The organism is Frigidibacter sp. MR17.24 (genome assembly GCF_037095655.1).
Taxonomy (GTDB): domain Bacteria; phylum Pseudomonadota; class Alphaproteobacteria; order Rhodobacterales; family Rhodobacteraceae; genus Frigidibacter.
This window is the reverse complement of record NZ_JBAWKE010000003.1, coordinates 151212-206934: the sequence shown is the minus strand read 5'-3', so window position 1 is coordinate 206934 and position 55723 is coordinate 151212. Positions and strand designations below refer to the sequence as shown.

The window sequence follows — 55723 nt, the reverse complement described above, 5'->3', positions numbered from 1 at the left end:
GGATGCGGGCACCCCGCGGTCCACTGCACCCCCATCCCCCCGACCGAGGCCGCGGCGAAGCCCGCGAAGGCGGCGTCGTCATGCGCGTCCGTGTTCGAGAAGAACAGGCCCGGCCGGCGCTGCAGCGAGGCGTCGTGCCCACCGGCCTTGCGTGCCTCCCATTCCGCGCGCGTGATCGGGTCGTAGGTCTTGCCGCGGGCGGGCCCCTGCGCCATCCGCTCGGCGGCGATGCGCTCGGCCGTGGGCAGGTTGCCCAGGTGCCGGCCGACCTCGGGCGTGGCCTTGGGGCCGGCCTCGACCATCAGGATGCGCGCCTCGGGCCAGTCGCGCCGGATGATCCGGGCATAGGTCGACCCGGTCGGGCCGCTTCCCACGATGACGACATCTGCGGATCGGATGGGCATGCTGGGCACTCCGCTGCGTTGTAAACTGTTTTCAGCTTTTGGCGCATCAACGCGGGCTTTCGGCATGAAGTCAATGCTGTTGTGTAAATTATTTACGCCTGCTAGCCTCTCGGGACTCAATCGCGCGCGATTGCCCATCGGTTGTGCGCTTGCCACCGAAAAGGATTTCCATGCAGTTCGGTCTCAGCTCCTACAGCTTCCAGCGGCTCCTGATGCGTGACGAGATCACGCTGGAGCAGGTCTTCGACAGCATCGCCGCCTCGGGCGGCACGCACATGGAACTGGCGACGCTGACGATCGGTCCCGGGCGCGACGCGATGATGTCCTACGAGCTGCACGACGACGCCGCGACCCGCGCCCGGCTCGAGGCCGCCGCGACCGGCTCGGGCGTCGCGATTTCGGGGCTGTGCATCCCCGCAAGCTTCATCGACGACGATCCGGCCGCGCGGCGCGCGCAGATCGACCGGGCCAAGCGCTATGTCGACCTCTGCGCCGGGATGGGTGTGGGCTTCCTGCGCACCGATGTCGTGCCATGGGCGCTGCGCGCCGAAAGCCAGGCCCAGGTCGAGGCCCTGTTCCCGCGGATCACCGAGGCCTGCCGCGAGATCGCCGAACATGCCGCGGCCAGCGGCGTCGTGGCCAGCATCGAGAACCACGGCTTCCTGATGAACGCGAGCGAACGCTGCCGCCGGCTGGTGCACGCGGTCGACAGCCCGAACTTCCGCATGACGCTGGATGTCGGCAATTTCCTGTGCGTCGACGAGGACCCGCTGATCGCGACCCAGGCTTGCCTGGGCATCGCGAGCTTCCTGCACGTGAAGGATTTCCTCGTCCGCCGCCATTACCCGGGCCCGGGCTGGCTGCAGACGCTGGGCGGGCGCCACATCGTCGGCACCGTCTTCGGCTTCGGCGATGTCGATGCCCGCGCGATCGTCGCCGCCATCCTGCGCTCGGGCTACGACGGCTTCGTCTCGCTCGAGTTCGAGGGCAACGAGCCGGTGCCGATGGGCTGCGACACCGGGCTGAAGAACGTGGTGCGGATCTTCGACGAGGTCGCCGCGGAACTCGGGGCCAAGGTCGGGGCCAAGGTCGGGGCCAAGGCGGGGGCCGATACCGGCGCCTAAAGCAGCCGGATCGTCTCGGCGCGGGTGCGGATTTCGGCCAGCCGCTCGCGCCCGCCGCCCGGGACCTCGACCGAGCCCCAGCCCTCGTAGCCCGCGGCCCGCAGCGCCGCGTTCACGCCGCTCCAGTCGATCTCGCCCTCGCCCAGTTCGACCTCGAAGCCCTTCCATGGCCCCTCGGCATCCATCTTCGTGCGGCTGTAGTCCTTGAGGTCGACGCGCAGGATACGCGGGCCAAGCACCTCGACCCAGTCGGTCGGGAAGCCGTTGCGGGCGATGTTGCCGATGTCGAGGTACCAGCCAAGGCTGTCATGGGCGAAACGGTCGATGAAGGCCGCGGCCTCGAGCGGGCTGAGCAGGAAGTTGTTCCACACGTTCTCGATCGCGATCCTGACGCCGGTCCGCTCGGCGTGCGGCAGCAGGGCTTCGACCCCGGCCACGGCCCGGTCCCAGGCGGTGGCGTAGCTCACCCCCGGGCCGACGGCGCCGGGCACCAGCAGCATCGTCCCGGCGCCGATCTCGGCCGCCGTCTCCAGCGCCGCGACCGCGCCCCGGATGCCCTCGGCCCGGGTCTCGGGATCGGGGGCGGACAGCGGATGGCTCCAGTGCCGGGAATTGATCACGCCGGGCAACGCCAGCCCGGCCGCCCGCGCCGCCGCGACCACCCCGGCCGGATCGAGATCCGAGGGCGCGTCGATCTCGACGCCGTCATAGCCGATCTCGGCCAGCATCGCGAAGGTCTCGGCCAGGCTGGCGCCGGGGACGCTGACCATGCTGTACTTCAGGCTGATGCGGGACAGGGGCGGTCGGGACATGGCGGCTTCCGAAAATTAGTTTCACGACATTCGGGTTTGATGCGGGAATCTATTGCCTAATCCGGCTGCTGCCGCCAGAAAAAAGAAAATCAATTTCGTGAGGTCCCCATGTCCAGTCCCGGAATCCAGCGTCTCGATGCGGCCGAAACCCAGGCCGGCGGCGCCGAGCGGCCGTTCTCGAAGGCGGTGCGCGCGGGCGATTTCGTCTATGTCTCGGGCCAGGTGCCGACCCGCGACGGCGAGGTGGTCGCGGGCAACATCGCCGAGCAGACCGAGGTGGCGATCGCCAACCTGCGCGAGGTGCTGGCGCTTGCGGGTTGCGGGATCGAGCACGTGGTGAAGGTGGGCGTCTGGCTGGACGACCCGCGCGACTTCTCGTCCTTCAACGCGGTGTTCAAGGCGCATTTCGGCGCCCATCCCCCGGCGCGCTCGACCGTCGAGTCGCGGCTGATGGTCGATGCCAAGGTCGAGATCGATGCCATCGCCTACTGCCCGCTGAAGGGCTGAGGCGGTGAAGATCCTGATCCGCCCCGATGCGCCGGCGGCGGCCGCGCGCGCGGCCGAGATCATCGCGGCGCGGCTGCGCGCCCAGCCCGGGGCCGTGCTGGGCCTTGCCACCGGCGGCACGATGGAGGCGGTCTATGGCCGGCTGATCGCGCTGCACCGCGCGGGGCAGGTCAGCTTCGCCGGGGCGACAAGCTTCAACCTCGATGAATATGTCGGGCTCGCGGGCGACCATCCCTGCTCGTATCGCCACTACATGGCCGAGAAGCTGTTCGACCACATCGACATGCGTGCCGGCGCCGCGCATCTGCCGCGGGGCGAGGCGCCAGATGCCGATGCCGAGGCCGCGCGCTACGAGGCCGCGATCGTGGCGGCGGGCGACATCGACCTGCAGCTGCTGGGCCTGGGACAGAACGGCCACATCGGCTTCAACGAACCGACGTCGAGCCTTGCCTCGGTGACGCGGCCGAAGACGCTCGAGCGGTCGACCCGCGCGGCCAACAGCCAGTACTTCCCCGACGGGATCGAGCCGCCGCGGATCGCGATCACCATGGGCATCGGCACGATCATGCGCGCGCGCGAGGTGCTGCTGGTGGCGACGGGCGCGGCCAAGGCCCGGGCGGTGGCGCAGGTCGTCGAGGGGCCGGTCTCGGCCCGCTGGCCCGGCAGCGTGCTGCAGATGCACCCGCGCGCGACGCTGGTGCTGGACCCGGCGGCGGCGGCCGAGCTGGAGCTGGCGGAGTATTACCGCGACATCCACCCGGACTAGTCGGCGGCCCCGGCCCGGGCTGTCAGCAGCCGCTTCAGGGCCGCGACCGACGCCGCATCGGTGCGCCGCGCGCCCGGCGGCTGGAAGCCGAAGGCCGCGACGGCGCCGGTGCCCGGATCGGGGACCGAGGCCGAGGCATGGACCTCGTCCGGGTCCAGCGCCGCGAGAAGGCCGGGCAGGGTGGCGGCCGAGATCCCCGCGCCGGGCATGATCGCGATCCGCCCGCCGGCGTGGTCGCGCATGGCCCGCAGCCGGGCGATGCCCTCGGACGCCGAAGCCGCCCCGCCCGACGACAGGATCCGCGCGATCCCCAGCCCGGCCGCAAGGTCGATGGCCGCGAGCGGGTCGGGCAGAAGGTCGATGCAGCGGTGCAGCGTGACATCGAGCCCGCGCGCCGCCGCCACGAGCCGGCGCAGCACGTCCGGGTCCAGCGCCGCGTCCCGCGTGGCCCCGATCACCACGCCCGCGAGGCCGGCAGCGGCAACGGCGGCGATCTCGGCCTCCATCGCCGCGACCTCGTCGCCGCGCCAGGCGAAGTCGCCGGCCCGCGGGCGGATCATCGCCATGACGGGGACCGGCGACCGGCGCGCGAGCGCGATCAACCCGGCCGAGGGCGTGAGCCCCCCGAGCGCGAGCGCCGAGCACAGCTCGATCCGGTCGGCGCCGCCGGCGATGGCGGCGGCAAGCCCGCCGGGGCTGTCGACGCAGATCTCGAGACGGCGGCGGGGCATGGGCGGTGTCTCCGGGTATCGGGCCGCGATCAGACGGCGATCAGGCGGCGATCGGGTGGCGGCGTTCCAGCAGGTTCAGCGCCAGAACGCCCCCCAGCCCGGCAAGGATGCCAAGCCAGGCCACGGTCTGGTAGCCGCCGATCGCGGTGCCGAGCGCGAAAAGCCCGGCCGAGATCGCCCCCGACAGGAACAGATTGAGCGAGATGAGCGAGGCCGAGAGGCCGGGGCGGTCGGCGATCAGCTCCTGCAGATAGCCCAGCGGCAGGGTGATGATGGCCGAGGCCGCGGTGCCGCCCAGGAAGGCCGCGGCGATGATCATCCCCGGCGTCGTCGCGACGGCGATCGTCCCGAGGTAGCCGGTGTAAAGCACCATCGCCGCCGCAAGGGTCGGCACGGTGCCGAAACGGCGCGCGATCCGGGCCCAGACCAGCAGGAACACAAGCTCCATCCCCGCGACGATGCCCACGGTGATGCCGACATCGCCCGTGGTGCCGCCGGCGCGCCCGGTCATCACCAGCGCCATCACCGCGCCGTGGACATCGATGGCCGAGGTGGTCGCGGCGGTGCCCAGCACCCGGGTCGCCACGGCCGGGCGCAGCAGCAGCCCGAAGGCCGCGGGCAGCGAGACCTTCGCCGGGCGGCGCGCCGGATCGCCGCTGCCGCCGCGCGGCATCGTCGTGGCGATCACCACCAGCACCAGGGCCGCGGCCAGGGCCGAGACCAGGAAGGCGGGCAGCATCGAGCCGCGCCCGGCCAGCACGAAGCCCAGCACGCCGGGCACGAGGATCCAGGCGGCCGAGATCATGCCGCGCAGCACCGAGGACATGGCGATCCGGTCGGCGGGCGCGAGATCGGCCGAGAAGACGCGGCCCGCGGCGAACAGCATCGGCGTCAGCCCGAGGAAGATCGACACCGGCAGCAGCAGCGCCAGCACGAAGACCGCCGGCTGCGGCACGAGGAAGATGGCGCCGTAACCCGCGATGCCGATCACCGCGAGCCACATCAGCAGCCGCCGGTAGCCGGAGTCGCGGTCCGCCAGCGTGCCCAGCCACACCGCCGCCAGCACGTTGACCACCGCCGCCGCCAGCGTCAGCGCCGAGAAGGCGGCATCCGACAGCCCCAGCTCGCGGATCGCGACCACCGACTTGTAGGGCGCGGTCGCCGCGGCGGCGATGCCGCACAGGAAGATCGCCAGCGCGCAGGAACGCAGCCCCGGCGAAGCCTTCAGGATCTTGAGGAGGTCGAACATCGCGGGCTCGGGACGGGGGCGGTGTTGGAAGGGGGGCGTCAGGCGCGGGCGAGGCTTCGGGCCGAGCGCTGCGGGGCCGGGGTGAAGCCCTCGGGCTCGGCCCAGGGGAAGATGCCCGGCGCGCGGTGCAGGTTGGCGATGCGCGCGATGTCCTGGCTGACCACGCCCTCGGTCAGGGCCATCAGGTTCGGATTGGCGATCGGCGCGAGGTCGGGCGAGAGATAGCCCGACTTGACCACCAGCAGCCGCACGGCCCGCGGATCAAGGCCCAACTCGGCGAAATCGGCGAGGTTGTGGTAGGGCCTGCGCCGCGCGGCCAGCACCAGCGTGATGCCGCCGGTCGTCACCACCGCCTGCCGGAAGGCGCCGCCCGCCCCGTCGAGCAGCCGCAGCACGGTGAAGCGCGCGGTCACCGCGGTGCCGGACGGGTCGAGGCCCGCGCCCACCGACAGCGTGATCTCGGCCCCCGGGCCCGCGTCGAAGCAGGCCGCGACCGCCGCCGCGTCGGTGATGCCCGCGACCAGCGCGTCCTGCCAGTCGCGCGCGATCAGCGCCGCCAGCACCAGCCCGTTGTCGCCGACGCCGCCCCCGGTCGGGTTGTCGCCGCTTTCGGCCAGGATCACCGGCGACGTGGTCGCGGCGGCGGCACGGTCGAGCATGTCGTCAAGCGTGCCCGTCACCGGCCCGAAGGCGAAGTCGTGCCGCGCCGCCCAATAGGCCTGCGCCATCTCGGCGGCCAGATCCGCCGCCGCGGCGGGATCGGTGGCGGTGACGATGGCGGCGGCCGTGCCGCGCGGCTCGTCGGCCCAGACGTAGCCCACCATCTGGTCCGCCGACCAGATCCCCGGCCGCGCGTCGAAGCCCGGCAGCGCCGCGTAAAGCCCCCGCGCCGGCGCATCCTCGGTCGAGGACCGCTCGCCCGGCATCAGCACCGGGATCTTCGCCCAGGTGACGAAGGGACGCTCGCCGGTGCGCAGGCTGCGCAGCAGCATCGCCCAGGCGCGCTCCATCGTCTGGCGCACGTCGATGTGCGGCGCGGTGCGATAGGCGGCGAAGATGTCGATCTGGTCGATGATGCGCTGGCTGACATTGCCGTGCAGGTCATAGCTGACCGCGATCGGGATCGCCGGCCCGACAAGGTCGCGCACCGCCTTGATCCAGTCGCCCTCGGCGTCCCACATCCCCTCGACATGCATCGCGCCGTGCATCGCGAGATACACCCCGTCAAGCGGCAGCGCCGCCGCGAGCCGGTCGAGCATGTCGGCCTTCAGCCGCTCGTAGCTCGCCCGCTCGACCGGGCCGCCGGGCACGGCGCGGGCATGCAGCAGCGGCAGGATCTGGACATCGGGCTGGGGCAGGAAGGCGAAGTAGTCCGCGCCGGTCAGCGCGTCGCCACGCATCACGGTGAAATCCTGTTCGCGGATCAGCACCGGGTTGTAGGTCGAGCATTCGGTGTGGATGCCGCCGACGGCGATGCGCTTGGCTTGGGTCATGGGCGTGGTCTCGCGGGTGGGAGGGATCAGTCGCCCAGCAGCTGGCTGTCGTCGCCGTCGCGGTGGCGGATCAGGCTTTCCTTGATCCGGCGCAGCGTGGTGGCGGTGCTGGTGCGGTCGGCATAGGCGACGAGGTTGGCCAGGATGTCGACGACCGCCAGCATCGCGTAGCGGGTCGAGGTGGGGCGGAAGATGTTCTCGCCCTCGGGCAGGTCGACGGGGATGACGACATCGGCGGCATCGGCCACGCGCGAACGCGCCTGGGTCAGGGCGATCGTCTGCGCGCCCTGCGCACGCGCCAGCGCGAAGCTGCGCACCAGCTCGTCGTTGCGGCCCGAGAAGGACGAGCCGATGACCACGTCCCCGCGCGCCAGCGCCGAGGCCAGCATCATCTGCATCCCGTGATCGGTCGAGGTGGTGATGCGGATGCCAAGGCGGAACAGCCGGTTCTGCAGTTCGCTCACGATCATCGAGGAATTGCCGCCGGACCCGAAGGCATAGACCATGCCGGCACGGGCCACGATCGCCGCCGCCGTCTCGATCGCCGCAAGGTCGAGCTGGTCGTGGATCGTGAACAGCGCCTTCTGCGCCTTGGTCACGATGTCCTCTGCGACCTCGGCCGGGGTCGAGGACCGCGCCTCGGGCCGCAGGTAGCGCAGCCCGACATAAGAGGACTTCGCCAGCGTCACCTTGAAGTCCGAGAACGAGTTGCACCCGAGCCGCCGGCAGAAGCGGGTCACCGTCGGCGGCGAGACCTCGGCCCGCGCCGCCAGATCGGTGATCGAGGCGTTGACGGCGAAGTCGAGATCCTTCAGCACCAGATCGGCCAGCCGCTGTTCGGATTGCGAAAGCTTCAGCCCGTCCTGGGCCAGCGTCGCGAAGATGTCCATGCGTCCCCTGCCGCCTGTCCCAGGGCGTTGTCGCAGCGCGCGACCCCGCCAGATCCGAAAATGATTTTCTTGGTTTCATTGACACAGTCGCATGACACCCCAAGAATGGCCAGAGTTTTCCCGAAAACGCGAAAAGAATTTCGACATGTCAGCTGATCCCACCGCGTCTTCGCGCGACCCGATGCAGAACCCGTTCCCGGCCGGGGATCCCGCGCGCCGCGCGATCTGGGACATGCTGGTGCCGCGCGACATCGACGCCTATCTCGCCGCCGACTGGTCGGCGGTCGCCGGCGATTTCATCGCCGCGGGCTTCACCGGGCTCGACGGCCGGTTCGCGGCCGATCCGCAGTCCTGGCGGCTGTCCTTCGCCTCGCTCGAGGCCTATCGCGACGAATGGCTGCGCCAGGCGCGCGCGGGGCAGGCGGTGGCCTATTCCGAGGATGCGCGGGCGGCGATCTTCGCCGCGACCCGGCTGGAGGAGATCGAGATCGCCGACGGCGCGGCGCTGGTGCGCAAGAAGTTCGACGGCCGCATCGCGCGGGCCGACGGCGGCGAGGACCGGATGCTGTGGCAGACGCTCTACACCTGCCGCGAGACGCCCGAGGGCTGGAAGATCGCGGGCTTCGTCGGCTACCTGCCCTATGGGGGCCACTGATGGGCGCCCCCGACGACATCTGGCCCGCGCCGGGCACGCCGCTGGCCGAGGTGATGACGCCGATGCCGGTGATCGACGAGGGCCGCATGGCCGCGAACATCGCCCGGGCCCAGGCGCACATGGATGGCCTTGGCCGCGCGTTCCGGCCGCATATCAAGACCCACAAGCTGCCCGAGGTCGCGCGCGCGCAGCTTGCGGCGGGGGCGGTCGGCCTCAACTGCCAGAAGGTGACCGAGGCCGAGGTCTTCGCCGATGCGGGCTTTGACGACATCCTGATCACCTACAACGTGCTTGGGCCGGTGCGGCTGGCGCGGCTTGCCGCGCTGAACGCGCGGGTGGCGCGGCTGGCGGTGACGGCGGATGGCGAGGCGGTGGTGGCGGGGCTGGCGGCGCGCTTCGCGGCCGACCGGCCGCTGACGGTGCTGGTGGAATGCGACACCGGCGGCGGGCGCTGCGGCGTGCAGACGCCCGAGGCGGCGGCCGGGCTTGCGGCGCGGATCGCGGCGGCGCCGGGGCTGCGCTTCGGCGGGCTGATGACCTATCCCGCCCCTGGCGGCGCGGCGGCGGTCGAGGCCTTCGTGACGGCGGCGCAGGCGCTGATGGCGGCGGCCGGCCTCGGCTGTCCGGTGGTGACGGTCGGCGGCACGCCGGATTTCTTCGCCGCCGGCGCCGTGCCCTCGGCGACCGAGCACCGGGCGGGCACCTATGTCTACAATGACCGCTCGATGATCCGCGCCGGCCACGCGACCGAAGCGGATTGCGCCATGCACCTGCTGGCCACGGTCGTCTCGCGGCCGACGCCCGACCGGGCGGTGATCGACGCGGGGTCGAAGGCGCTGACCTCGGACCTGCTGGGCTTTGCCGATCACGGGCTGGTGGTGGGCTATCCCGGCGCGCGCATCACGGCGCTGTCCGAGGAACACGGCGTCGTCGACCTCTCGGCGGTCGAGGGGGCACGACCCGAGGTGGGCGAGATGGTCCGGGTGATCCCGAACCACACCTGCGTGATCACCAATCTCTACGAGCGGATGGTCTTCCACGACGGGGCGCGGGTGACGCGGGTGCTGCCGGTCGCGGCACGCGGCACGGTCTGGTGACGCGGACGAAGCGGCGGGGGGCGGCATCGCCGCCCCCGGCGCCCCGGGTGCGATCAGGCAGTCTCGGCGGGGGTCATCGCGCGGCGCGGCAGCGCCATGCCCGCGGCGTCGAACAGGTGGCAGTCGGCGCCGCCGAAAGACAGCCGGGCCGGGACGCCCGGCGCGACCGTCGCCGCCCCCGGCAGCAGCGCGGCGACGGTGCCCACGCCCGGCAGGTCGGCATAGGCGACGGTGTTGACGCCCAGACGCTCGACCACGGTCGGGGTCACGTCGACCGCGACGTCGCCCGGGCCCTGCGACAGGTGCTCGGGGCGGATGCCCAGGGTCAGCGCCTGACCGACCAGAGCCGGCCCGGCCGCGACCGGCACGGTGACCGCGCCGCCGGTCGCCAGCGCGACCGTGGCGCCGGCGTCGGTGACGGCGGTGCAGGTGGCGGGGATGAAGTTCATCCGCGGATTGCCGATGAAGCCCGCGACGAACATGTTGTCGGGGTGGTGGTAAAGCTCCAGCGGCGCGCCGACCTGGCTGATGCTGCCGCCGTCCAGCACCACGATGCGGTCGGCCATCGTCATCGCCTCGACCTGGTCGTGGGTGACGTAGATCATCGTCGCCTTCAGCTTCTGGTGCAGCGCCGTCAGCTCGATCCGCATCTCGGCCCGTAGCGCGGCATCCAGGTTCGACAGCGGCTCGTCGAACAGGAAGATCGACGGCTCGCGCACGATCGCCCGGCCGATCGCCACCCGCTGGCGCTGGCCGCCCGACAGGTTGCCGGGCTTCTGGTGCAGGCGGTTCTCAAGCTGCAGCACCGCCGCCGCGCGCCCGACCCTTGCCTTGATCTCGGCCTCGGCCAGCTTCTCGACGCGCAGCGGGAAGGCGATGTTCTCGAACACGCTCATGTGCGGGTAGAGCGCATAGCTTTGGAACACCATGGCGATGCCGCGCTTGACCGGCGGCAGGTCGTTCACCCGCACGCCGTCGATGGTGCAGTCGCCCTCGGAGATCTCCTCGAGCCCGCAGATCATCCGCAGCAGGGTCGACTTGCCGCAGCCCGAGGGCCCGACGAAGACGACGAACTCGCCGTCGCGGATGTCGAGATCGATGCCATGGATGACCTCGAGCTTCTCGAAGCGCTTCTTCACACCGCTCAGGGCAAGCTGTCCCAAGGCCGGATTCCTTTCGTGTTCGCAGGGTCCGGGCCGCAGCGGCCCGGACCGGGGTCAGGCGGTGATCACTTCAGGTCCTTCAGTGCGGCATCGGCCTTGGCCAGCGCGTCGGCGGGCTCTGCCTGGCCGGTGACGACCGACTGGACCATCTCGATCATGATGTTCTGGAAGCCGCGGTAGTCGGTGAACAGCGGCTCGGGGCCGCCGAACTCGATCCCGTCGATATAGGGCGCCCAGTAGGGATGCTCGGCCACCAGCGAGTCGATCTTGGCCGAGGGGCGCAGCGGCGTCAGGCCCTGGTCGAGGTCGTATTCCTCCTGCGGGGCGGGCGCGGTGATGTATTTCGCCAGCTCGATCGCCTTCTCCTCGTAGCCGGTGCCCGAGAAGACGGCGAGGCTGTCGGTGATCAGCAGCGTGCCCGGGCCCTTGGCCTCGGGGCCGAGCGGCAGGTTGGCGATCCCCCAGTCGATCTGGGTGTCCTTGAGCCGCGAGACCGCGCTGATCGAGGCGTGCATCATGCCGACGCCGCCGTCGAGGAAGATCGCGCGGACCTCGTTCTGTTCGTAGGCGGTCGGGCCTTCCTCGGAATAGGGCACGAGGTCCTTGTAGGCCTGCAGCGCCTCGAGGTTCTGCGGCGAGTTCAGGACGATGTTGCCCTCGGCATCCACGACCTGGCCGTTGTTGGTGTAGACCCAGTGCAGGAACTGGTGGACGGTGTTGTCGAAAGTCTTGGCGACAAGGCCGAAGCCCGCGGCGTCGGTCTTCTCGGTGATGGCCTTGGCATCCTCGATCACCTCGGCCCAGGTCTTGGGCGGCGTCTCGGGGTCGAGCCCGGCGGCGCGGAACAGATCCTTGTTCCAGTAGAAGGCCTTGGTCGAGAAGGCGACCGGCACGCCCCACTGCTGGTCTTCGTAGGTGACGGTATCGACCACGTTGGGGTAGTAGGCGGCCTTTTCCTCGTCGGTCATCGGGATCGGCTCGATCAGGCCGTAATCCGCGAATTCCTTGAGCGTGCGCGAGCCGACATAGGCAAGGCCCACCGGGGTGCCGGCGACGGCGAGGGTGGTGACCTTGTCCTGGCACTGACCCCAGCCGACGACCTCGGTCGCGACGGTCCAGCCCTCGTTCTCGGCGACCCACTGGTCGATGTATTTCTGCTGCACCGGGTTCATCGCGTCGCCGCAGACGATCATGGTGATCTCTTCGGCCATCGCGGGCATCGCGGCCATCAGCGCGGCCGCGGCGACACCGGTGCGAAGAAGGGCTTTCGTCATGGTTCCATACTCTCCTGTTGGTGCCCGTTCCGGGCGGCGCTTGGGCCCCGTTCGGGGGCGTCTTGGACCCGCCCCGGCAAGGGCGGGCCGGATCGGCTTACTGCTTGACCGCGCCCGCGGTCAGGCCGGCGACGAGGTAGCGCTGCAGCGCGAAGATCAGGATCATCGCCGGGGTGATGCCGACGAAGCTCGCCGCCATCAGCTCGTTCCAGATCACCTCCTGGCGGCCGAAATAGGCGTAAAGCCCGATCGGCAGCGGCATGTACTCGGTCTTCGAGTTGAAGGTCAGCGCGAAGATGAACTGCTGGGCGTAGGCGCCGATGAAGGTGGTGATCGCGACGACGGTGATGCCGGGCATCGCCAGCGGCAGGATCACCCGGCGCAGGATGTAGAAATGCCCCGCGCCGTCGACGAAGGCGGCCTCGTCCAGCTCGCGCGGGATGCGCCGCATGTAGGCCGACAGCAGCCAGATCGCGGTCGGGATCAGGAAGGCGACGCCCGGCACGATCATCGACCAGTAGGTGTTCAGCATCCCGTAGGCGCGCATCAGGCGGAACAGCGGGATCAGCAGCACCGCGCCAGAGAACATGTTCACCGCCAGGAACGCCCCCAGCAGCGGCCCCGCGCCGCGGAACTTGATCCGGGCGAAGGCATAGGCCGCGGGCACCACCAGCAGCAGCACGATGGCGGTGATCACCGTCGAGATGAAGAACGAGTTGAAGATGTAGCGCCCGAACTCGGGCACGCTCTTCCACATCGAGAAATAGGCGTCGAAGGACCCGTTCTCCGGCAGGAAGCGGTAGGGGGTCGAGAACAGCAGCCCCAGCGGCTTCAGCGAGACGAGGAAGCCCTCGATGAACGGCGCAAGCAGGAAGAACAGGAACACGAAGATTCCGCAGTACATCAGGATCACCTGCCACCAGCGGTAGCGGTCGATCATGGCGTTCCTCTTCATCATGACGTCATCCTTTTCGACAGGCCGGAGACGGCGCGGAAGTAGAGCAGCGCGAAGGCCGACAGGAACAGGCAGATCACCACCGCCCGCGCCGCGCCCTCGCCGAAACGTTTCGAGCCGATGGCGGTCGAATAGGTGTCGATGATCATCGTCGTGGTCGAGCCCGAGGGACCGCCCTGCGTCAGGATCCAGATCGGGTCGAAGGAATTGAACGTCGAGATCAGCGAGATCATCGACATCGTGATCGCCGCGGGCAGGATCATCGGCAGGGTGATGCGGCGCATCCGGTAGAAGCGGCTGGCGCCGTCGGTCCAGGCGGCCTCGTGCAGGTCCTGCGGCACCGACTGGATCGCGGCCAGCATGTACATCGTCACCATCGGCACGCCGATCCAGACATCGGTGATGACCGTGGCCCAGAAGGCGGTGCTGCCATAGGCCAGGAACGCGACCGGCCCGTCGACAAGGCCGAAGCGCTGCATCAGCCCCGAGATCATCCCGAACTGGCCGTTGTACATCCAGCCCCACATGAAGATCCCGATCGCCATCGGCACGATCCAGGGCGGCATGGTCAGGATGCGAAACACCGTGCGCCCCGGGATCGCCGCGTTCAGCAGCATCGCCCCGCAGGTGCCGATCACCATCTTCAGCGCGACCGACAGGAAGGTCCACAGGAAGGTGCGCCCGATGATCGTCGCGAATTCCGCGTCGAAGATCCTGGCGTAGTTCTCCCAGCCGACATAGTCGGTGGTCCGCCGCAGCGAGGCGTCGGTGAACGACAGGTGGATCGTCTGCAGCAGCGGATAGGCCACGATCGCGGCGACGTAGAGAAGCGCCGGGACCAGCAGGATCCAGGCGAAGAGGACGGCGGACCGCTGACCCGGCATCAGGCGGGCACCTTCGACAGCAGCGCGGTGTCGAACTGGTCCCAGATGCGGGCCATCTCGATCACCTTCCGCGTGGCGCGGGCCTCGTCCATCGTCATCGCCAGAAGCCCCGCCTCGAGCGCGTCGATCACCGAGACCGGCTGGCGCGCACCGGTCAGCACCGAGGCGACGACGCCACGCGCCATCTCCTCGTCGGCGCCGTAGTGGTGCGACAGGGCCGAGGCCTCGTAGTTCTTGCGCTCGATCGGGCGGGCGGTGTGGCTGTCGGTGACGTTCAGGAAGCCGCGCACGAAATCGCCCTCGGCCATGCCGCGGGTGCCGATCACGGCGAAGCGGCGGAAATCGTCGGGGACGTTGAGGTTGGTGTGGAAGTTCAGCGCCGCGCCGTTGGCGTATTCGACGATCGCCACCTGATAGTCGATGATCTCGGCATCGCTGTCGAAGACCTTGTCGGACCCGTTCCACCCCGAAGGCTTGCGGGTGTAGACATCCATGTCGTTGATGCCGCGTTCGCGCGGATCGTTCGCCGGCACGAAGGTGCGCCGGCCCCCGAAGCTGCTCACGCGCTCGGGGCGCGCGCCGATCACGCCGTTGTAGAGGTCGATGTCGTGGCAGCACTTCTCGAGCATGAAGCCGCCGGCCCAGCGATCGTAGCGGCGCCAGTCGCGCATGAAGAAGGCGCCGTGATAGGGCGGGATGTGCTCGCTCGCCTCGATCGAGACCACCTCGCCGAGATCGCCGCGGGCCTGCGCCGCGCGCAGGTCGGCATAAAGCGGGGCATAGCGCAGCACGAGGCCGATCAGCAGATTGTCGGCTCCGTGGCGGGCCAGAAGCCGCGCGATCTCGAAACTGTCCTCGGCGGTGGTGACGACCGGCTTTTCCGAGAACACCTTCACCCCGGCCTCGAGGCCGGCGCGGATGTGGCCCAGATGCAGGAAGTTCGGCGAGCCGACCATCAGCAGGTCGAGGCTTTCGCCCGCCAGCAGCGCCTCGACGCTGTCGTAGCGGGTGCCGGGCGAGATGCCCTTGTCGGTCAGCAGGCCCATCCCGGCCGGGGCCGGATCGACATAGCCCGCGATGCGGAAGTCGGGGTGAACTTGCGTGAAGACCTGCGCGAGGTAGCCAAGGCGATAGCCAAGGCCGACGATGCCGACTTTCATTCTCGTTCCCTGTTCTCGTTCCCGGCGGAATCGGGCCATCTTGCACGCTGGCCCGGTCGACCGGATTTCGTAATTTATTTTCGTAGACTGGGAAGCGAAATCGTGACAGTCAATAAGAAATGCGATGGACGACGCGAATGATGAAATTCATTTTCAGTTTCTGCCCGAGTCTCGGGCAGAGCCGGGCCGGCACCCCCCTGCCACCGCGCAGGACGGAGACCGGCGCGCGATGACGGCCCTGCACTCCCCGGTGGCGCGGCGCCTGTTCGACGGCCACGACTGGCACGAGACGGCCGCGCTTGCCCATGAAGACGGCCGCGTGACGGGCGTGATTCCCGGTGGCACCCCCGAGGTCGACCTGATCGTGCCCGGCTTCGTCGATCTGCAGGTGAACGGCGGCGGCGGGGTGCAGTTCAACGACCGCACCGATGCGGCCGGTCTGGCCGCGATCTGCGCGGCGCACCGGGCGCTGGGAACGACCACGATCCTTGCCACGCTGATCAGCGACACCGCCGCCAAGACCGCGGCGGCGCTCGCGGCCTGCGCGCAGGCGCGCGCGGCCGGGCAGGTCGGGCTTGCGGGTCTTCATCTCGAGGGGCCGCATCTCGACCCGCGCCGCAAGGGCACCCATGCGCCGCAGATGCTGCGGCCGATGGACGAGACCGACCTTTCGGGCATGATCGCGGGCGCGGCCGCCTGCGGCCGGCTGGTGGTGACGCTCGCGCCCGAGGCCGCGACGACGGCGCAGGTCGCGCGGCTGGCGGCGGCGGGGATCACCGTCTCGCTCGGGCACAGCGATTGCAGCCACGCGACCGCGATGGCCTATGTCGCGGCCGGGGCGCGGATGGTGACGCATCTGTTCAACGCCATGAGCCAGATGGGCCACCGCGCGCCCGGGCTGGTCGGGGCCGCGCTGGACGCGGGCGGGCTCAGCTGCGGGCTGATCGCCGACGGCCACCATGTCGATGACGCGGCGATGGCGATCGCGCTGCGGGCCAAGCGCGGACCGGGACAGGTGTTCCTGGTGTCGGACGCGATGGCCGCGACCGGGTCGGAGCTGTCCGAGATCACGCTGAACGGCCGGCGGATCCTGCGCGCGGGCGGACGGCTGACGCTGGAGGACGGCACGCTGGCGGGGGCCGACATCTCGATGCTGGACGCGGTGCGCCACTGCGTGACGGCGCTGGAGCTGCCGCTTGGCCAGGCGCTGCGCATGGCCACGACCGCGCCGGCAGAGGCGGCGGGACTGACGGGCGTGGGCCGGCTGGTGCCCGGGGCGCGGGCGGATTTCCTCGTGCTGGACGCGGCGCTGGCGCTTGGCGCGGTCTGGACCGGCGGCCAGCGCGCCGCAGCGGGGGCGGCGGCATGATCCTGTGCTTCGACATCGGCGGCTCGGCGGTCAAGTCCGCGATCGCCTCCTCGGCCAGCGACGTGCGCGCCCTTGCGCGGCTGCCGACGCCGACCGACGATTTCGACGCCTTCGTCGCCACGCTGCGCGGGGCGATGGCCGCGCTCGACACCCGGCCCGACCGGATCGCGATCTCGATCGCCGGGGTGGTCGACCCGCGCACGGGCCGCGCGATCGTGGCCAACATCCCCTGCCTCACCGGGCGGCGCATGGCGCCGGAACTCTCGGCCGCGCTGGGGATCGAGGTGCTGGTCGCCAACGATGCCGACTGCTTCGCGCTGGCTGAGGCCGGCGCCGGCGCGGGCCGTGGCCATGACGTCGTCTTCGGCGCCATCATCGGCACCGGGATCGGCGGCGGGCTGGTCGCGGACGGACGGCTGATCGCCTCGGGCGGCGGCTATGCCGGGGAATGGGGCCACGGGCCGGTCGCGCAGCGGCTGCTCGACTGTCTCGATGCGCCGCTGCCGCGTTACCAGTGCGGCTGCGGCCTGAAGGGCTGTCTCGACGCCACCTGTTCGGCGCGGGGGATCGAGCGGCTGCACCGCGACATCGCCGGCGCGACCCTCGGCTCGCGCGAGATCCTGTCGCTGTGGCACCGGGGTGATCCGGGCGCGGCGCGGACGGTCGCGGCCTGGCTCGAACTGCTGTCGGGGCCGCTCGCGATGGTGGTGAACCTGACCGGGGCCACCGTGGTCGCGGTCGGGGGCGGGCTGTCGAACGACGCCGGGCTGATCACCGCGCTTGATGGCGCGACCCGGCCGCTGACGCTTGCGCGCCCCGCGCGGCCGCTGGTCGTGCAGGCCCAGTGCCGGACCGAGCCGGGGCTGGTCGGCGCCGCGATCCTCGCCCTTGGCACGCCCGCGCGCGATGCGGCCTGAGCCGCCGAAATCCACCGGGCGCCCGATGCGCCCCCGCCGAAGGAGGCATCCCGCATGAGGATCTTCACCGCGTCGCTGGCGACCGAGACCAACACCTTCTCGCCGCTGCCGACCGACCGTGCCGCCTTCGAGGCCGCCTTCTACGCCGCGCCGGGCCAGCATCCCGACACGCCGACGCTCTGCTCCTCGCCGGTGCCGATCCTGCGGGCGCGCGGCCGCGAGGAGGGGTTCACCGTGATCGAGGGCACCTCGACCTGGGCCGAGCCGGCCGGGCTGATCAAGCGCGAGACCTTCGAGGAGCTGCGCGACGAGATCCTCGGGCAGCTGCGCGCGGCGATGCCCGTCGACGGCGTGGTGCTGGGCCTGCATGGCGCGATGGTCGCGCAGGGTTATGACGACTGCGAAGGCGACCTTCTGGCGCGGGTGCGCGCGATCGTCGGCCCCGACGTGCTGGTCGCGGCCGAGTTCGATCCCCACAGCCACCTGACCGCGAAGCGGGTGGCGCAGCTCGACATCGCGGCGACCTTCCTCGAATTCCCGCACACCGACTTCCACGATCGCGGCGCCCATGTCGTCGATCTGGCGCTGCGGGCGCTGCGCGGCGAGATCCGGCCGGTGATCTCGACCTTCGACTGCAGGATGATCGGCCTCTATCCGACCAGCCAGCAGCCGATGCGCGGCTTCGTCGACCGGATGAAGGCGCTCGAGGGACGGGGCCGGATCCTGTCGTGCTCGGTCATCCACGGCTTCATGGCCGGCGACGTGCCCGAGATGGGGACGCGGATCCTTGTCGTCAGCGACGCGGCACCCGAGGAGGGCGCGGCGCTTGCCCGCCGGCTGGGGACCGAGCTTTACGCGCTGCGCGGGCAGACGGCGATGCCGATCCTCGATTACGAGGACGGGATCGACCTGGCGCTGCAGGTGCGGGCCGGGGACCCGGCGCGCCCGGTCACCATCGCCGACACCTGGGACAATCCGGGCGGCGGCTGTGCCGGCGACGGCACGCATGTGCTGATGTCGCTGATCGCGCGCGGGGTCGACCGGGTCGGCGTCGGCGCGATCTGGGACCCGGTCGCGGTCAGCTTCTGCCATGCCGCGGGCCTTGGCGCGCGGCTGAAGCTGCGCTTTGGCGGCAAGGCGGGGGCCGAGGCCGGCCCGCCGATCGACGCCGAGATCGAGGTGATTCACCTGGCGCAGGAAGGCTGGCAGAGCTTCCGCGCCAGCCGGGTGACGCTGGGCCGCTCGGCCACGGTGCGCATCGTCGGCACCGCCATCGACATCGTGCTGATCACGAGCCGCACCCAGACCTACGAGCCGACGCTGTTTTCCAACCAGGGCGTCGATTTCGCCGCCAAGGAGATCCTGCTGGTGAAGTCCACCAACCACTTCCACGCCGGGTTCGCGCCGGTGTCGTCGCGGATCATTCATGTCGACAGCCCCTCGTCCTATCCGACCAAGCCGGCCGAGACGGCCTATCAGAAGGCGGGCGACGGGTTCTGGCCCAAGGTCGCGGACCCGCTGGGACTGGATGCCGCCCCGGTCGCGGGCGAGGAGGCGGGGGCATGATGCTGGCGGGCAAGCGGGTGGTGCTGACCGGCGCCGGTGGCGGCATCGGCACGGCGCTGATGGCGGCGCTGAAGGCCGCGGGCGCGCATGTCGTGGCCTGCGACCGCGACTGCGCCGCGATCGAGGCCGACGAGCGCGTGGCCTTCGACATCACCGATGTCGCGCAGACCGAGGCGGCGGCGGCGCGGATCGCGGCGGCCCCGGTCGACGTCCTGATCTCGAACGCGGGCGGCACCCGGGTCGACGGGATCGAGGCGACGGACACGGCCGCGATCCTGCACGACATGGCGCTGAACTTCACCGGCGCGGCCGTGTTCAGCCGCGCGCTGCTGCCGGCGATGCGCGGGCGGCCGGGCGGATCGGCGGCGGTCTTCGTGGCCTCGGTCAACGGGATCAGCCATTTCGGCAGCCCGGCCTATTCCTCGGCCAAGGCGGGCATCATCGCCTGGGCGCGGGCGCTGGCGACCGAGGAGGGGCGCCACGGCCTGCGCGCCAACGTGGTGGCACCCGGCTCGGTGCACACGCCGGCCTGGGACGCGCGCAAGGCGCGCCAGCCCGACATCTTCGCCCGGGTCACCGCGCTCTATCCGCTGGGGCGGCTGGTGAGCCCGGCCGAGGTCGCGAACGCCGCGCTGTTCCTGGCCTCGCCCGCGGCGAGCGGCATCACCGGAACCGTGCTGCCCGTCGACGCCGGGCTGACCGGCGGCAACCTGCCCTTCATCGACATCATCTCGGCCTGAGCCGCCGGCTCAGAGCCGGGCGAGCATGTCCGCCGCGATCCCGGCCAGCGCATCGGCATCCGCGCGCGCCTCGGCGCGGGCGGTCGCGGCCAGGCGCTGCCAGACCGCCGCCTGCAACAGCTGCCCGGTGCGCTGCGTGAAATCATGCGCGCGCGCCGCGCCGTCCTCGGCCGCCGCCAGGTCGCGCGCCGTCACGGTCCAGTCGGCGACCGCCGCGTCCAGCGCGGGCGCCCCGGGCGCGAGATCGCCCAGCAGCGCCGCGAACTCGGCGATCGCCGCGCCCCCGGCCAGCCGCAGGCCCCGGGTCGCGAGCGCCGTGCGGTGGATCCCGTTCGCGCCCTCGTAGATCGCGGTGATCCGCACGTCGCGCCAGATCTGCGCCACCCCGTATTCCTCGAGATAGCCGTAGCCGCCAAGGATCTGGATCGCGAGGTCGGCCGAGCGGATGCCGGCCTCGGTCGCGAAGACCTTGCACAGCGGGGTCAGGAAGTCGACCAGCGCGGGCCGGGCCGCGCGCTCGATCTCGGCCAGCGCGAGGTGGCACATCGCCCGCGCCCCCATCGCCAGCGCGCGCTGTTCGTCCAGCATCCTGCGCACGTCGGCATGGTCGTCGAGCGCGGCGGGGCCGCCGTCGGCGCGCCGGCCCTGCCGGCGGTCCGCGGCATAGCTGCGCGCGATGTCGTGGGCGCGGGCGGCATGGGCGACGCCCTGCAGCGCCACGTCGATCCGGGCATGGTTCATCATCGTGAACATCGCAGCAAGGCCGCGCCCCTCGGCCCCGACCAGCTCGGCCCGCGCGCCGTCGAAGTCAAGCTGGCAGGTCGGCGAGGCGTGCAGGCCCAGCTTCTCCTCGATCCGGGTCACGGTGACGGCGTTGCGCAGCCCGTCGACCTCGGACGGACAGAGAAACAGCGACAGACCCTTCACCCCGTCCTCGGGCGTGCCGGTGCGCGCCAGCACCAGGTGCAGGATGCCCGCGGACAAGTCCTGGTCTCCGCCCGAGATGAAGATCTTCTGGCCCTCGATCCGCCAGCCGTCGCCGTCGCCGTCGCGCCGGGCCCGGCAGCGGATCCGCGACAGGTCCGACCCCGCGCCGGCCTCGGTCAGGCACATGGTCGACAGCCAATCCCCCGCCGCCAGCCGCGGCACGTGGGCCTGCTGCTGCGCCACGCTGCCATGCGCCATCAGCGTCGAGATCGCACCGCCTGCCAGGCTGGTGACCATCTGCAGCGCGTGGTTGGCGCCGGTGAAGATCTCGGAGGTGGCGGCGGCGGTCAGCCGGTCCATGCCCTGCCCGCCAAGCGCCTCGGGTGCGCCCAGGCCCTGCCAGCCGCCTTCGGCCAGCGCGGCGAAGGCGGCGGCGAAGCCCCCGGGCATCCGCACGCGGCCGTTCTCCAGCCGGCAGCCCTGACGGTCGCCGGGGCCGTTCAGCGGTGCCAGCACCTGCTCGGCGAAGGCGGCGAAATGCTGGGTCACCTCGCGCGACAGCTCGGCATCCCAGCCGGGCAGGTCGCCGGCGACGCTGCGCAGGCTGAAGAAGATGTCGTCGACGGGGGCACGGAAGGCGATCATGGCAGGCTCACCGGCAAGGGAACGGGATCAGGCAAGGCCGAGCAGGCGCAACGCGTTGTCCTTCAGGATCATCGGCCGCACCTCGTCGCGGAACGCGGCGCCGTCGAAGGCGTCGAGCCATTTCTCGGGCGCGATCATCGGCCAGTCCGATCCGAACAGCATCTTCTTGCGCAGGATCGTGTTGGCATATTGCACGAGGATCTTCGGGAAGTACTTGGGCGACCAGCCCGACAGGTCGATGTAGACGTTGGGCTTGTGCTGGGCGACCGACAGCGCCTCTTCCTGCCAGGGGAAGGACGGGTGCGCCAGGATGATCGGCATGTCGGGGAAGTCGACGGCGAGGTCGTCGATGAACATCGGGTTCGAGTATTTCAGCCGCATTCCGTTGCCGCCGCGCATCCCCGAGCCGACGCCGGTCTGCCCGGTGTGGAACAGTGCCGGCATCCCGGTCTCGGCGATCGCTTCGTAAAGCGGCCAGGCCATGCGGTCGTTGGGGTAGAAGCCCTGCATCGTCGGGTGGAACTTGAAGCCGCGGATCCCGTGGTTGGCCACGAGGTCGCGCGCCTCGCGCGCGCCGAGCCGGCCCTTGGCGGGATCGATCGAGGCGAAGGGGATCAGGATGTCGTCGTGCCGGGCGCAGGCGTCGGCGACCTCGTAGTTGTCATAGCGGCGATACCCGGTCTCGCGCTCGGCATCGACGGGGAAGATCACGGCGGCGATGTTCATCTGGCGGTAATGCGCCGCGGTCTGGTCGATGGTCGGTGGATGCGCCCAGGGCGCGCCGAAGTACTGCGCCATGGTCGACTGAAGCTCGTCATAGCCGTCGTCGGCATGGCAGCCGCAGGCCTCCTCGGCATGGGTGTGGAAGTCGATCGCGCGGATCTTGTCGAAATCGATGTTCTTCATCTTCTGCCTCGTCAGACGCGGATCAGCGCCGGGTCCTCGTTGTCGTAGAGCCGTTCGAGCAGGTCGGCCCGGCGCGTCAGGATCTTCTTGATGTTGAGCGAGCCCTTGTCGGTGATCTCCTGTCCCGCGACCGAGGGCGGCTCGGCCAGGATCAGCGCGCGGGTCACGCGCTTGGCCGAGCCGGTGGCGCCCGCGTTCATCGCGCGCAGCGCGGTCTCGATCCGCGCCATCAGCACCGGGTCCGTCACCGCCCCGCGCGCGGTGACCTCGGGACGTGCGAGACCCGGCAGCGGGAAGACGAACAGCCCGACCTCGCCGCGGTCGTGGCCGCAGATCACCACGTCCTGCGCAAGACCCGTCACCGCCTTCAGCGCCGCCATCCGCAGCGCGCCCGCCTGCACCCATGTCCCGGTCTGCAGCTTGAAGTCCTCGGACACGCGGCCGTCGAAGACGAGGCCCAGCCGCGGGTCGTCGGGATCGACGAAGCGCACCGCGTCGCCGGTGATGAAGAAACCCTCGTCGTCGAAGGCGGCGGCGGTGCGCTCGGGGTCCTTATAATAGCCCGGCATGACGTTGGGGCCGCGCACGCGGATCTCGCAGCGCATCTCGGCATCGGGGATCAGCTTGATCTCGACCGCCGGCAGCGGCACCCCGATCACGCCCGAGCGCCCGATCGGCTCGTGCACCATGACGCAGGCGGGCGCGGTCTCGGTCAGGCCCCAGCTCGAGGCCATCATCGGCAGCCCGCCGCGGACCTCGATCATGTGCCGCTCGATCCGGTCCCAGACGTCCTGCGGCAGCGAGGCGCCGGCGTAGAAGATCAGGTCGACATCCTTGAGGATCCGGCGGCGCAGCGCCGGGTCGGCCTCCATCGCCTCGGTGATCATCGCGTAGCCGACGGGGACGTTGAAGGCCAGCGTGCCGGGATAGGCGTCGCGGTTGGCCAGCGTCTCGGCGAAGCCGCGCGCGGTGGGCTTGCCGCTGTCGACATGCAGCGTGCCGCCATGGGCCAGCATCATGTTGACGTTGTGGCTGCCGCCGAAGACGTGGTTCCACGGCAGCCAGTCGGTCAGCCGCGGCGGGGCGTCGTCGAGATAGGGCATCACCCTGGCCATCTGCGCCTGGTTCACGCACATCATCCGCTGGGTGGTCATCACCCCCTTGGGATCGGCGCTGGAGCCCGAGGTGAACATGATCTTGGCCAGCGTGTCGGGCCCGACCGCGGCATGGGCGGCGTCGAGCCCGGGGTGCAGCGCGTGCGACAGCAGCGCGAGCATCGGCGTCACCGGGCGACCGGCGCCCTCGGCGCGCGAGCAGACGACCTCGGCCCCGGCCAGTTCGGGCAGGGCGAGCGCCGCGGCATAGCGGCCGGCGTCGTCGGCGAAGGCAAGCCGCGGGCGGGTCTTGTCCAGCACGTAGACGAGGCGGGCGTGGGCCTCGGGGATCAGGGCATACTGCTCGGCCAGCGGCACGAAGGGAATGCCCACGTATTGCGCGGCCAGCGACAGGATCAGGTGGTCGACACCGTTGCCCGACAGGATCGCGATGCAGTCGTCCGGCCCCAGACCGCGCGCCAGCAGGCCCGAGGCGGCGCGACGCACGAAGCGCAGCAGGTCGGCATAGGTCACGTTGCGCCAGCCCGGCCCCTCGCGCTCGGCCACCGCCACGCGATAGGGCGCCTCGGCCGCCCAGCGGTGCAGCCACTCGCCGCTGTTGCGCGCCACCGGCGGCAGGTCGTGGCCCGAGCGCAGCAGGATCGTGCCGTCGGCGCGGTCCTCGCGGATCACCGAATGCGGCAGGTAGCGCGTCACGGTGCGCGCCGCCGCCCAGGCGGCCCGTTCGCGGAAGTTCCCGGGCGTCGTGGCCGGGATCTCGATCGCCTCGGCGATGGTCATCGTCTCGTCCCCCCTCATGTCGGACCTCAGCGGAACACGGGCGCGCGCTTGTCGAGGAAGGCGCGCAGCCCCTCCTCGGCATCGGGCGTGGTCTGCACCAGCGCCGCGCAGAGGCTTTCGGTGAACAGGCCGTCGGCGCGGGACATGTCGTTGATCCGGGACAGGGCCTGGATCATGAAGTAGTTGGACATCGGCGCGTTGCCGGCGATCTGGCGCGCGAGCCGGCGCGCCAGCGGCAGCGCCTCGCCCTCGGGCACGCTGTAGTGGCACAGGCCCAGCCGCAGCCCCTCGTCGGCATCGTACCGCCGCCCGGTCAGCATCATCTCGACCATGCGGTCGGGCCCGAGGATCCGTCCGACCCGCACCGAGGCGCCGCCGCCGACGAAGATGCCGCGCCGGCCCTCGGGCAGCTGGAAGATCACCGAGGGCTCGGCGATGCGCACATGGGTCGCCGCCGCCATCTCGAGCCCGCCGCCGATCACCGCCCCGGTCATCGCCGAGATCGTGACCCGGCCGCCGAACTGGATCATCTCCATGATCCGGTGCCAGTTGCGCGAATGGTGCACGCCCTCTTCGGCCGAGCGGTGGACATGCTCGGACAGGTCGAGGCCCGAGCAGAAGTGCCCGCCGGCGCCGGTCAGGATCACCACCCGGACCTCGGGCGGCAGGCCGGCATAGGCGGCCTCGATCGCCGCGATCAGCCCGTCGCTCATCGCGTTGCGCTTGTCGGTGCGGATCAGGGTGATCGTGGCGACCTGGCCGTCGGTCTCGGTCGTCAGGTACGGGGCGTGATCGGGCATCCGGGTCTCCGTCGGGGCGGTCGGGCGGGCTTGGGCGGTCATGGCGATCCTCTCATTTCGGGGCGAGGCGGACGGCGCTGTCGATGCGCACCACCTCGCCGTTCAGCAGCGGGTTCTCGACGATGGCCTGCACCAGCTGCGCGAATTCGTCGGGCCGGCCCATGCGGGCGGGAAACGGCAGCCCGGCCTCGAGCGCCGCGCGCGCCTCGGGCGGCAGGCCCGCGCTCATCGCCGTCTCGAACAGGCCCGGCGCCACGGTCATCACCCGGATGCCGAACCGCGCCAGCTCGCGCGCGGCGGGCAGCGTCATCGAGGCGATGCCGCCCTTCGACGCGGCATAGGCGGCCTGGCCGATCTGGCCGTCCTGCCAGGCGACCGAGGCGGTGTTGACGATCACGCCGCGCGCGCCGTCGGCATCGAGCGTCGGCGCCTGCGCCATCAGCCGCGCGGCATGGCTGAGCACGACGTAGCTGCCGTAGAGGTTGACGCGCAGCGTACGCTCGAACGCCGCGAGCGGCAGCGCGCCGTCGCGCGGCAGGATCCGCGCCGCAGTGCCGATGCCGGCGCAGTTCACCACGATCCGGGGCGTGCCCAGCTCGGCGACGGTGCGGGCGAAGGCGGCCTCGACCGCGGCCGCGTCCGAGACGTCGGCGGCGAGGGGCAGCCCGCCGATCTCCTGCGCGACCCGCTCGGCGGCGGCCGCACCGAGATCCATCACCGCCACCCGCGCGCCCGCGGCCGCGAGGCGGCGCGCCGTGGCCTCGCCAAGGCCGCTGCCGGCGCCGGTCACGAGGGCGATCTCTCCGTCGATGCGCATCGGTCGGGGTCCTTACATGAAGCCGCGCAGCGCCAGCATGGCGGCGACCAGCGCGAGGTCTGCGATGATGAAGGGCACGATGCCGGCGAAGACCTGTTCCAGCCGGACATAGTCGCGCGCGACGGAGTGGATGACGAAGACGTTCAGGCCGACGGGCGGGGTGATCATCCCGATCTCGAGCAGCTTGGCCACCAGCAGGCCGAACCACAACTTGTCGATCCCGTGTTGCGCCACCAGCGGCAGGAACAGCGGCAGCGTCAGCAGCAGCGCCCCGATCGGCTCGAGGAACATCCCCAGCACCAGGTAGATCAGCACGATCACCAAGAGCAGCGCGAAGGTGCTGAGCGCCTGCCCCTCGACGAAGCGGCCGATCTGCATCGACAGACCCGACATCGCGACCAGCCGGGTGAAGAGGTTGGCGCCGATCGCGATGATGAACAGCGACCCCGACGACAGCAGCGTGTCCACCAGGCTCTCGCGGAAGTCGTGCCAGCTGAGCGAGCGGCGCAGCACGCCGATCAGCACCGCGACGAAGCTGCCGAAGGCCCCGGCCTCGGTCGCGGTCAGAAAGCCGGTGAACAGCCCGCCGAACACCGCCGCGATCAGCGCCAGCACCGGCCAGATCTCGGCCGTCTTCCGCCAGCGGTCGCCCATCGTGTAGGGCTCGGCCCGCGGCAGGCTGTCGGGATCGCGCCACCACACGACCAGCACCGCGACCACGTAGAAGGCCAGCGAGGCAAGGCCCAGGACCAGCCCGCCCAGGAACAGCTCGTTGATCGAGGTCTCGGCCTGGATGCCGAACAGGATCAGGATGATCGAGGGCGGGATCAGCGCGCCGATCGTGCCGCCGGCGGCGACCGAGCCGGTGGCGATCGACAGGTTGTAGCGCTGGCGCGCCATCTCGGGCACCGCGATGCGCCCGATCGCGGCCGAGCAGGCCACGGACGAGCCCGAGACCGCGGCAAAGCCCGAGGCCCCGGCCAGCGAGGCGATGGCAAGCCCGCCGGGCAGCCAGCCCCACCAGACCCGCGCCGCCTCGAACAGACCGCGGGTCAGGCCCGAGTGATAGGCGATGAAGCCCATCAGCAGGAACATCGGGATCGAGCTGAGCGTCCAGCTGGCCGAGGTCGTGTAGGGAATGGTCGAGAGCATCGACATCGCGGGCCTGAGGCCGGCGATCGTCCAGATGCCCAGGAACGACACCGCCAGCAGCGCGATCGCGATCGGCACCCTGACCGCGATCAGCCCAAGCAGCGCCACCAGCGCGAGAACGCCGATCATCACCGGATCCATCACGCGTTCTCCCGCAGCGGTTCGAGCTGGTTGATCACGTCGGGCTCGTCACCCTCGAAGCTGCCGGTCAGCACGCTGAGCACCCGCATCGCCATCACCAGCAGCGTCAGCCCGAACGAGAACGGCAGGATCCAGTAGCTGGGCCAGGTGACGAAGCGGATCGAGCCCGCCTCGATATAGGCGCCGCGCGCGGTCTGGCGCAGCGCCTCGAGCGTCGAGCCGTACATCAGCACCGCCATCACCGCCGCGCAGGCGACGAAGCCGAACAGCTGCACCGTTGCCAGCATCCGCGGCCCGAGGCCCTGGGTGAAGATCGTCGCCTCGATGTGGCGCCGCTTCAGCTCGGTCACCGCCAGCGGCAGGACGCTGACCGCGACCATGTAGTACTTGCCCACGAGATCGGGCGTGGCGGGAAAGCCCGCGCCCAGGATCGCCCGCATCAGGACGTCGGCGACGACCTGCAGCATCATGGCGACCAGGACGAGACCGCCCGCAATCAGGCTGAACCGCTCCACGGCGGTTTCGATCGGCTTCAGCATCGGAGGCTCCGGCTGCGGCGTTGGGGGATCGGGACCGGGCCCCGCCCGGTCCGTCGCGGTCACTGGCCGTAGGCGGCGAAGTCGACCTTCGCCCAGATCTCGCGGTCACGCAGCGCGCCCAGCTCGTCGGGCGTCATCTGCGGCGTGACGAGGCCTTCCCATTTCTCGACCAGCGCGGCGTAGCGGTCGATCTTGGCCTGCGCGTCGTCGACGCCGCGCGACTGCAGGATCGCGGCCGCGCCGGACAGGCGTCCGGCGTTGAAGCTGTCGCGCGCCGCCACCAGTTCGGCGTCGGGTTCGATGAACTCGACCAGCTTCTGGTCGCGGACCTCGGCGATCTGCCTGTCGAACCCGGCCGCGCCGGCCGCGAGCCCGTATTGCGACGCGGTGGCAAGCGCATGGCGGTCGGCGGGTTCCATCCGCATCCACAGCAGCTGGCTGGCGGTGGTCACGGCCGCGCCGTTGAACAGGCCCTGGTCGATCTCGGTCACATAGCCCACCACGTCGCCAAGACGGTTGGCGATGATCTCGTGCGGCGAGCTGAAGGTGCCGTCGATCACGCCCTGGCTCAGGCTTTCGAACAGGTCCGAGGACTGGATCTGCACCGGCACCGCGCCCATCGCCTCGATGAAGGCGGCGTAGAACGGGCTGCCCGCGCGCAGCTTCAGCCCCTTCATGTCCGCAAGCGTGCGCACCGGCCGGGTGGTCAGCATCTGGTAGACGGGCGTCGTGTCCTGCCCGAGGTAGACCTGGCCGTTGCGCGCGAATTCCGCCTGGCAGGGGGCGCAGGTGGCGATGTACTCGGTGACCGCCGACGAGACGACCTGCGCGCTCGATCCCAGCATCGGCAGCTCGGTCGGCAGCGCGCTGTCGGGATATTCGGCGATGAAATACGGCATCAGCAGCGGGCCGAAGTCGGTGACGCCGTCGCGCAGCGCCGTCGACATCTCGTTCGGCGCGACCAGACCCGAGGGCGTGTCGGTCCCTTCCCACCGCCCGTCGGTCAGCGCCGCGAGCTTGGCGAACAGCGTCGGGTAGACGTCGCGGGCGATCGCGTGGTTGGGGCCGAAGGCGCTGGTGGCGCGGATCGTCTCGGCGGTCGCCGGACCCGCGGCAAGCGCCAGCGTGGAAATCGAGCATGCGAAAGCGATCGCGGCAATGCGCGGTGTCATGGTGATCCTCCCTGGAACATGACGCGCGGGTCCGGCCTCCTCTGCCGCCGCGCGATACGGGGTCGTCTAGCGCGCGCCCGCCCCGAGCAGCCGTTCGAGAACGGCGATCAGGCGGGCGCGGTCGTCGTCGTCCAGCCTGTCCAGCGCGGCCTCCTCGGCCAGCCGGACGCGTTCGGCGGCGCGGTCGCGCAGGTGGCGGCCACGCAGTGTTGCGGTCAGCGCGAAGCGCCGGCGGTCGGTCGGAACCTTGCGCCGCTCGATCAGCTCGCGCTCTTCCAGCGCGTCGATGATGACGACGAGGTTCGAACGCTCCATCTGAAGCGCGGCGGCCAGCTCGGTCTGCGCGATCCCGGGATTGTCGACGATCATCGACAGGCACGAGAAGCTGACGACGCGCAGGTCGTCCTCGGCCAGCACGCGCTGCGCCTCGGGGTGGATGCGCATGTAGGCACGTTTCAGCCCGTAGCCGATCAGGTTGCCAAGCACGCCGTCCTCCACCTTCGGGCCGATCCGGTCCTCGGGGATCGCGTCATCGGGCGACTCGTCCAGTTTCGGCATGGCTCTCCTCCTGCCGATATTGCTATTCTTCATAACGGTTATTTTCAATAACAATCTTGCGGGCCGACGTCCTGCCCTCCGGCCGTCACGGAGCAGAGAAACGCGATCCGTTTCGGAGGCTTGACGAGTCCCGCAGTCCAGTCCGGTCTTGCAGATCCGTCGGCGTTATCTCCGCGCCCGGGGGGACGGCACCGGGGGTGGCCGAATGATTCGACCCGATCAGCCGCACAGCCGCTCAATGGCCGCGCCAAGCGCCAGAAGCCCGCCATCCGCCCCCGGCCGGCCCAGCAGCGACAGCCCCACCGGCACGCCGGCGGCCACGACCCCCGCCGGGATCGACAGCTCGGGGCAGCCGGTCGCCGGGGCGATGTAGCAGGCGGCATAGGGATCGGCGCAGTCGCAGGCATAGCTCGGGTCGCTGAGGCCGCGGATCACCGAGGCCGGGCAGGACATGGTCATGAAGACCAGCGCGTCCAGACGGCCGTCGTCGAACAGCCCGAGCAGCGCGCGCCGCAGCGCGGGCATGGTCTTGCGCAGGGCCAGGTCGCGCGCGGTCGCGGTGGCGGGGTCCTCGTGCGCCTCGAAGGCTTCGGTCAGCGCCCGGTAGCGGGCGGGGTTGATCCGCTCGGTGCCGGCCCCCGTCAGCGCCGACAGCCGGCGCAGGAAGGCCGCCATGTCGCGGGGCTGGTCCGGGCCGAGACCCGCGAGATAGGCGTCGAACTGCGGCCGGAACTCGGCCCGCCCGACCGGCTCCAGCACCAGCGGCCAGAGCCGCGTGAAAGGCTCGGGCAACGTCACCGCGACCATCGACGCCCCCGCGGCGGCGATCCTGTCGACCGCGGCGGCGAACAGGGCGTCGACCTCGGGATTGGCGCCCCGGAAATTGCCGACCACCCCGAGCCGGGCGCCGGGGACCGGGTCGCAGGCCAGCTGCGCGACGAAAGGGGTGACCGGCTGCGGCGTGGCGTCCGTCGCCGGGTCGGCCGCATCCGGGCCGCGGATCGCGTCGAGGACGATGGCCTGGTCGGCGACGGTGCGGGTGATCGCGCCGACGGTGTCGAAGCACAGCGCCAGCGGGATGACACCGGCGCGGCTGGTCAGCCCCGGGGTCGGGCGCAGGCCGACGGTGCCGGTGGTGGCGGCGGGCGCGCGGATCGAGCCGCTGGTGTCGGTTCCCAGCGCGAAGGGGGCAAAGCGCGCGGCCACCGCGACGGCGGAGCCCCCGCTTGAACCCGAGGGGTCGCGCAGCGGATGGAACGGGTTCACGGCCTGCCCGCCGACCGAGCTGTGGCCAAGCCAGCCGCAGGACGCCGCCAGTTCCGACAGGTTGGTCTTGCCCAGAAGGATCGCGCCGCCCTCGATCAGCCGGCGCACCACCGCCGCATCCGCGGCCGGCACCGATCCCGCGAGCGCGAGCGAGCCCCCGGTCGTGGCCATGGCGGCGGTGTCGAAATTGTCCTTCGCCAGAAACGGGATCCCCGACAGCGCACCCGGCGGCGCCTGCCCGCGGGCCCGGGCGTCGTCCCAGACGCGCGCGGCGTCCAGCGCCGCGGGGTTCACGGCGATGACGGCGTGCAGCGCCCGGCCGGCGTGGTTGTCGGCCGCGATCCGCGCGAGGCAGGCAGAGACCAGCGCCACGCACGAGACCGCACCGCGATCGAGCGCGGCGCGCAGCTCGGCCAAGGACATTTCGGCCAGAGACATGTCGGGCAGGGGGGCAGGGCCGGCGGGCGTGGTCGGGTCCATTGTCGGGCGTCAGGCAGGAGGGACGGCGAGCCGAGCCTCGCCGCGGGGGATGATGCGGCCGCCCGGCGCCCGGCGCCAGCGCATTCTTCGCAAGGCCGTGGCCCGGCCCTGTCCCGCGCGGGGGCAACCCGGCTGCGGGGGCACCCGCGCGCCGGGCGGCAACCCCAGCGTGCGCCGCCACGATCCTGCCACGATTTCGCCTCAGGTCTGAACACGTCTTAAGGTTGCATTAGCCATGTCCTGATCCCGCTTTGCAGAGGGTTGCGCTCATGGCGACTGGCGACACGCGTATCGGCCTTCTGGTGTCGACCGGCAGCAACGGCCCGACCAATGGCGATGCGGTCGGTGGCATCGCCTCGGTCGGCGGCGTCAGCCTCGGTGGTCAGGGCTCGTTCACCGAGGCCGCGGTGCTGGGCAGTGCCGGCACTGCCGCGATCAACATCATCGGCCTGATCCAGCTTGGCGCGACGACGGGCACGCTTTACCAGGCGACGAACGGCGCGATCTACTACGTGCCCGCGAACGGCGACCTGATCGGCGCGACGCTGTCGGTCCTGCCGACGCTGACCAATGTCACCTTCACCACGACCTACGGCACGGCGGCGGGGGATGCGAGCGTCGGCACCTCGGGGGCGAACCTGATCTACGGCGGTCCCGCCGCCCAGTCAGGCTCGCTCGAGACCGGGACCGGAAACGACACGATCACCGCCGGTGCCGGCAACGACACGGTGATCGCGGGCGACGGCAACGACTCCGTCTCGGGCGGCGACGACAACGACATGCTCTATGGCGGCGCGGGCAACGACACGCTCTCGGGCGACGGCGGCAACGACCGGCTTGAAGGGGGCGCGGGCGACGACCTGCTGCTGGGGGGCGCGGGCGCCGACACGCTTCTTGGCGGCGACGGCAACGACACGCTGCGCGGCGGTGCGGGCGCGGATTCGCTCGCCGGCGGCGCGGGCACCGATCTCGTCGACTATTCCGACAGCGGCGCGGGCGTCAGCGTGAACCTCGCCACCCAGACCGCGACGGGGGGCGATGCGACCGGCGACACCCTCTCGGGCTTCGAAGGGGTGATCGGGTCGAACTTCAGCGACACGCTGACCGGCAGCGCGGGGGCCGACCTGATCCTGGGCGGCGGCGGCAACGACAGTATCGCGGGCGGGGCCGGCAACGACACGATCGACGGCGGCGGCGGCGCGGACACGCTCTCGGGTGGCGAGGGCAATGACACGATCACCGGCGGCGCCGGCAGCGACCGGCTGGACGGCGGCGCGGGCGACGACCTGCTCGACGGCGGCGACGGGTCGGACATCTTCACCTTCGGCGACGCGACCGGGCAGGACACGATCCTTGGCGGCGACGACACGCTGGGCTCGACCGACCGGATCGACGGCTCGGGCCTGACCATCGGCACCGCCGCGACCTTCACCGGCAGCGGCAGCGGCACGCTGACCAACCTGAGCGGCACGACACGCTTCAGCGGGATCGAGCTGCTGCGCACCGGCGCGGGCGACGACACGATCGATGCCCGCGCGGAGGCGAACGGCGTCACGATCGACGCCGGCGCGGGCGGCGACCTCGTGCAGGGCGGCGCCGGGGCCGACAGCCTCGAGGGCGGCGCGGGCGACGACACGCTGGTCGGCGGCGCCGGGGCCGACACCCTGTCGGGCGGCGCGGGCAACGACCTGCTGGTCTTCGGCCGCGGCGACGTGGTCAGCGGCGGCACCGGGGCCAACAGCTATCTCTACGACGATACCGTCGGCGGCGGCGGCGACGTCACCGTGACCGGCGCCGCGGCGGGGGCCTCGCCCACGGGCAACATCCTGTCGCTGGGCAGCGCGACCGGATATCGCAAGATCGTCGATGCCACCGACCCGTCGACCGGCGCGATCAGCGGGCGGGTGATCCTCGCCGACGGCACCGTGATCAGCTACTCCGGGCTCGAGGCGGTGATCTGCTTCACCCCCGGCGCGCGGATCCTGACCGCCGCCGGCGAGCGGCCGGTCGAGAGCCTGCGCATCGGCGACGAGGTCGTCACCCGCGACCACGGGCTGCGCCCGATCCGCTGGATCGGCCGGCGCACGGTCCCGGCCGAAGGGCGGCTGGCGCCGGTGAGGATCCGCGCCGGCACTCTGCCGGGGCTGCGGCGCGACCTCGTCGTTTCGCCGCAGCACCGGATGCTGCACCGCGGCTGGCGCGCCGAGCTGCATTTCGGCGCGTCCGAAGTCCTGGCCGCGGCCCGCCACATGGTCGACAACCGTCACGTGAGCATCGAGGAGGGCGGGCTTGTCACCTACATCCACATCCTGTTCGACGGCCACCAGGTGATCTATGCCGAGGGCGCGGCCACCGAAAGCTTCCATCCCGGTGCCGTCGGGATCGGCACGCTCGACGCCCCGGCGCGCGAGGAGCTGTTTGCGATCTTCCCCGAACTGCGCGCCGATCCCAACAGCTACGGCCGCGCGGCGCGCCCGCTGCTGAAGCGCGCAGAGGCGCAGCTGCTGATGACGGGCTGACGGCAGACCGATGGCGGGCGCCGCGGTGGCGGCTCAGCCGGCGACATAGGCCTGGTAGATCTCGCTCAGCCGGGTGGTGTGCGCCCCGGGAAGGCCGGCGCCGATCCGGCGGCCGTCGATCGTCGCGACCGGGGTGATGCCGCCCAGCGTGCCGGTGACGAAGGCCTCGTCGGCGGCATAGGTCTCGGCCAGGGTGAAGCGTTTCTCGCGCACGGTGAATCCCGCCTCGCGCCAGAGCCGGATCGCGGTCTTGCGGGTGATGCCGTTGAAACAGGCGTCCCCGGTCGAGGTCCAGAGTTCGTCGCCGCGGAAGATGAAGAAGTTCGTCGAGTTGCACGAGGCGACGAAGCCGCGGTCGTCAAGCATCAGCGCCTCGTCCGCGCCCATGTCGATCGCCTGGATCAGCGCCTGGATGAAGTTCAGCCGCGAATGCGAGTTCAGCCGCAGGTCGAACACGTCGGGCGTCGAGCAGCGGATCGCCGAGGTCATCAGCGTGAGCCCTCGCGCCTTCAGCTCGGGGTTGGGCTGCTTCCACTCGGCGACGATGACGATGGTGGCGCCGCCGACGATGAAGCGCGGGTCCTGGTTCGGGGTCGATTTCAACCCGCGCGAGATCATCAGGCGGATGTGAACGCCGTCCTCCATCCCGTTGTGGCGCAGGCATTTCCAGATTTCCTCGACCAGCCCCGCGCGGTCGAAGCCGATGTCGAGCCGGATCGCGTTCGCCCCCTCGAACAGCCGGTCGATATGGTCGTCGAGCGACAGCAGCCGCCCCTTGACCAGCCGCAGCCCCTCCCACACGCCGTCACCCAGCACGAAGCCCGCGTCGAAGATCGACACCTTCGCCGCGTCGCGCGGGAAGAAGGCGCCGTTCACGTAGATCTCGACACCGTCGTTGCGCGGGTCCTTGACGTAGCTTTGCGACGACGAGCTGCTGAGAGGGGTCATGTCGGTGCCTTCGGTAGGGGCTGTCAGAGGGTCTTGGTGAAGAGGATCCAGTCCGTCGCGTCGACCGCCCAGTCGCCCTTGACCACCGGCCTGCGCGCGACCTCGCTAAAGCCCTTGGCCGCGTAGAGGCGCAGCGCGTCCAGATGCGTGTCCTCGGCGATCAGGCTGATCGTGGCGCGGCCCGCGGCGCGCGTCACCTCTTCGGCCTTGGCCAGAAGCGCGCTGCCAAGGCCCTGGCCGCGGAACTCGGCATAGGTGGCAAGCACGTTGAGGTACCACGACCCCGGCGCGAGCGCCTCCAGTTCAAGCAGCGGCACGAAGATCGGCGGCGTGTCGGGATCGATCGGCTCGGGCGTGTCCTCGGCCGGGTAGCCCAGCAGGCAGGCGCCGACCGCGCCATCGACCTCGGCCAACCAGGCGTTGCGGTACGAGAAGTTGCCGGTGTCGCGCGCGGCGCGCTCGCGGCCGAGCGCCCAGGGGTCGCCCCCGGGCCCGGCGGACTTGCGCCAGAAATGCAGCGGCAGGTCGTCGGCCGCCATGTTGATGAAGCGCGTCAGATGGGCCGCGTCCCCGGCCGTCGCGTTGCGGATCAGCATCTCGTCCCGGCCCTTTCTCGGCGTCCCCGTGCCGGCCCGCCGACGCGGGCCCCGGCCCGATACATCAACGATTTCGCGCGCCCGCGCCAGCCCGTTCGCGCGCCCTCTTGCCGGTTCGCGGGCGCCGCCCTACGACTGGGCACCCGGCCCAGTTCCAGCCCCGCGAGGACGACATGAGCGACATGGTTTTCCGCTTCCCCGAACCCGGCACCGAGCCGATGGTCACCGACCTTGACGGCTGGACCAAGATCGAGGGCAACCCCAGCATGAAGACCTGGGTGCAGCACACCTCGATCGACGGCAGCGTGATCAGCGGCACCTGGGCCGCGACCCCGGGCACCTGGCATGCGCGCTACCAGTTCTACGAATTCGTCCACCTGATCGAGGGCGAGATCGTCATCACCGCCGACGGCGCGGCCCCGGTGACCCTGCGCCCGGGCGACGGTTTCGTGGTCGAGCCGGGCTTCTCCGGCACTTGGCAGGTCGTGTCCCCGGTGCGCAAGCACTTCTGCATCAAGCTGCGCTGAGCCGATGGCCGCGCCCGATCTGGTCGTCCTTGGCGCCCGCATCCTGACGATGGACCCCGCCACCCCGCGCGCCGCGGCGATCGCGCTTGGCGCAGGGCGGGTGCAGGCGCTTGGCACCGACGACGAGATCGCGGCGCTGGCCGGCCCCGGCACCCGGGTCATCGATGCCGGCGGGCGCACGGTGCTGCCGGGCTTTTTCGAGGGGCACGTGCATCTGGGGCTTGGCGGTGCCGAGCTGACGCACCTGCACATCGGCCACCTGAAGGGCGCGGGCCCGATCGGCGCGGCGCTGCGCGCCTTTGCCGACGCGCATCCCGGCCGGCCGCTGCTGATGGCCAAGGGCGCCAGCTATGGCAGCTTCGGTGCCCCGATCACGCGCCGGGACCTTGACGCGATCATCCCCGACCGGCCCGTCGCCCTGATGGCGGCGGACCTGCACACGGTCTGGGCCAACACCGCCGCGCTGGCGGCCGCGGGCCTGCTGCACGGCGCCGAGATGCCGCATGGCCACGAGGTCGTGCTGGGCCCCGACGGTCTCGCCACCGGCGAGCTGCGCGAATTCGAGGCCTTCGCCGCGCTGATCCGGCTGGGCGGCGAGGAACGGCTGAACCTGGGCATCGCGACCGGAGAGGAACCCGATCCCTGGCCGACCGCGGCCGAACGTGCCGCGGACAAGGCGCTGATCCTTGGTGGCCTGCGCCACTGCGCGGCCCACGGGATCACCAGCCTGGTGAACATGGACGGCAACCGCTACACGCTGGCGCTTCTGGACGAGATGCGGGCCGAGGGCACGCTGCTTCTGCGGGTCAAGGTGCCGTTCCACCTCAAGCCGCACATGCCGCTCGCGGCGCTCGACCGGGCCACGGCGATGACGGCGGCGTTCGACGACGACTGGCTGTCGTCGGGCTTCGTCAAGATGTTCATGGACGGGGTGATCGACAGCGGCACCGCCTTCCGGCTGGACGACTACCCCGACCAGCCCGGTCACCGGTCCGAGCCGCTGTTTCCCGCCGACCGCTTCCGCGAGATCGCGATCGAGGCAGACCGGCGCGGCCTGCAGATCGCCGTCCATGCGATCGGAGACGGCGCGGTTCGCGGGACGATCGACGGCTTCGAGGCCGCAGTGCAGGCGAATGGCCCGCGCGACAGCCGTCACCGGATCGAGCATATCGAGATGATCGACCGCGCGGACATCCCCCGCCTCGGCGCGCTGGGGATCACCGCGAGCCTGCAGCCGCCGCATGCCCCCGGCGCGATGGATTTCCCCGCGCAGCCGACGCTCGACCGGATCGGGCCGGCGCGCTGGCCCGACGCCTACCTGTGGCGCACGCTGGCCGGGGCCGGGGCGGCGATCGCCTTCTCAAGCGACTGGCCGGTGACGGATGTCTCGGTGCTGCGGGGGATCGCGGCGGCGCTGACCCGGGTGCCCTACGACGGCGCGGCGGACGAGCGGCTCGACCTGGCCGGGACCCTGCGCGCCTATACCGCCGGCGGGGCCTGGGCCGCGCATCGCGACCATGTCACCGGCACGCTGCGCCCCGGGCTCGCCGCGGATCTGGTGATGCTGGGCGGCGACATCGAGGCCTGCGCGCCGGCGGCGATCCCGGGCCTTGGCATCGCGCTGACGGTCTGCGGCGGCAAGGTGGTGCACGAGGCCGCCACCTGACCACCGGCGGCGGCGGTCAGACGGCGCGGCCCTGCTTGACGCGGCCGCCGCGGGGGCGGCGGGTCTGCTTGCTGGGCGCGCAGCCGTATTGCGCGCGGAACACCCGGGCGAAATAGGACACGGTGTCGAAGCCGGTCGCCGTCGCGATCTCGGTCAGGGTCATGTCGGTGGTCGACAGCAGCGAGCGCGCCCGCTCGAGCCGCAGCTTGCGATAGTAGCTCGACGGCGAGACGCCGAGCGTCGACTTGAACAGCCGTTCGAGGTGCCGGCGGGAATAGCCCGAGGTCGTCGCCAGCTCTTCCATCGTCAGCACGTCCTCGAGGTGCTGCGACATCAGCCGCGCGATGCCGATGATCGCGGGGTTGCGCGTCTGCAGGATCGCCCCGAGCGAGCTGCGCTGCGCGGGCTCGGCGCCGACGGTGACGTGGCGCAGGCACATCTCGGACACCAGCGCCGCGAATTCCGCGCCGTGGTCGCGGGCGATGATCGACAGCATCATGTCGGTCGAGGCCGCGCCGCCGCCGCAGGTGATGATGCGCCCGTCGGTTTCGAACCGGCTCTGGGTCGGGTGCAGCTCGGGGAACAGCTCGACGAAGCCGGGCTGGTTTTCCCAGTGCAGGGTGAAGTGGCCCGAGCGCAGCAGCCCCGCCTTGGCCAGCGCCAGCGCCCCGGTGCAGATCCCGCCGACGATGCCGCCGAAGCGGTGGTGGCGCAGCACCGCCGCCGCGACCTTGGGCCAGGTGCTGCGCGCCGAGATCGTGCCGGCGCAGACGAACAGGCTGGTCTCGCGGCTCAGCTCGGCGAGCGGGGCGTCGATCACGATCGGGATGCCGCTCGAACTGGCGACGGGCTGGCCGTCGTCGGAATAGGTCCGCCACTGGTAGAGCGGCCGCTGCGACAGCTGGTTGGCGATGCGCAGCGGGTCGACGGCGGCGCTGAAGGCCAGAAGCGTGAAGCCCGGCACCAGCACGAAGGCATAGCGGCGCGTCTCGACCGGGTCGGGCAGCGGGTAGAAGGCCGCGCCGGAGGGGACCAGCGCCTCGGTGCCGGACGGCGCAGGGGGAGGGGCCGTGCCCGGGGCCGTCTGGGCGGCACCGGCGCCGCTGCTGGCGGCGGTGGGCGGAAGGCTGCGCTCGGCCATGGCTCAGCGCGCCCCTGCCCTGTGGATCCTGCCCCGCGTCATCTGCCGTTCTCCGCCCGCTCCGGTTCGCCCGGTGCCAGCAATGCCACGCCCGGTCCCGGCGGTCTACGGCTCATCTCGCGGCGGGCGGGTGCACGGCAAGGCTCGGCATCTCGGCGCTTGCCAACGTCCCGCGGCGGGCACATCGTGGCGCGGCCGCCGCCGACGTTTCCACCGCCCCCTCCTGTTGCCCGTTTTCCAGTTCACGCGGAGCCTGCGCCTTGCTGATCCTGGCCGTGCAGTCTGCGATCTTCCTGGCCGTCATCGCCACGGGGATCCACTTCCGGGGCGTCGCCATCGGCCTGTTCGGGGGCCTCGGCGTGCTGGTGCTGGTGCTGCTGTTCGGACTGGCGCCCGGCCCGGTGCCGGTGCAGGCGATGCTGATCATCCTGACCGTCGTCACGGCCGGTGGCGCGATGCAGCTGGCGGGCGGGCTCGACTACCTCATCGCGCTGGGCGAACGGCTGATCCGCCGCCGCCCCGGCCGGGTGACCTACGTCGCCCCGCTCGCGACCTACGTGCTGTGCGCGGGCGCGGGCACCGGCAACGTCTTCTGCTCGCTGCTGCCGGTGATCTACGAGGTGTCGGTCTCGGCCGGCGTGCGGCCCGAGCGGCCGCTCGCGCTCTCGGCCACGGCGGGGCAGCTGGCGCTGGTGGCAAGCCCGGTCTCGGCGGCGATGATCGCGATGGTCGGGCTGCTCGCGCCCTCGGGCTTCACGCTGGGCGACATCCTGGTGATCGTGGTGCCGGCCTCGGTCGCCGCGATCCTGGTCGGGGCCTTCGTCACCAACCGGCTGGGGGCCGAGCTTGCCGACGACCCCGAATTCCGCCGCCGCTGCGCCGCCGGCGTGATCGTGCCGCAGATGCGTGGCGCCGCGCATCACCCTGTCACCGCGACGGGGCGCCGCTCGGCCATGATCTTCGGGCTGGGGCTGGGGGTGGTGATGGCGGCCGGGTTCAGCGGCGTGCGCCCGCTGGTCGGCCCGGCGGGGGCGCGGGTCCCGCTCGACACCGGGCAGATGATCCAGATGGTGATGCTGGCCACGGCGGCGCTGATCGTCGCAAGCTGCCGGGTGCGCGCCTCGGAGATCCCGAAAAGCCCGCTGTTCGGGCTGGGGCTGTCGGCGATGGTGACGCTGTTCGGCATCGGCTGGATGGCCAGCACGCTGCTGACCGCCCATGCCGGGCTGATCGCCGGCCTGTTCGGCGCCGGGACCGAGGACCGGGCGCTGCTCTTGGGGGCGGCACTCTTCTCGGTCTCGGCGGTGACGGCAAGCCAGTCGAGCGCCACCCTGTCGGTCATCCCGATCGGGCTGGCGGTGGGGCTGCCGCCGGCGGTCCTGGTCGCGGTCTGGCCGGCGGTGATCGGGGTGCTGTTCCTGCCGGTCAACGGCTCGCAGTTCGCCTCGGTCGAGATCGACCAGACCGGCACGACGCGGGTGGGCGCGCTGATCGTCAACCACTCGTTCCTCGTGCCGGTGCTGATCTGCACCGCCGTGTCGGTCGGCACCGGGCTTGCGATCGCGCGGCTGCTGTTCTAGCGGCCCCGCCGCCCAGCCCGCCGCTCAGCCCGCCGCTCAACCCACTGCTCAGCCCACTGCGGCCAGCGCCGCGGCGACGAAGTCCGCGTCGAGCGGCGCTGGGTTGGCCGGGGCGCAGGGATCGGCGAGCGCGAGCGCGGTGACCCGCGCAGGGTCGGTCTCGGCGATGCCGATCGCGGCCAGCGTCGCCGGGATCCCCAGGCGCCGGTTCAGCCCGTGCAGCCAGTCGACCACGGCGCCCGCATCGCGCGAGGGCAGGTCGAGGATCTGCGCGAGGCAGGCGAGACGCTCGCGCGCGGCGCCGAGGTTCAGCGCGGTGACATGCGGCAGCAGCATCGCGTTCAGCAACCCGTGCGGCGCGTCGTGCACCGCCCCCAGCGCATGCGAGATCGCATGCACCCCGCCAAGCCCCTTCTGCAGCGCCACGCAGGCCATGCCCGAGGCGATCAGCATGTCGCTGCGCGCCGCGAGGTCGCCGCCCTCCTCGACCGCGCGGGGCAACGCGTCGCGGATCATCCGCAGCGCCTGCACCGCCAGCCCGTCCGCCATCGGGTGGAAGTTCGGGGTGATGAAGGTCTCGAGCGCGTGGCACAGCGCGTCCATCCCGGTGCTTGCCGTCAGCGCGGGCGGCAGGCCGACGGTCAGGTGGGGGTCGAGCACGGCGATCTGCGGCATCATGACCGGGTGGAAGATGATCACCTTGCGGCCGCGCCCGGCATCGGTGATGACCGACGACCGCCCCATCTCCGACCCGGTGCCCGCCGTCGTCGGCAGCGCGATCACCGGCACCGGGGCGCTGGTGTCGACCCGGCGCCAGTTGTCGCCGACATCCTCGAAATCCCAGATCGGCCGCGACTGGCGCGCCATCAGCGCGACCGCCTTGCCGGCGTCGAGCGCGCTGCCGCCGCCGATGGTCACCACCATGTCGTGCCCGCCGGCGCGAAACGCCGCGACCCCGGCCGCGACCGCGGCGCCGGTCGGGTTCGGGTGCACGTCCGAGAAGACGCCGGCCGGCAGCCCGGCCCGTGCCAGCGCGGCAAGAAGGTCGGTCACCATCGGCATCGCGCCGAGCGTGGCATCGGTCACCACCAGCGGTCGGCGCGCGCCGAGGCGCCGCACCAGCGCCGGCGTCTCGGCGGCGCGGCCGGGGCCGAAGCAGATCTCGGTCGGCCAGGACCAGGTGCGGGCGGGGGGAAGGTCGGTCATCGCAGGGCCTCAGAACAGGTCGAGATAGCGCTCGATCTCCCAGTGCGAGACGGCGCGGGCAGCCGCCGCGGCCTCGACCCGGCGCGAGCGCACGAAATGGTCGATGAAGGTGTCGCCGAAGGTCGCGCGCGCGATGGCGGAGCGGTCGAGCCGCTCGGCGGCCTCGTGCAGGTCGCGCGGGAAGGCTGCGGCGGGCGGCACCGGCAGGGCATAGGCCGACCCCTCGATCGGGGCGGGGCAGGGGGCCTTCGTCTCGATCCCCCACAGGCCGGCCGCCAGCACCATCGCCATCGTGGCATGCGGATTGGTGTCGGCCGAAGAGACGCGGAACTCGACCCGCGTCTCGGAGGGCCCGCCCCGCACCGCGCGCACCGCGCAGGTGCGGTTCTGCACGCCCCAGTTCGCCCAGGTCGGGGCCCAGGCGCCCGGCACCATCCGCCGGTAGGCGTTCACGGTGTGGGCGCTCATCGCCAGAAGCTCGGGGGCAAGGGCGACGATGCCGGCGATGAAGTGGCGCGCCGTCGCCGACAGCCCGTCGGCGTCCTCCGGGTCCCAGAACGCCGGGCGGCCGTCGGCATCGCTCAGCGAGATGTGGAAATGGCCGGACTGGCCCGAAAGATCGGGGCGCAGCTTCGACATGAAGACCGGGGTCAGGCCGCGGCGGGCGAGATAGGCGCGGGCAAAGCTGCGAAACAGCGCCGCGTCATCGGCCGCGCGCAGGCCGCGCGCCACGCCCAGCGGCGCCTCGAAGCAGCCCGGGCCCAGTTCCGTGTGCAGGCTGTCGAGCGGGATCGCGAGGTCGGCCATCACCGCCTTCAGCCCGTCGAACAGGTCGGCATGCAGCGCCGCCGTCTGCAGCGAATAGGTGCGGTTGCCCGGCGCGAGGAACGTCAGGTCGCGGTGCCGCTTCTCGCGCAGGGTGACGTCGGTCTCGTCCAGCACGAAGAACTCGAACTCGAAGGCGGCGGTGACGTCGAAGCCCATCGCCGCGGCCCGCGCCACCTGACGGGCGGCCTGCCGCCGCGGCGATCGCTCGCCGTAGTCGCCGGTGAAGTCGGCAAGGCACACCGCGGCGCCCGGACCGAAGGGCCAGAGCCGCAGCGTGTCGGCAAACAGCTCGCACGGGCGGTCGCCATAGGCATCCCCGTCATCCCAGGTGACCTCGGCGCTGTCCCAGGCATGGATCACGTCGCAGAAGGCATAGCCCTCGCGCAGCAGCTTCGCCGCCTTCTTCGCGCCGACCTGCTTGTGCCGGAACGTCGCGTCCAGATCGAAGATCCCGACATGCACGTCGCTGATCCCCTCGGGCGGGAAGCTGCCGCCCTCCAGTCTCGCCGCTGCGTTCATCCGATCCGCGCCCCGTCCCTCGTTTCGAAGAAATGCGCCGTGCCCGGCCGGGCGCGCAGCCCGACGCCGGTCCCGGCCGCGAGCGTCGTGCGCCCGCGCAGCAGCAGCTGAACCTCCTGCCCGTCGAGATCGAGCAGCAGCAGCGTCTCGGACCCCAGCGGCTCGACCAGCAGCAGCGTCGCCGGCGTCGCGTCGGGCGCGTCGCTGAGTTCCAGATGCTCGGGCCGGATGCCAAGCACCGCCTCGCGCTGGCCGCAGCCCGGCATGTCGGTCCGGGGCAGCGCGACCAGCGTGCCCGCACGCGTCTCGAAGCCCGCGGCGACGATGCGCCCGTCCAGCATGTTCATGGCCGGCGAGCCGATGAAGCCCGCGACGAAGCCTGTCCGGGGGCGGTCGAACAGCTCGAGCGGCGCGCCCTGCTGCTCGATATGGCCGCCGCGCATGACGACGATGCGGTCGGCCATGGTCATCGCCTCGACCTGATCGTGGGTGACGTAGATCACCGTGGCGCCAAGCGCCTTCTGCAGCCGCCGGATTTCGCTGCGCATCTGCACGCGCAGCTTGGCGTCGAGGTTCGACAGCGGCTCGTCGAACAGGAACACCTGCGGGTCGCGCACGATGGCGCGGCCCATCGCCACGCGCTGGCGCTGCCCGCCCGACAGCTGGCGCGGAAACCGGCCAAGCAGGGCGCCCAGTCCCAGGATCTCGGCCGCGCGCCCGACCTTCGCGGTGATCTCGGCCGGATCGGCCCCGCGCAGCTTCAGCGAGAAGCCCATGTTCTGCGCGACGGTCATGTGGGGGTAGAGCGCGTAGTTCTGGAACACCATGGCGATGTCGCGGTCGCGCGGCGGCACCGTGGTGACCAGCCGCTCGCCGATGCGGATGTCGCCGCCCGTGATCCCCTCGAGCCCGGCAATCGAGCGCAGGAGGGTCGACTTGCCGCAGCCCGAGGGGCCGATCAGCGCGACGAATTCGCCGTCGCCGACCTGCAGGCCGACATCGTGCAGCACCCGGGTCGCGCCATAGTCCTTGCGCAGGTTGTCGATAGTCACCGAGGCCATCAGAGCGCCTCCGGCAGCAGGTTCGCGTCGCCGGCGCCGACGAAGAGCGGCGGGCGCAGCCGTGGCAGCGATGGCGCGAGGCGGGTCGCGAGGCCGAGCATCCGGGCCTCCTGGCCCCAGGGCGCGACGATCTGCAGGCCGATCGGCAGCCCCTCGGAGGTCAGCCCGCAGGGCAGGGTCATCGCCGGCAGGCCGGTGAGGTTGAAGGGGAAGGTGAAGGGCGTCCAGTCCGCGTGCCAGCCGCGCCCCTGCGGCCCGGGATAGTCGTGCAGCAGCGGGAAGGCCGGCACCGGCATCGTCGGCAGCACCAGCAGGTCGAACCGCGCGAACAGCGCCCGCAACCGCGCGATGTAGTCGCAGCGGCGCATCTGCCAGGCGCGGGCATAGGCGATGCCGTCGACGGCGCGGCCGACCGCCACCAGCTCGGCCAGCGCCGGTTCGAGCGCCGCCGCGGCGCCCGGCGGCAGCTCGTCGATCATCATCGCCGTCCCGGCGCCGAGGATGGTGATATAGGTCTCCTCGGCCCCGGGCAGGTCCAGCTCGGCCGGGGCCACGCTGTCGCCGAGCGGGGCGAGCGCGGCCGTCACCGCCGCGGCGATCTCGGGCAGGACCGGCGCCGCCGAGATCGTGGGCAGGTGGCCGATGCGCAAAGCCTCGGCGCCCGCCGTGCCGGCGACGCAGGCGCCGTCGGCCACGCGCGGCCCCGCGCCCGGGTCGCGCAGCACCTCGTACATCGCGATCGCGTCGCCCAGATGGCGCGCGAGCGGGCCGGGGGCGACCAGCGGCCCGGTGATCGCGGGCCGGTCGGGGGTGACGGTGCCGGCGCCGGGCTTGATCGCGACCACGCCGCAGAAGGCGCCCGGGATCCGCACCGAGCCGCCGCCGTCATTGCCCAGGTGCAGCGGCCCGATGCCGGCGGCGGCGGCGGCGCCCGCGCCGCAGCTCGATCCGCCCGTCGTCAGCCCGAGGTTCCAGGGGTTCCGCGTCAGCCCGGTCCGCGGGCTGTCGCTGACGCCCTTGTGCCCGAACTCGGTGGTCGTGGTCTTGCCGGTGATCACCATCCCCGCATCGCGCAGCCGGGCGACGATGCCCGCGTCGCGCGCGGGCCGGGCCGGGGGCACCGCGGTCGTGCCCCAGGCCGTGGGCCAGCCGCCGACGTCGATCAGGTCCTTGACCGAGACCGGAACCCCGTCGAGCGGGCCGAGCGCGGCGCCGTCGCGCCAGCGCGCCTCCGAGGCCGCGGCCTCGGCCAGGGTGCGGTCGGGGTCGAGGTGGCAGAAGGCATTGAGGCTCGGCTGCGTGTCCTCGATCCGCGCGAGGCAGGCCCGTGCGACCTCGACGGGCGAGAAGTGGGCCGCGCGATAGCCCGCGACCATGTCGGCGGCGCTCAGCTGGTTCAGGTGCATTCGGGGGGTCCGTTCGACGTCAGGGGCGGGGCCCGGCGCCTGGGGCACCGGGACCGGGTGGCGGCAGGCGGCGGGCGGCGCGCTCAGCGGATCGCGCGGTTCGCGCGCTCGGCCGCGCGGGTCAGCGCGTCGGCGGCGGGCACGCCCCCGGTGACGATCTCGTTCGTCGCGGTGGCGAAGGCGTCGAAGATCATCGGTGCCTGCGGATGGAACAGGATCTGCTTCGAGGGGCTCACGTCCGAGGTCGAGAGGCTGTGCAGCGCCGAGGCCGCGGCCTCGGCCCCGAAGGCCTGCTGGAACGGCGCGCTTTCCCAGGCCGAGGCGCGGGTTGTGGCCAGGCCGCCCGCGGCGGCGCGCAGCGCGGTCGGGCGCGACGTCGCCCAGGTCATGAACAGGAACGCCGCGCGCTTCTGTTCCGACTTGGCGTTGATGCAGGCCTGCCAGCAGGACATGTAGGGCGTCACCGGGTGCACCCCGTCCGAGACCAGCGACGAGAAGCCGGCCTTGCCCGCGACCCGGCTGCGCTCGGGGTTGCCGATGGTGGTGGCGAAGTTCGAGCTGTCGGCGGCGATGGCGCAGGCGCCCTGGGTGAAGTCGTTCAGCACCTCGTACCAGTCGTAGCTGCCGACGCCGAGCGGGCCCGCGTCGCGCAGCGTGCGCCCGTAGATGTCCAGCGCCTTGATGCCCTCGGCGCTGTGGAACGCGACCTTGCCGTCGCCGTCGACCATCGCGCCCCCGTGCGAGAAGAGCCACGCCATCGAGGCCGCCGTCGCCCCCGACGAGGCCTTGGCCCTGAGCGCGATGCCGGCCATGGCGTCGGTCTTCAGGCTGGCGGCAAGGTCGTGCAGTTCCTCGAAGGTCGCCGGCGCGGTGCGGTCGGCCATCGCGTCCTGATTGTAGAACATGATCACCGACTCTGCGGTGATCGGGAAGGCATAGCGTTCGCCATCCGCCCAGACCGGGAAGCCGCGCGCGGCGCCCAGCAGGTCGTCCTCGTCGTACCATGCGGCGTCGAACAGTTCGGTGTCGGCGTAATGGGCGTTCAGCGGCTCGAGCCAGCCCGCGCCGATGCCCTGGCCGTAGGAGAGGTACATGAAGACGTCCGGCGTCGTGCTGCCCGAGCCGAGGCGGATCGGCAACGAGGTCAGGAACTCGGATTCCGACTGGAAGTCGCTGACGACCTCGATCCCGGTCAGTTCGGTGAACAGCGGGATCAGCGGCCGGATCCCGTCCGACCACGGATGGGTCGCGCCGGCGAGGGTGATCTTGGCCCCCGCGGCCTGCTTCCAGTCGATCCCGGCCGCGGCGTAGTCGGACAGGTCGGTGTCCTGCGCCGCGGCGGGCCGGCGCAGGATCGAGGGCATGGCAAGCCCGGCAGCGGTGGTGCCGAGCAGCAGCCGGCCGGCCTGGCGGCGGGTGAGGAGGCGACGGCGGGTCTTGGGATCCATTGGCTTACTCCTGTTGGCGGGATGGCCGCTGCGGCGGCTCTGTCACTTGACGGCGCCCAGCGTCAGGCCCTGGACGAGCTGGCGCTGGAAAAGGACGAGGATGGCGATGACCGGCACCAGCATCAGCACCGCGGCGGCCGAGAGATGGCCCCATTCGATCTGCTGGTAGCCGATGAACTTGTAGAGCCCGACCGAGATCATCGGGATCTGCCCGCCGAGGATCAGCGAGAACAGGAACTCGTTCCAGGTGAACAGGAACACCAGCACCGCGACCGCCGCGATGCCGGTGCGCGCCAGCGGCAGGATCACCGTCGCGAAGGTGCGCAGGTGGCTGGCGCCGTCGATATAGGCGGCCTCCTCCAGCTCTTTCGGGATCTCGGCGAAGAAGCTGCGCATCAGCCAGATCACCAGCGACAGGTTCAGCGCCACGTGCGAGATGATCAGGCCGGCATGGGTGTCGAGCAGCCCGAGGCGCTGGAAGATCACGAAGAACGGGATCAGCATCGCCACCGGCGGCGTGAAGCGGGTGGACAGGATCCAGAACCCGAGGTCGGTCGAGCCGCGGAAGTCGAACCGCGCCAGCACGTAGGCCGCCGGCGTGCCGATCAGGATCGCCAGCACCATCGTCGCCATCGCGACCACGAAGCTGGTGATGAAATAGCCAAGGATGACCGGGTCCTGCAGCACGGCCGCATAGTTGCCGAGCGTGGGCCAGAACACGAAGCTCGGCGGGCGGGCGACCACGTCGACCGGCTGCTTCAGCGAGGTGTTGAGCAGCCAGTAGATCGGGAACACCGTCCAGACGAGGAACAGCCCCAGCGTGGCGCGGCGCGCCCAGCAGCCGATCCCGCCCGTGCGTCCTTCGGCCGGCATCACTGGCCCTCCCCGGCGATCCTGAGCATCCGCGTGCGGCGCAACAGCAGCTGCGACATCAGGATGATCAGCCCCATCATCAGGATCGCGATGGCCGAGCCGCGCCCGAGCGCCGTGAACTCCAGCGCCTCCTTGAAGGCGAAGACATTGAGGGTGGTGGTGCTCTGGCCCGGGCCGCCGCCGGTCAGGATGTAGAAGGCGTCGAAGGCCTTCAGCGCATCGATCGCGCGCAGCAGCACGGCGATGGTGACGAAGGGCATCAGCATCGGCAGGGTCACGTAGCGCAACACCTGCCATTCGCGCGCCCCGTCGATCCGCGCCGCCTCGACCGGTTCGGCCGGCAGCGAGGCGAGGCCCCCCGACAGGATCAGGATCATGAACGGCGTCCAGTGCCAGGCGTCGACGATCACCAGCGATCCCATGGCCAGCACGCCCGACCCCAGCCAGTCCTGCGCCGGCAGCCCGACCAGCGACAACAGGTGGTTGGTCACGCCAAGGCCCGGGTTCAGCATCATGCGGAAGGTGAAGATCGCCGCGACCGGCGTCACCGCCAGCGGCAGGATGAACAGCGTGCGTAGCCGGCCGGACCACCGCTCGGCCGTGCGGAACAGCGCCAGCGCCAGCACCAGCCCCGCCACCGTCTCGAGCGTCACCGCCAGCGTCACGAAGACCGCCGAGCGGCGCAGCGCCGCCCAGAATTCGGCCGCGCCCAGAAGCTCGACATAGTTGCCAAGCCCGATGAAGCGCGTCGGCGGGTTCGACAGCATGTAGTCCGTCGCGCTCAGCCAGACGCTGACCGCGAAGGGCAGCATGGTGAAGGCCGCCAGCAGCGCCAGCGCGGGCGCCAGCATCAGCGCGATGAAGATCCGTAGCTCGCGCCCGGCGCGGTCGGGCGCCGGGTCGGCGGAAGCGGGCAGGGACGGGGCAAGACGGTGCATCGGCATCCGGGGACTGCGGTCGCGACAGCGACGGTGGATCGTGCGGTATGCTGACGCTATGCCCGCCCCGGTGGCGGTGCATGACATCTTGCGCCAATTTCTTGACAGTTGGTCCCGGCGCCGATTGACAAGCGCCCGATCGCGCCCGGCAGATGGCATGGCATCCCTTCACCCGGGCCCCGCCCCGCCGCGACACTGTCGACGGCCCGATCCAGGCAAGCCGCATGCCGCAGTCCCTTTCGCAAGTCACCACCGCCGCGGCCTCGGGGCTGGCGCAGTGCCTCGCCCAGCTTGGCGCCGCGCACGGCGCCGGTGCGATCGCCATGGCGCTGCCCGAGGGGGACGCCGGCGCGGGCGGCACCATGCCGCTGCTGCGCTTCGCCTCGACGCTCGAGCAGGCGGCGGCGGCAAGCCGGACCCCGGACCTTGGCCTGCGCTTCGCCGAGCGGTTCGACATCCGCCGGATCGGCGCGCTGGGCTACCGCATGCACCATGCCGGCAGCCTGCGCGACGGGCTCGAGGCCTATGTCGCGCATTACGACAAGGTCCAGAGCCACACCCGGGTCGGCATCGCCCTGGCGGATGGCCGGGTCCTGGTCAGCTACGACGCGCGCGACCCGCTGCCCTATGATCGCCGGCAGGACGCCGAATTCTCGGTCGGCATCGTGCTGGGCTATATCCGGCAGGTCTGCGGGTCTCGGCTGGCGGGGACGCGGCTGCACTTCGGCCATGCCGCCCCCAATCGTCGCCCGCCTGCCGACGACAGGCCCTTCGCCGTCGCGCCGGACTATGACGCCGGACTGAACGCGGTCTCGATCCCCGAGGCGCTGCTCGACCTGCCCTGTCCGGCGGCGGACCCGGTGCTGGCGCAGGTGCTGGCCGATCACCTGCGCCGCGAGCCGCCGATCCAGGGCGCCGCCTCGGCGCTGGTGCGCCAGCTGCGCGCGGTGATGGAGGAGATGCTGGCCGACGACCAGTTCCCGCAGGTCGATGCCGTCGCGGCACGTCTGGGGCAGTCGGGGCGCGGGCTGCAGCGGCTTTGCCAGCTTGACCGCACGAGCTTTCGCAGCCTGCGCATCCAGATCCTCATGGACATCGCCGCCGAGTGGATCCGCGAGGACGGCGCGCAGCTGACCGAGATCGCGCACCGGCTGAACTACAGCGACGCGAGCGCCTTTTCCCGCGCGTTCCGGGCGCATTTCGGCCAGAGCCCGAGCGCGATGCGCCGCCAGCTGACCTGACGCCGGCACGCCCCCGACGCGTCAGCCGAACAACAGCCGCGGCACGAAGAGCGAGATCTGCGGCACGTAGGTGATGACCAGCAGCACCAGGATGTTGATCGCCACGAAGGGCCAGACGCCGCGGATGATCTCGGTCACCGGCTTGTCCAGCGTGGACGAGGCCACGAAGATGTCCAGCCCGAACGGTGGCGTGATCATCCCGAGGCTGATGTTGAGCGTCACGATCATCCCGAAATGCACCGGGTCGATCCCCAGCGCCGTCGCCACCGGGAACAGCGGTGGCACCAGGATCAGCAGGGCCGAATTCGGGTCGATGAACATCCCGGCGATGAAGAAGCAGATGTTGACGACGATCAGGAAGCTGATCCAGCCGGCGTCGATGTGCTGCAGGAACGCGAGGATGCCGTTGGGCACCTGCGCCAGCGTCACGAAGAAGCTGATCAGCCCTCCCATCGCCAGCAGCACGAAGATGATCGCGGTGTTGATCGCGCTTTCCTCGGTCAGCCGGAACAGCGCGGGCCACGTGAGGCTGCGGAACACCAGCATCTCGACCGCGATCGCGTAGACGACGCTGACGGCGGCGGCCTCGGTCGGGGTGAACAGGCCCGAGTAGATGCCCCCGAGGATGATCACCGGCATCCCCAGCGCCCATTTCGACGCCCGGATCACCGCCAGCCGCTCGGACCACGGCATCCGGGGCGCCGAGGTCACGCCGTCGCGCACCGCCTGCAGCCGGACGTAGAGCGCGAAGGCGAGGCCAAGCACGATGCCGACGACCAGCCCGCCCGCGAACAGCCGCGAGATCGAGGTGCCGGTCATCCAGCCGTAGATGATGAAGGTGATCGAGGGCGGGATCAGCAGCGCGGTCTCGGCCGAGGAGACCAGCAGGCCAAGGCTGAACTTCTCGGAAAAGCCCGCGGCCCGCATCTCGGGATAGACCATGCGGCCCATGGCGGCGACCGTCGCCGGGGCCGACCCCGAGACGGCGCCGAAGGCCATGGCGCCGCCGACGGTGACATGGCCGATGCCGCCGCGGGTGTGGCCGACCAGCGCCTTGACCACGCTCACGAGCTGCGTCGCGATCTGCCCCGACCCCATCAGGTTCGCGGCGAGGATGAAGAACGGGATCGCCAGCAGCGTCGTGTGATCGACACCGCCAAGGATCTTCTGCACCACCGCCGGGTCGGGCAGCGTCGGCCAGAAGGCCTGCTTGTAGGCCAGCGCCGGCAGGCCCAGCACCATCAGCATCTCGAAGCCGGCGGCAAGCAGCCCCATGGCCAGCAGCACGATCAGGGCGACGATCACCGCGGCGCCTCCGCGGTGTCGCGGCCCGCGGGGGCGAACCGGTCGAGCATCCCGAACAGGCTCAGCCCGTAGCGCAGCGCCAGCAGCGCGAAGCCCGCCACCGGGGCGACGTAGATCCAGCCCATCGGGATCCCCAGCGTCGGCGAGGTCTGCCCCATCTTCAGCACGAAGCGCACCATCTCGAGCCCGAGCCACGCGATGTAGAGCGAGAAGCCCAGCCCCGCCAGATCGATGACCCGGCGCAGCGCGCGGCGCCGCCACGGCGGGCCGCCGTCGCGCAGGTTGGTGATCGCGACATGCTTGCCGCGTTCAAGCGCAAGCCCCAGCGCGAGGAAGACGAGGAAGATGTTCATCAGCCGCACGGCCTCCTCGACCCAGACGAAGCGCGCGGCAAGGCTGCCGCCGATCTCGCGGGTGACGACGCTGGTGAAGAACAGCGCGACCATGGTCAGGAACAGCATCACGAGCACCGTCCGCTCGGCGATGCGCAGAAGTCGCAGGACCTTCATCTGCCTCTCTCTCGGGCTGCGGGAACCGGCCGGGGGGCCGGCTCACTTCGTCAGGGCGCCGTAGGCCTGTTCGTAGGTGGCCAGCAGCGCCTTGCCGGCTTCGCCCGCGCGGGCGACATAGGCCTCGGAGGCCGGGCCGAAGGTCGTCTCGCGCAGCTCGGCGCGTTCCTCCGGGCCCGCGACGCGCACGTTGGTGCCGGCGGCCTTGATCGTGTCGAGCGCCTTGGCCACGGCCGCGGCCTTGGCGGCGGTCATCTCGGGGATCACCTCGTGGAAGGCGTCGGTGATGATCTTCTGGTCGGCCTCGGGCAGGCTGGCCCACCACATCGGGTTGAACAGCACCACGTCCTCCATCGCGCCGTGGTCCGAGACGACGAGGTTCTTCTGCACCTCGTAGAATTTCATCGCGGCGATGGTGTCGAGCGGGTTCTCCTCGCCGTCGACGACGCCGGTCTGCAGCGAGGTGTAAAGCTCGCCGAAGGGCAGGGCGACGGCCGAGGCGTCAAGCGCGCGGAACTGCTCGATCAGGATCGAGCTGTCCATGACCCGGAATTTCTGGTCGGCGAAATCGGCCAGCGTCTCGATCGGCAGGTTCGAGGTGAACTGCTTCTTGCCGTTCGGCCAGAGCGTGATCGCGACCATGCCCTTGTCCTTGAAGCTGTCGAGAAGCTGCTGGCCAAAGGCGCCGTCGCGCAGCGCCTGCGCCTTCGCGGCATCCTCGGGCAGCAGGTAGGGGATGTCGAGGATCGACACCACCGGGTTGAACCCGCCAAGGAAGGCCGCGGGCGCGACCGTCGCCTCGATCGTGCCCAGCTGCACGCCCTCGTTCATCTGGCGCTGGTCGCCCAGCTGGCCCTGCGGGAAGATCTGGAACTCGACCTCGCCCTTGGTGCGCTCCTTCACCAGCGCCGCGACCTTCTCGAGCGTCTGGTGACGGGTCTGCTGCGCGCTTTCGAGATGCCCGATCTTGGCGACGTAGGTCTGCGCGGCGGCGGCGCCCGCCGAGAAAAGGCCAAGGGCGGCGACGCCCGACAGGATCAGGGATTTCGGGATCATCGGCGACTCCGGGTGCGACTTGGGTGGCGTTTCGACCGAAAAAGGCCAAGGCGCGGGGCGGGTCAACCCGAAATGACATCCGCGCGACCGCGGGGCGTCGTTTTCCGTCGATCCGCCGGATCCGCCTGCGTCATGGGCACCGCGCCCGCGGCCGGACCCGCCCGAGGGTCCGGCCAGAGGGCCCCGCCAGTGGACCCTGCCGATGGGCGCTGCGTGGCGCGCCCCGGTGCGACGGGCGATTGACAACCGGCGGCAAACAGGCACGGCTGCGGCGCGGAAAGGAACCTCCCCGACATGACCGAAGCTTCCGATGTGATCGACCTGCTCGCCGGCCTGCCGCCGGCCAGCGCGTTGCGCGCGGCGCGCCCCACGGCGCGCGATTATGCCCAGAAAAGCCACGACGCGCTGTTCGTCGCCCCCGCGCCCGGCTCGATGCCGCTGGTCGAGCGGCTGGCCGTCGCGGTCTTCGTCGCGCTGCTGCACGGCGATGCGCCGGCCATCGCCCGGTACGAGGCGCCGCTCGGCCAGTGCGGGGACCGCGGACCCGTGCCCGATCTGCTGCCCGCGCTGCGCCGCGTGGCGCGCGCGGCGGCGACGACCGGCCCCTATGGCAACGGCGACCGCTCCGGCCCGACGCTTCGGGTCGAAACCGCGGCCTTCGGCGCGCGGCTCGCGGCGGCGCTGGATTACGCCCATCTTCTCGTCTTCCATCCGCGCGACGCGGGGCGGGCGGCGCTGGAGCCGCTCGTCGCGGCGGGCTGGGGCGCGACCGAGATCGTGACGCTCGCGCAGGTCGTGTCGTTCCTGTGCTTCCAGATCAGGGCCGGCGCCGGCCTGCGGGTGCTGGCCTCGATGCCGGCGGAGGGCTGAGACGGTGACCGACACGCTGCTTCTCGACCAGCCCGGGGCCGAACCCGAGCGCTTCACCCAGGACATGCTGGGCTGGGCGCCCTGGCTGCCGCCCTTGACCGAGGACGACCTGACAGAGCGGCACTGGACCGCGCTGGTGCAGAAAGGGCGGTCGAAATCGCCTTATTTCATGCTGCTTGCCCGCGATCCCGACATCCTCGAATATCGCACCCGCACCGACATGGACATCTTCCACAATCCCGATTTCGGCCTGCCGCGGGCCGAGCGGGAACTGGCGGCGACGGCGGCCTCGCGCTTCAACGGCTGCGTCTACTGCGCCTCGGTGCACGCGCGGTTCACGGTACAGCATTCCAAGCGCCGCGACGATGTCCAGCGCCTGCTGGACGAGGGCGTGACGGCCCGCATCGATCCGCGCTGGGACGCGATCATCGACGCGGCGGTGGCGCTGAGCGCGACCCCCTCGACCTTCGGCCCGGCGCATGTCGCCGCGCTGCGCGACGCCGGGCTGGACGACCAGGCGGTCGCCGACACGGTCTATGCGATCTCGTTCTTCAACTGGGCGAACCGGCTGATGCTGTCGCTGGGCGTGACCACGGCGCCCGGGCAGGCCTGAGCGGGCCAGAGCCGGGCGGGCCAGAGCAGGGCGGGCAGCAGGGCGCGGGTGCCGGGACGGGTGGGCGGCCTCAGCCGCCCGCCACCGCCGCGCCGGCCCGGGCGCGCCCGCGCAGCCCCATCACCAGCACCGCCACGATCACCGCAAGGATCGCAAGCGACATCGGCCGTTCCACGAAGATCGAGGCCGAGCCGCGGTTGAGCATCAGCGAGCGGCGGAAGTTCTCCTCCATCAGCGGGCCAAGGATCAGGCCGAAGACCAGCGGCGCCACCGGAATGCGGAACAGGCTGAAGACATAGCCGATGGCGCCGAAGACGATCATCACCACCACGTCGGTGATCGCGTTGCGGATCGCGAAGCTGCCCACGAGGCAGAGCATCGCGATGACCAGCACCATCAGCCGCGGCGGCACCCGCATCAGCGACACGATCGGGCGCAGCAGCGCCCAGCCCGCGACAAGCGTGAAGACCACCGCAAGCAGGATCGCCACGTAGATCCCCGCCACCACCTCGGGGTGCTCGGTGAACAGCATCGGCCCGGGGCGCAGGCCGTGGATGATCAGCCCGCCGATCAGGATCGCCGACATCGAATCCCCGGGGATCCCCAGCGTCAGCACCGGGATCAGCGAGCCGCCGGTGAGCGCGCTGTTGGCGGCCTCGGGGGCGATGATGCCCGCGGGCTCGCCCTTGCCGAAACGCGCGCCGGGGCGGGCGAAGCGCTGCTCCTGCGCATAGGCCAGCGCCACCGCGATCGAGGACCCCGCGGCGGGGATCGCGCCCACGAACATGCCGATGAAGCTGCCGCGCGCGACCGATTTCCAGCTGCGCGCGATCTGCCCCAGCGGCATCGGCATCCGCCCGACCGGCGGCGGCACCGGCAGCGCGATGCCGCCCGGCGCGGCGATGGTCTTGAGAACCTCGGCCAGACCGAAGATCCCGATCGTCACCGGCACCATGTCGATGCCGTTCTGCAGCGGGGCCGCGCCGAAATCGAACCGCGCGATGCCGGTGATCACGTCAAAGCCCACAAGGCCGCACAGCACCCCGATCGCCCCCGACAGCAATCCCGCCAGCATCGCGGCGCCGCTGGTGAAGGCGAGCAGCACCAGCCCCAGAACCGCCAGCAGGCAGAATTCCGGGCTGCGGAAGTTCATGGCGAACTTGGCCAGCGTGGGCGCGATCAGCGCCAGCGCCACCAGCCCCACCAGACCGCCGAGCGTCGAGGCCAGCAGCGCGAGGCTCATCGCCTCGCCCGCGCGGCCCGCGCGCGCCATCGGGTGGCCGTCGAACTGGGTGACGATGGCGCCCGGCGTCCCCGGGATGTTGAGCAGGATCGCCGAGATCGAGCCGCCGTAGACGCTGCCCACCAGCACCCCGAGCAGGACCGAGATCGCCCAGTGCGGCTCCATCCCGAAGGTGACCGGCAGCAGGATCGCCAGCGCCATGGTCGAGCTGATGCCGGGCAGCGCGCCCATCACCACGCCCAGCACGACCGATCCGAAGATCAGCGCCAGCAGCATCGGCGAGGTGGCATAGCCGGCCAGCGCCAGCAGGAAGTCTTGGATCAGCATTCGACAGGCCTCAGGGCAGCGGAACCATCAGCAACCGCGCGAAGATCAGCTGGATCGCCGCGGCGGCGACGAAGCCGAGCCCGAGGTCGGTCGCGGCGGCGGTCGGGCTTGCGGGGCGGCTGAGCACCAGAAGCCATCCGGCCGCCAGCACGAAGCCCGCGACAAGGAAGCCCAGCGTGTTCAGCGCCACCCCCAGCACCAGCGTCAGCGTCCAGAACCCGGCCGCCGCCGCGACCGCCCGGCGCGGGG

General features: G+C 71.3%; 52 protein-coding genes (1 of these 52 running past the window's edge). 16 read left to right on the top strand and 36 right to left on the bottom strand.

Annotated features, from left to right (window positions below):
- On the bottom strand, positions 1 to 404 hold the beginning of the coding sequence (locus tag V8J39_RS13240; protein WP_336461396.1) for a GMC oxidoreductase. It extends 1099 nt beyond the left edge of the window; the window shows 404 of its 1503 coding nt (coding positions 1-404); its start codon is at positions 402 to 404; its stop codon lies off the left edge, out of view.
- Between the two features lie 170 nt (positions 405 to 574).
- On the opposite strand from V8J39_RS13240, the gene V8J39_RS13235 reads away from it, so the two are divergent.
- A complete protein-coding gene (locus tag V8J39_RS13235) occupies positions 575 to 1528 on the top strand; it encodes a sugar phosphate isomerase/epimerase family protein (RefSeq protein ID WP_336461395.1) in 954 nt (317 codons plus the stop codon).
- Here the strand turns inward: V8J39_RS13235 and V8J39_RS13230 are convergent.
- Positions 1525 to 2340: a sugar phosphate isomerase/epimerase family protein gene (locus tag V8J39_RS13230; protein ID WP_336461394.1), complete on the bottom strand. Its 816-nt coding sequence runs from the start codon at positions 2338 to 2340 to the stop codon at positions 1525 to 1527. The genes V8J39_RS13235 and V8J39_RS13230 overlap by 4 nt on opposite strands.
- Positions 2341 to 2448: 108 nt before the next feature.
- Between V8J39_RS13230 and V8J39_RS13225 the strand changes: the two genes are divergently transcribed.
- Both V8J39_RS13225 and nagB read left to right on the top strand, forming a co-directional pair.
- Positions 2449 to 2847: a RidA family protein gene (locus tag V8J39_RS13225; RefSeq protein ID WP_336461393.1), complete on the top strand. Its 399-nt coding sequence runs from the start codon at positions 2449 to 2451 to the stop codon at positions 2845 to 2847.
- A 4-nt stretch (positions 2848 to 2851) separates the two neighbouring features.
- Complete coding sequence (gene nagB / locus V8J39_RS13220; RefSeq protein WP_336461392.1) at positions 2852 to 3613, top strand: glucosamine-6-phosphate deaminase; 762 nt, start codon at positions 2852 to 2854, stop codon at positions 3611 to 3613.
- Here nagB and V8J39_RS13215 read toward each other — a convergent pair.
- The 4 genes from V8J39_RS13215 to V8J39_RS13200 are packed head-to-tail and all read right to left on the bottom strand — an operon-like array spanning position 3610 to position 7976.
- A complete protein-coding gene (locus V8J39_RS13215; protein WP_336461391.1) occupies positions 3610 to 4344 on the bottom strand; it encodes a copper homeostasis protein CutC in 735 nt (244 codons plus the stop codon). The two genes, nagB and V8J39_RS13215, sit on opposite strands and share 4 nt — an antisense overlap.
- 40 nt (positions 4345 to 4384) lie before the next feature.
- Positions 4385 to 5593, bottom strand: a complete 1209-nt coding sequence (locus V8J39_RS13210; RefSeq protein WP_336461390.1) for an MFS transporter — start codon at positions 5591 to 5593, stop codon at positions 4385 to 4387.
- 38 nt (positions 5594 to 5631) lie between these two features.
- The gene (locus V8J39_RS13205; RefSeq protein WP_336461389.1) at positions 5632 to 7086 is read right to left on the bottom strand and encodes a M81 family metallopeptidase; all 1455 of its coding nucleotides are present in this window, start codon (positions 7084 to 7086) and stop codon (positions 5632 to 5634) included.
- 26 nt (positions 7087 to 7112) lie between these two features.
- Positions 7113 to 7976, bottom strand: a complete 864-nt coding sequence (locus tag V8J39_RS13200; RefSeq protein WP_336461388.1) for a MurR/RpiR family transcriptional regulator — start codon at positions 7974 to 7976, stop codon at positions 7113 to 7115.
- A 145-nt stretch (positions 7977 to 8121) separates the two neighbouring features.
- On the opposite strand from V8J39_RS13200, the gene V8J39_RS13195 reads away from it, so the two are divergent.
- Both V8J39_RS13195 and V8J39_RS13190 read left to right on the top strand, forming a co-directional pair.
- Positions 8122 to 8631, top strand: coding sequence for a hypothetical protein (locus V8J39_RS13195; RefSeq protein ID WP_336461387.1), 510 nt, complete (start codon positions 8122 to 8124; stop codon positions 8629 to 8631).
- Complete coding sequence (locus V8J39_RS13190; protein ID WP_336461386.1) at positions 8631 to 9728, top strand: alanine racemase; 1098 nt, start codon at positions 8631 to 8633, stop codon at positions 9726 to 9728. The genes V8J39_RS13195 and V8J39_RS13190 overlap by 1 nt, the downstream gene beginning before the upstream one ends.
- A gap of 53 nt (positions 9729 to 9781) precedes the next feature.
- Here V8J39_RS13190 and V8J39_RS13185 read toward each other — a convergent pair whose 3' ends face one another.
- From V8J39_RS13185 to V8J39_RS13165, 5 genes are all read right to left on the bottom strand, one after another.
- Positions 9782 to 10891 (bottom strand): ABC transporter ATP-binding protein, encoded by a 1110-nt coding sequence (locus tag V8J39_RS13185; RefSeq protein WP_336461385.1) that lies wholly within the window; start codon positions 10889 to 10891, stop codon positions 9782 to 9784.
- A 65-nt stretch (positions 10892 to 10956) separates the two neighbouring features.
- Positions 10957 to 12165 carry an ABC transporter substrate-binding protein gene (locus V8J39_RS13180; protein WP_336461384.1) on the bottom strand — a complete coding sequence of 403 codons (1209 nt, stop codon included), beginning with the start codon at positions 12163 to 12165 and terminating at the stop codon, positions 10957 to 10959.
- 97 nt (positions 12166 to 12262) lie between these two features.
- Positions 12263 to 13123, bottom strand: coding sequence for a carbohydrate ABC transporter permease (locus V8J39_RS13175; protein WP_336461383.1), 861 nt, complete (start codon positions 13121 to 13123; stop codon positions 12263 to 12265).
- Entirely contained in the window at positions 13120 to 14004 is an 885-nt protein-coding gene (locus tag V8J39_RS13170) for a carbohydrate ABC transporter permease (RefSeq protein WP_336461382.1), read from the bottom strand. The genes V8J39_RS13175 and V8J39_RS13170 overlap by 4 nt, the downstream gene beginning before the upstream one ends.
- The gene (locus V8J39_RS13165; RefSeq protein WP_336461381.1) at positions 14004 to 15164 is read right to left on the bottom strand and encodes a Gfo/Idh/MocA family protein; all 1161 of its coding nucleotides are present in this window, start codon (positions 15162 to 15164) and stop codon (positions 14004 to 14006) included. Before V8J39_RS13165 ends, V8J39_RS13170 begins: the two co-directional genes overlap by 1 nt.
- 229 nt (positions 15165 to 15393) lie before the next feature.
- Between V8J39_RS13165 and nagA the strand changes: the two genes are divergently transcribed.
- Genes nagA through V8J39_RS13145 form a run of 4 tightly spaced genes read left to right on the top strand, consistent with a single transcriptional unit; the run spans position 15394 to position 19756 of the window.
- A complete protein-coding gene (gene nagA, locus V8J39_RS13160) occupies positions 15394 to 16533 on the top strand; it encodes an N-acetylglucosamine-6-phosphate deacetylase (protein WP_336461380.1) in 1140 nt (379 codons plus the stop codon).
- A complete protein-coding gene (locus tag V8J39_RS13155; RefSeq protein ID WP_336461379.1) occupies positions 16530 to 17450 on the top strand; it encodes an ROK family protein in 921 nt (306 codons plus the stop codon). Before nagA ends, V8J39_RS13155 begins: the two co-directional genes overlap by 4 nt.
- A gap of 54 nt (positions 17451 to 17504) precedes the next feature.
- Complete coding sequence (locus tag V8J39_RS13150; protein ID WP_336461378.1) at positions 17505 to 19016, top strand: M81 family metallopeptidase; 1512 nt, start codon at positions 17505 to 17507, stop codon at positions 19014 to 19016.
- Positions 19013 to 19756 carry an SDR family oxidoreductase gene (locus tag V8J39_RS13145; protein WP_336461377.1) on the top strand — a complete coding sequence of 248 codons (744 nt, stop codon included), beginning with the start codon at positions 19013 to 19015 and terminating at the stop codon, positions 19754 to 19756. The genes V8J39_RS13150 and V8J39_RS13145 overlap by 4 nt, the downstream gene beginning before the upstream one ends.
- Before the next feature lie 9 nt (positions 19757 to 19765).
- On the opposite strand, the gene V8J39_RS13140 is transcribed toward V8J39_RS13145, so the two are convergent.
- The 10 genes from V8J39_RS13140 to V8J39_RS13095 all read right to left on the bottom strand — a co-directional run bounded on the left by V8J39_RS13140 (position 19766) and on the right by V8J39_RS13095 (position 31054).
- Entirely contained in the window at positions 19766 to 21328 is a 1563-nt protein-coding gene (locus tag V8J39_RS13140) for an acyl-CoA dehydrogenase family protein (protein WP_336461376.1), read from the bottom strand.
- A gap of 27 nt (positions 21329 to 21355) precedes the next feature.
- Positions 21356 to 22234, bottom strand: coding sequence for an amidohydrolase family protein (locus V8J39_RS13135; protein ID WP_336461375.1), 879 nt, complete (start codon positions 22232 to 22234; stop codon positions 21356 to 21358).
- Positions 22235 to 22245: 11 nt separating this feature from the next.
- Entirely contained in the window at positions 22246 to 24129 is a 1884-nt protein-coding gene (locus V8J39_RS13130) for a feruloyl-CoA synthase (protein WP_336461610.1), read from the bottom strand.
- A 26-nt stretch (positions 24130 to 24155) separates the two neighbouring features.
- The gene (locus V8J39_RS13125; protein WP_336461374.1) at positions 24156 to 24929 is read right to left on the bottom strand and encodes a crotonase/enoyl-CoA hydratase family protein; all 774 of its coding nucleotides are present in this window, start codon (positions 24927 to 24929) and stop codon (positions 24156 to 24158) included.
- Between the two features lie 52 nt (positions 24930 to 24981).
- Entirely contained in the window at positions 24982 to 25746 is a 765-nt protein-coding gene (locus tag V8J39_RS13120) for an SDR family NAD(P)-dependent oxidoreductase (RefSeq protein ID WP_336461373.1), read from the bottom strand.
- 12 nt (positions 25747 to 25758) lie between these two features.
- A complete protein-coding gene (locus tag V8J39_RS13115) occupies positions 25759 to 27039 on the bottom strand; it encodes a TRAP transporter large permease (RefSeq protein WP_336461372.1) in 1281 nt (426 codons plus the stop codon).
- Complete coding sequence (locus V8J39_RS13110) at positions 27039 to 27578, bottom strand: TRAP transporter small permease (protein WP_336461371.1); 540 nt, start codon at positions 27576 to 27578, stop codon at positions 27039 to 27041. Before V8J39_RS13110 ends, V8J39_RS13115 begins: the two co-directional genes overlap by 1 nt.
- Positions 27579 to 27637: 59 nt before the next feature.
- Positions 27638 to 28750, bottom strand: coding sequence for a C4-dicarboxylate TRAP transporter substrate-binding protein (locus tag V8J39_RS13105; protein WP_336461370.1), 1113 nt, complete (start codon positions 28748 to 28750; stop codon positions 27638 to 27640).
- Positions 28751 to 28816: 66 nt separating this feature from the next.
- Positions 28817 to 29308, bottom strand: a complete 492-nt coding sequence (locus V8J39_RS13100; RefSeq protein ID WP_336461369.1) for a MarR family winged helix-turn-helix transcriptional regulator — start codon at positions 29306 to 29308, stop codon at positions 28817 to 28819.
- A 219-nt stretch (positions 29309 to 29527) separates the two neighbouring features.
- The gene (locus tag V8J39_RS13095; protein ID WP_336461368.1) at positions 29528 to 31054 is read right to left on the bottom strand and encodes an amidase; all 1527 of its coding nucleotides are present in this window, start codon (positions 31052 to 31054) and stop codon (positions 29528 to 29530) included.
- A gap of 269 nt (positions 31055 to 31323) precedes the next feature.
- Here V8J39_RS13095 and V8J39_RS13090 point away from each other — a divergent pair, with 269 nt between their 5' ends.
- On the top strand, positions 31324 to 33573 hold the full coding sequence (locus tag V8J39_RS13090; protein WP_336461367.1) for a Hint domain-containing protein: 2250 nt from the start codon (positions 31324 to 31326) through the stop codon (positions 33571 to 33573).
- 33 nt (positions 33574 to 33606) lie between these two features.
- On the opposite strand, the gene V8J39_RS13085 is transcribed toward V8J39_RS13090, so the two are convergent.
- Both V8J39_RS13085 and V8J39_RS13080 read right to left on the bottom strand, forming a co-directional pair.
- Positions 33607 to 34521 (bottom strand): aminotransferase class IV, encoded by a 915-nt coding sequence (locus tag V8J39_RS13085; RefSeq protein WP_336461366.1) that lies wholly within the window; start codon positions 34519 to 34521, stop codon positions 33607 to 33609.
- 23 nt (positions 34522 to 34544) lie between these two features.
- The gene (locus V8J39_RS13080) at positions 34545 to 35117 is read right to left on the bottom strand and encodes a GNAT family N-acetyltransferase (RefSeq protein WP_336461365.1); all 573 of its coding nucleotides are present in this window, start codon (positions 35115 to 35117) and stop codon (positions 34545 to 34547) included.
- Positions 35118 to 35290: 173 nt separating this feature from the next.
- Here V8J39_RS13080 and V8J39_RS13075 point away from each other — a divergent pair, with 173 nt between their 5' ends.
- Complete coding sequence (locus V8J39_RS13075; RefSeq protein ID WP_336461364.1) at positions 35291 to 35644, top strand: cupin domain-containing protein; 354 nt, start codon at positions 35291 to 35293, stop codon at positions 35642 to 35644.
- Between the two features lie 4 nt (positions 35645 to 35648).
- Complete coding sequence (locus V8J39_RS13070) at positions 35649 to 37310, top strand: amidohydrolase (RefSeq protein ID WP_336461363.1); 1662 nt, start codon at positions 35649 to 35651, stop codon at positions 37308 to 37310.
- A 16-nt stretch (positions 37311 to 37326) separates the two neighbouring features.
- Here the strand turns inward: V8J39_RS13070 and V8J39_RS13065 are convergent, their stop codons facing one another.
- Positions 37327 to 38451, bottom strand: coding sequence for a GlxA family transcriptional regulator (locus V8J39_RS13065; protein WP_336461362.1), 1125 nt, complete (start codon positions 38449 to 38451; stop codon positions 37327 to 37329).
- Positions 38452 to 38711: 260 nt separating this feature from the next.
- Here V8J39_RS13065 and V8J39_RS13060 point away from each other — a divergent pair, with 260 nt between their 5' ends.
- Positions 38712 to 40031: an anaerobic C4-dicarboxylate transporter family protein gene (locus V8J39_RS13060; RefSeq protein ID WP_336461361.1), complete on the top strand. Its 1320-nt coding sequence runs from the start codon at positions 38712 to 38714 to the stop codon at positions 40029 to 40031.
- 48 nt (positions 40032 to 40079) lie between these two features.
- Here the strand turns inward: V8J39_RS13060 and V8J39_RS13055 are convergent, their stop codons facing one another.
- The 7 genes from V8J39_RS13055 to V8J39_RS13025 form a co-directional block, all read right to left on the bottom strand.
- Positions 40080 to 41237, bottom strand: coding sequence for an iron-containing alcohol dehydrogenase (locus V8J39_RS13055; RefSeq protein WP_336461360.1), 1158 nt, complete (start codon positions 41235 to 41237; stop codon positions 40080 to 40082).
- A gap of 9 nt (positions 41238 to 41246) precedes the next feature.
- The gene (locus V8J39_RS13050) at positions 41247 to 42584 is read right to left on the bottom strand and encodes a glutamine synthetase family protein (protein WP_336461359.1); all 1338 of its coding nucleotides are present in this window, start codon (positions 42582 to 42584) and stop codon (positions 41247 to 41249) included.
- On the bottom strand, positions 42581 to 43645 hold the full coding sequence (locus tag V8J39_RS13045) for an ABC transporter ATP-binding protein (RefSeq protein ID WP_336461358.1): 1065 nt from the start codon (positions 43643 to 43645) through the stop codon (positions 42581 to 42583). Before V8J39_RS13045 ends, V8J39_RS13050 begins: the two co-directional genes overlap by 4 nt.
- On the bottom strand, positions 43645 to 45051 hold the full coding sequence (locus V8J39_RS13040; protein ID WP_336461357.1) for an amidase family protein: 1407 nt from the start codon (positions 45049 to 45051) through the stop codon (positions 43645 to 43647). Before V8J39_RS13040 ends, V8J39_RS13045 begins: the two co-directional genes overlap by 1 nt.
- Positions 45052 to 45134: 83 nt before the next feature.
- Entirely contained in the window at positions 45135 to 46499 is a 1365-nt protein-coding gene (locus tag V8J39_RS13035; protein WP_336461356.1) for an ABC transporter substrate-binding protein, read from the bottom strand.
- Between the two features lie 42 nt (positions 46500 to 46541).
- Positions 46542 to 47372 (bottom strand): carbohydrate ABC transporter permease, encoded by an 831-nt coding sequence (locus V8J39_RS13030; RefSeq protein WP_336461355.1) that lies wholly within the window; start codon positions 47370 to 47372, stop codon positions 46542 to 46544.
- The gene (locus V8J39_RS13025; RefSeq protein ID WP_336461354.1) at positions 47372 to 48310 is read right to left on the bottom strand and encodes a carbohydrate ABC transporter permease; all 939 of its coding nucleotides are present in this window, start codon (positions 48308 to 48310) and stop codon (positions 47372 to 47374) included. Before V8J39_RS13025 ends, V8J39_RS13030 begins: the two co-directional genes overlap by 1 nt.
- A gap of 224 nt (positions 48311 to 48534) precedes the next feature.
- Between V8J39_RS13025 and V8J39_RS13020 the strand changes: the two genes are divergently transcribed.
- Positions 48535 to 49551, top strand: a complete 1017-nt coding sequence (locus V8J39_RS13020) for an AraC family transcriptional regulator (protein WP_336461353.1) — start codon at positions 48535 to 48537, stop codon at positions 49549 to 49551.
- A 21-nt stretch (positions 49552 to 49572) separates the two neighbouring features.
- On the opposite strand, the gene V8J39_RS13015 is transcribed toward V8J39_RS13020, so the two are convergent.
- The 3 genes from V8J39_RS13015 to V8J39_RS13005 are packed head-to-tail and all read right to left on the bottom strand — an operon-like array spanning position 49573 to position 52421.
- Positions 49573 to 50856, bottom strand: coding sequence for a TRAP transporter large permease (locus V8J39_RS13015; protein ID WP_336461352.1), 1284 nt, complete (start codon positions 50854 to 50856; stop codon positions 49573 to 49575).
- Positions 50853 to 51365, bottom strand: coding sequence for a TRAP transporter small permease (locus V8J39_RS13010; RefSeq protein WP_336461351.1), 513 nt, complete (start codon positions 51363 to 51365; stop codon positions 50853 to 50855). The genes V8J39_RS13015 and V8J39_RS13010 overlap by 4 nt, the downstream gene beginning before the upstream one ends.
- A 42-nt stretch (positions 51366 to 51407) precedes the next feature.
- On the bottom strand, positions 51408 to 52421 hold the full coding sequence (locus V8J39_RS13005; protein WP_336461350.1) for a TRAP transporter substrate-binding protein: 1014 nt from the start codon (positions 52419 to 52421) through the stop codon (positions 51408 to 51410).
- A gap of 294 nt (positions 52422 to 52715) precedes the next feature.
- Between V8J39_RS13005 and V8J39_RS13000 the strand changes: the two genes are divergently transcribed.
- Positions 52716 to 53291: a CMD domain protein gene (locus tag V8J39_RS13000; protein WP_336461349.1), complete on the top strand. Its 576-nt coding sequence runs from the start codon at positions 52716 to 52718 to the stop codon at positions 53289 to 53291.
- 4 nt (positions 53292 to 53295) lie between these two features.
- A complete protein-coding gene (locus tag V8J39_RS12995; RefSeq protein ID WP_336461348.1) occupies positions 53296 to 53904 on the top strand; it encodes an alkylhydroperoxidase domain protein in 609 nt (202 codons plus the stop codon).
- 70 nt (positions 53905 to 53974) lie between these two features.
- On the opposite strand, the gene V8J39_RS12990 is transcribed toward V8J39_RS12995, so the two are convergent.
- Both V8J39_RS12990 and V8J39_RS12985 read right to left on the bottom strand, forming a co-directional pair.
- Positions 53975 to 55474 carry a tripartite tricarboxylate transporter permease gene (locus tag V8J39_RS12990; protein WP_336461347.1) on the bottom strand — a complete coding sequence of 500 codons (1500 nt, stop codon included), beginning with the start codon at positions 55472 to 55474 and terminating at the stop codon, positions 53975 to 53977.
- 10 nt (positions 55475 to 55484) lie between these two features.
- Positions 55485 to 55723 (bottom strand): tripartite tricarboxylate transporter TctB family protein (locus V8J39_RS12985; protein ID WP_336461346.1); only part of this gene is annotated, 239 nt, incomplete at its 5' end.

Excerpts from the sequence above, each read along its gene's own strand:
- V8J39_RS13065 (WP_336461362.1), bottom strand. The coding sequence starts at position 38,451 with ATGGCCGAGCGCAGCCTTCCGCCCACCGCCGCCAGCAGCGGCGCCGGT.
- V8J39_RS13130 (WP_336461610.1), bottom strand. The coding sequence starts at position 24,129 with ATGACCATCGCCGAGGCGATCGAGATCCCGGCCACGACGCCCGGGAAC.
- V8J39_RS13025 (WP_336461354.1), bottom strand. The coding sequence starts at position 48,310 with ATGCACCGTCTTGCCCCGTCCCTGCCCGCTTCCGCCGACCCGGCGCCC.
- V8J39_RS13225 (WP_336461393.1), top strand. The coding sequence starts at position 2,449 with ATGTCCAGTCCCGGAATCCAGCGTCTCGATGCGGCCGAAACCCAGGCC.
- V8J39_RS13215 (WP_336461391.1), bottom strand. The coding sequence starts at position 4,344 with ATGCCCCGCCGCCGTCTCGAGATCTGCGTCGACAGCCCCGGCGGGCTT.
- V8J39_RS13080 (WP_336461365.1), bottom strand. The coding sequence starts at position 35,117 with ATGCTGATCCGCAACGCGACGGCCGGGGACGCGGCCCATCTGACGCGC.
- V8J39_RS13205 (WP_336461389.1), bottom strand. The coding sequence starts at position 7,086 with ATGACCCAAGCCAAGCGCATCGCCGTCGGCGGCATCCACACCGAATGC.
- V8J39_RS13085 (WP_336461366.1), bottom strand. The coding sequence starts at position 34,521 with ATGACCCCTCTCAGCAGCTCGTCGTCGCAAAGCTACGTCAAGGACCCG.
- V8J39_RS13115 (WP_336461372.1), bottom strand. The coding sequence starts at position 27,039 with ATGGATCCGGTGATGATCGGCGTTCTCGCGCTGGTGGCGCTGCTTGGG.
- V8J39_RS12990 (WP_336461347.1), bottom strand. The coding sequence starts at position 55,474 with ATGCTGATCCAAGACTTCCTGCTGGCGCTGGCCGGCTATGCCACCTCG.
- V8J39_RS13145 (WP_336461377.1), top strand. The coding sequence starts at position 19,013 with ATGATGCTGGCGGGCAAGCGGGTGGTGCTGACCGGCGCCGGTGGCGGC.
- nagA (WP_336461380.1), top strand. The coding sequence starts at position 15,394 with ATGACGGCCCTGCACTCCCCGGTGGCGCGGCGCCTGTTCGACGGCCAC.
- V8J39_RS13155 (WP_336461379.1), top strand. The coding sequence starts at position 16,530 with ATGATCCTGTGCTTCGACATCGGCGGCTCGGCGGTCAAGTCCGCGATC.
- V8J39_RS13235 (WP_336461395.1), top strand. The coding sequence starts at position 575 with ATGCAGTTCGGTCTCAGCTCCTACAGCTTCCAGCGGCTCCTGATGCGT.
- V8J39_RS13105 (WP_336461370.1), bottom strand. The coding sequence starts at position 28,750 with ATGACACCGCGCATTGCCGCGATCGCTTTCGCATGCTCGATTTCCACG.
- V8J39_RS13000 (WP_336461349.1), top strand. The coding sequence starts at position 52,716 with ATGACCGAAGCTTCCGATGTGATCGACCTGCTCGCCGGCCTGCCGCCG.
- V8J39_RS13040 (WP_336461357.1), bottom strand. The coding sequence starts at position 45,051 with ATGCACCTGAACCAGCTGAGCGCCGCCGACATGGTCGCGGGCTATCGC.
- V8J39_RS13045 (WP_336461358.1), bottom strand. The coding sequence starts at position 43,645 with ATGGCCTCGGTGACTATCGACAACCTGCGCAAGGACTATGGCGCGACC.
- V8J39_RS13230 (WP_336461394.1), bottom strand. The coding sequence starts at position 2,340 with ATGTCCCGACCGCCCCTGTCCCGCATCAGCCTGAAGTACAGCATGGTC.
- V8J39_RS13095 (WP_336461368.1), bottom strand. The coding sequence starts at position 31,054 with ATGGACCCGACCACGCCCGCCGGCCCTGCCCCCCTGCCCGACATGTCT.
- V8J39_RS13110 (WP_336461371.1), bottom strand. The coding sequence starts at position 27,578 with ATGCTGAAGCCGATCGAAACCGCCGTGGAGCGGTTCAGCCTGATTGCG.
- V8J39_RS13200 (WP_336461388.1), bottom strand. The coding sequence starts at position 7,976 with ATGGACATCTTCGCGACGCTGGCCCAGGACGGGCTGAAGCTTTCGCAA.
- V8J39_RS13210 (WP_336461390.1), bottom strand. The coding sequence starts at position 5,593 with ATGTTCGACCTCCTCAAGATCCTGAAGGCTTCGCCGGGGCTGCGTTCC.
- V8J39_RS13150 (WP_336461378.1), top strand. The coding sequence starts at position 17,505 with ATGAGGATCTTCACCGCGTCGCTGGCGACCGAGACCAACACCTTCTCG.
- V8J39_RS13125 (WP_336461374.1), bottom strand. The coding sequence starts at position 24,929 with ATGCCCGATCACGCCCCGTACCTGACGACCGAGACCGACGGCCAGGTC.
- V8J39_RS13005 (WP_336461350.1), bottom strand. The coding sequence starts at position 52,421 with ATGATCCCGAAATCCCTGATCCTGTCGGGCGTCGCCGCCCTTGGCCTT.
- V8J39_RS13120 (WP_336461373.1), bottom strand. The coding sequence starts at position 25,746 with ATGCGCATCGACGGAGAGATCGCCCTCGTGACCGGCGCCGGCAGCGGC.
- V8J39_RS13075 (WP_336461364.1), top strand. The coding sequence starts at position 35,291 with ATGAGCGACATGGTTTTCCGCTTCCCCGAACCCGGCACCGAGCCGATG.
- V8J39_RS13165 (WP_336461381.1), bottom strand. The coding sequence starts at position 15,164 with ATGAAAGTCGGCATCGTCGGCCTTGGCTATCGCCTTGGCTACCTCGCG.
- V8J39_RS13030 (WP_336461355.1), bottom strand. The coding sequence starts at position 47,372 with ATGCCGGCCGAAGGACGCACGGGCGGGATCGGCTGCTGGGCGCGCCGC.
- V8J39_RS13135 (WP_336461375.1), bottom strand. The coding sequence starts at position 22,234 with ATGAAGAACATCGATTTCGACAAGATCCGCGCGATCGACTTCCACACC.
- V8J39_RS13140 (WP_336461376.1), bottom strand. The coding sequence starts at position 21,328 with ATGATCGCCTTCCGTGCCCCCGTCGACGACATCTTCTTCAGCCTGCGC.
- V8J39_RS13070 (WP_336461363.1), top strand. The coding sequence starts at position 35,649 with ATGGCCGCGCCCGATCTGGTCGTCCTTGGCGCCCGCATCCTGACGATG.
- V8J39_RS13010 (WP_336461351.1), bottom strand. The coding sequence starts at position 51,365 with ATGAAGGTCCTGCGACTTCTGCGCATCGCCGAGCGGACGGTGCTCGTG.
- V8J39_RS13035 (WP_336461356.1), bottom strand. The coding sequence starts at position 46,499 with ATGGATCCCAAGACCCGCCGTCGCCTCCTCACCCGCCGCCAGGCCGGC.
- V8J39_RS13175 (WP_336461383.1), bottom strand. The coding sequence starts at position 13,123 with ATGATGAAGAGGAACGCCATGATCGACCGCTACCGCTGGTGGCAGGTG.
- V8J39_RS13190 (WP_336461386.1), top strand. The coding sequence starts at position 8,631 with ATGGGCGCCCCCGACGACATCTGGCCCGCGCCGGGCACGCCGCTGGCC.
- V8J39_RS13050 (WP_336461359.1), bottom strand. The coding sequence starts at position 42,584 with ATGAACGCAGCGGCGAGACTGGAGGGCGGCAGCTTCCCGCCCGAGGGG.
- V8J39_RS13020 (WP_336461353.1), top strand. The coding sequence starts at position 48,535 with ATGCCGCAGTCCCTTTCGCAAGTCACCACCGCCGCGGCCTCGGGGCTG.
- V8J39_RS13100 (WP_336461369.1), bottom strand. The coding sequence starts at position 29,308 with ATGCCGAAACTGGACGAGTCGCCCGATGACGCGATCCCCGAGGACCGG.
- V8J39_RS13055 (WP_336461360.1), bottom strand. The coding sequence starts at position 41,237 with ATGACCGACCTTCCCCCCGCCCGCACCTGGTCCTGGCCGACCGAGATC.
- V8J39_RS13195 (WP_336461387.1), top strand. The coding sequence starts at position 8,122 with ATGTCAGCTGATCCCACCGCGTCTTCGCGCGACCCGATGCAGAACCCG.
- V8J39_RS13090 (WP_336461367.1), top strand. The coding sequence starts at position 31,324 with ATGGCGACTGGCGACACGCGTATCGGCCTTCTGGTGTCGACCGGCAGC.
- V8J39_RS13180 (WP_336461384.1), bottom strand. The coding sequence starts at position 12,165 with ATGACGAAAGCCCTTCTTCGCACCGGTGTCGCCGCGGCCGCGCTGATG.
- V8J39_RS13170 (WP_336461382.1), bottom strand. The coding sequence starts at position 14,004 with ATGCCGGGTCAGCGGTCCGCCGTCCTCTTCGCCTGGATCCTGCTGGTC.